Here is a 57,671-nt window from a genome sequence, read left to right on the forward strand (position 1 = left end):
ACGTAGTCTTTGGCTTCTCTCACATCTTGAGAACTGAGGAGGACCTGGAGTGCTCCCTTCGTTTCCAGCTCGCAATCTATCCCTGTCTCCACACTAAGTTTTGACAGTGTCTGTAGATTCTGAGCGGTCAGATCGTATATCTTCTTGTCCATCGCCGGATCTGAACTAAAATTGAGGTAGCGATCCTCGGTCATTGTGAGCACCATCGCACCGTTACGCCCCGAGGCTCCATTGCCGCACCCTCTGCCTTCCAGAACGACAACCTCCTTGTGGGGTGAAACACTACGGATAAAATAGGCTGTGGAAAGCCCTGTAAGGCCGCCTCCGATGACTGCCACATCCACCGTGAGGTTTACAGAGAGGGGAGGATTTTGCGGCGGCTGGCTTCCCATCCAGTAGCTATGATTAAGCTCGAGTTCAGTCGGTTCCCTCCAGATCACCGGTGAGACCTCATTGAGGCCTGCAGCACCCATCAGGGCAGCGCCGCCAGCCGTAACGGCCCTCTTGAGGAATCGCCGTCGGCTTGAGAGCCCCTGCCTCGGCTCGTGTGGAACCTGAGAGAACACCTGTAGTCAACTCCTTTTTCGACACCATAAACTATATCGTCGAACGCTGGTGGCACTGCAAGTCCACTTCACACATGGAGATACTCATCATGCGATGCCTTGTTTCTGTGAACAGCAAAGAGTTCCCATCGCTTTGGCACCACAACTTCTAGCAACTAACTGTCGAGACTACTCACTAACATGGAATCATCAGAGAGACGCGCACATTGGTCCACAACTGCTAGACTTGTATCCACTACATCTGTAAAAGTACGGGACTTCCGTTGGCGCCGCGCTTTAAGATAAATAGCGCCCTTCAGAAGGCATCTGAATCCACCCAGATGGGGTCTGCTGCTGGTGCCCGAGGTTCAACATTTGGTGGGAGTAACCGACGATTAGACACGAAGAGACCTGATTCGACAAGGGTATCCGCTCTGTAGGGGCGACAATGATCGCAGAGTCCGCGATGCCAGTTCTGAAATTACACGATCTTTCGTTTAGTGCGACAGGCAGAACGGCCCAGGGAGAGCCGCAATCTAGCTCAAAGCTGAGCCACGGCTTCTACATTCTGCACGAACATCGCTACGGACAACAACATCTATACCTTGCTCTTGCAGCCAGCTACTAGGGTGCTTCTTTAGAGGAAGGATAACGGATATCGCCGGGTTATGTGGTGTTCTTGTCCCATTATTCTTTGTCTTACTTCTCGGCTACCTCGCCGGTAAGGCCCACTCCTTCAGTGGAGATCAGGTGTCCGGGCTTAGCAAGTTGGCGCCCGGCTTTGCTCTTCCTGCGTCGCTCTTCACTCCTGACACCCTGTTGCTGAGATTGGGGCCACAACTCCAAGGCCTCGACAGGCAAGTAGGCTTGCGTTGTTTCGCCTAGTTGCTGGAAGTCACGACGGTCAATTCCAAGCTGCCTGCTTTGCCTGCGTACTCCATTGCGGGTTCCAGGTCGGGCAACGAGAAGACTTTTGGTTGGATCGGCTTCAGGTCTAGTTGGCCGGATCGAACCAACGACAGAAGGGGCAGGTACGCCCCTTGGGGGTGCATGAAGTTTCCGATGATCTCCCAGTTGTTAAACATCATCCGGAGATAGTTGATCGGAATAGGAACGGCGCTGCTGCCCATGAGGACGATGCGCCCCCAGCGATAAAGTGAACCAAGGGCCGCTAGCGTTGAATTAGGGTCCTTGGCGTTTCCTACTTGATCGAAAGCTAAATGGGCGCCGCCGTTGGCAGCGCTTCGCAAAGCCTCGGTGTCCTTCGTCACATCGCCAGTGAGGACAACGGGAATCACTCGTTCACCTCCAGCCTTGGCTAGCTTATCGAGCGTTTCCTTGCTGCGGCCAGCCGCGACCACGCGACTCGCCCCCATTGCAAGGGCGACGAGAGTTGCCGCGCTCCCGTAAGCACCACTGGCACCGTTCACCACCCGTCTCTCCCGCTTGGAGTCTTCCCCGTGTCAATCCTCCGAACGGAACGATGCAGCGGGTGATGGCAGTCAGTTGCGGGAAGTCATAGTGGTCGAGCCCCTCGATTGGCGTGACGACCTGAGCGGGCAAGAGAACGTACTCCGCAAGAGTCCCGTCCTTCCAAGAGCCTTGGAGGGCATCTCCGATACCTCCCGGAGAAGTTACTCCGATCAAAATTTGCCCTGGCTCGGGTACATTCTCCCGTGCGACAAGGTGACTCGACGTCACTACTTTCTGGCCCTTCTTGAGGTGCCAGACATCCGCACCGACACCCTCGACCGTTCCGATCGCGTTACCACCCGGGGTGAAATCTTCAGGCGCGCGGTAGGCCGGCAGCTTGCCCTCCACGTATGGCTTCAGATAGGACATGAGAGCTTGCGACTGAACACGAACCAGCACACTTCCAGGACGAACTTCCGGAATAGGAACGTCAACGAAACTGAGTTTGCCGCCCAAGCGGTCAATCTTCCACGACTTCATCATGCGTTCTCCTTTTTCTTGGCAGGTTCGAAATATTCGACAACCAGCCCGTCCGGGTGGCGGGCCGTCAGGTTTCTTCCGCCAGTGACGGTCTGCGGTTCGTGAAGAATCTCCGCCCCCTTCGTTTTGAGCCAACTAAAGCTTTCATCGAGCGAATCGACGTAGTAGACAGCGTTCACAAGGCGTAGCTCGTCGAGAATCTCTTGATCGGCAGCAAGGATAAGGACGCCCCCTACCTTTGCCGCCTCTACGTTCGTCTCGGCGATGTGCACTCGTCGTTCGCATTGAACTCCTAGAAGGACTTCATAAAACTGAATCGCTGTCTCCCACTGGTTTCGCTCGGTGTAGATACGTATCGCTTGCTGCAGAACCCGCATTACATGCTCCTATGCTGATGACCGGTCTAGAGTGGCTGCGTCTCATTGAGACCACTTCGTTGATAATGGTGCCCAGCAACGAGGCACCGTTCAGAACGCTTCACTAGACCAGCGAGAAACCGCCGTCGACAGTGAGGTTCTCTGCGTTCACAAAACTGCTATCGTCGGATGCCAAGAACAGCACGGCTTTGGCGATCTCCTCGGGCTGTCCTGTACGTCCTGCCGGCGTATTCGCGGAGGATTGCGCGGCATACTCTTTGATCTGATCGTCGTTCATGCCCAGTCCGTTGTAACCAGGGGTGATCACGACACCCGGGCTGATCGCGTTGACCCGTATCTTTCGGGGCTTGAGATCGTTAGCCCATCCTCGAGCAAAATTCCGCACAGCGGCCTTCGATGCGGAATACATGCTGAAGGCTTCCATGCCTTTGCTCTCGGTAATGGATGAGTTGAGGATGATCGAACCGCCGTCGTTCATGGTCGGCAACAACTTTTGAACTGTGAAGACGACTCCCTTCACGTTTGTGTCGAAGATCTGGTAGTAGTGCTCTTCTGTTACATCTGCAATGGGAAGCACTGTTCCTGCACCCGCATTCGCAAAGAGAATGTCCAGCTTTACCTTCTGTGCCGTCAGTTCAGCAGCGAGGCGGGTGAGGTCGGCAACCTTAGATACGTCCCCTTGGATTCCAACACCAAGTGGGCCGATCTCATTCAGAGCACTGGTGAGAGCTTCTTGCCGGCGTCCCGTAATAAAGACCTTCGCACCCTCCTGCGCCATCAGCTTGGCCGTTGCGAGTCCGATTCCGCTATTGCCGCCTGTAATCAAAGCCGTTTTACCACTGAGTCGTCTCATGTTCATTCCTTTCGATCGTCCGAAGTCCTAACCGTGCCTCTCTATGGATGGACGGCGCTTCCCGGTAGCGTGTCCAAACTTCCGCTTTTCAGCAGCCCGCTTCCAACAGGCGGTCGATAGTTTTGGGAAAGGATGTGGCGGCGATCAAGCAAGGAAGGAGCCACCGAAGCGTAGTCAGACCGCTGGCGCTGACGCCGGTATTCGGTAGGGGTGGTGCGCATGAGCCGCCTGAAGATCCTGGCGAAGTGTTGCTGCGTTTGAAATCCGCATTCGGCAGCGATATCGATAATGGGAGACTCTGATTCTTCGAGGAGAGTCTTCGCCTTGCAGATTCGGAGCCGCAACAAGTACTGGTGAGGTGACGTACCGGTCGAACATTTGAATCTCTGCGAGAAGTACGCGGCACTCAAGCCTGCCTCGCGGGCTAATTCGGACAGTGTGAGGTTGCGGCTCAGGCGATCGCCGATGAAGGCGAGTACACGGCGAAATTGCGATGGAGAGAGGCCGTCTTCTGCTAGCTGAGCAGGAGGAACGCAAGCTGGAGCGACCGTTGCTTCTTCACTGGTCTCGTCGGTAATGAATGATTCGGCGCCGGGGTCGAGAAGGCGAATGCGTACACGTTTTCCATCCTGCTCGACCCAAGCCGGTCCTGGAAGCAAAGCGTTCGCGCCGGCGCGATGCACCATCGCAAGCCGCGACGGTCTGCGCGAGGCGTCGTGTATCAGGAAGAGCTTTCTCTTCTGGGCCGGCACAATGGAATTGGCGACCTGGTGATGTCTGCATTCGGCCATGCCTACCTCACTTCTGAGCTCACCGTTCCCCGTGGGAATCAATGGCTCTTATGTGAAGGTAGGCTTCACGCGGTTTGTCTAAAACCACACAAACTTGAGGTTTTGCCTATAGATTTCTATAGGTTTGACCAGGTCAGTCTCACTCTGCGCGGATGAGTCGAGCGAAACGGACCCAGATCGAAGGTCGTGCATTCTCCAAGAGACTCGAACGGGGCACGCGAAGCAGCACTTCAGTGCCATTTCCAGGTGAAGCCGTGAATGCCAGATCAGCATTCAGGAAACGCGTTCGTTCTCGCATTCCAGCTAAACCATAGTGTCCGAGACGCCCCTCTCTGACGAACTCTGAGTTCATGCCGGTGCCATCATCCTTCACTTGGACACTTGGAGTCCAAATGCTTCCCCATATGTCAGAACGACGTCGAGGCGTGTCCCCTCGGAATGTAAGCAAGCGTTGGTAATGGCCTCGTCCCTACATCTTCGGACACGCGAGGTGCGTAGACTGCGCCATCTCATAGGGCACTCATGGGTTCTTGTCTCGCAAAGGACTTTGTCGAGCATCTTCAGTAAGCCAAGCACAGCGAGGAGTTGATCATGCCGGATAGACTATAGTGCCGCAGGCGGAACGAAGGGTTCCTACCATGACCTCGCCAAGTGGATACGCGGAGACGGGACAATACCTAGCAGCATGAGCGGATTTTCGAATTGGCAACATATGTTGAGACTGCCAATCGTGACTCTCACAGGGGATCCCGCGAGGGCGCGGACCGACTTTTTTGCGACGCACCGCGGCAAGAAGGAGAACGATTTTAACGTTCACTACAACGCCTCCGGCGCCTTCCACGACCAACTCATTCGCACTTCAGAAGGCTGGCGCATCCAGGTCCGCCGCCTTCAAATCTACTTCGGCGATCCTTTGCAGATTGCAAAGATTGGCTAGTGTCACAATTTGGTGCTCCGGCTCCTCAACAAGAGGGGCCGAAGTACTCCCTGATGGCTGCGAGTGCCTTGAATACTCGGAAGGTTCGTCCTATGAGGGCGGAGAGCGGCATCCTGCCGACCGCACAGAGCGAATGCTGAATCCCGGGATTCTTGCAGACCTATGGACACGGGACAGCCGCATTGAGCACGCGGTCTGCTTCGTGCGGCGTTCAAATGAACGGTAGCAGCAGATGATCTGAAGGCAGACAGATTTGTGTTGGCTGGCTTACAGGACCATAGGATCTGCGAATGTGTGAGATCGTCGTCATCGCCGTGGCAGTGGCTAATATGCTGCCAGGTGAAGCACAAGATCGCTGGCTCGGTATAGGGCCTGCCCGAAAGAAGTATGGGAACTCGCGGAAGCCGATGCCTGCCCTCGCAGATCTTATCGATACGGTTTTGACGGGGTCATTTACAGAAGGAACGGTGCGTAACAAGGTATGGGAAAACTTGAAGGAAAAGTGGCAGTCATCACTGCAGCGACTTCCGGTATGGCACTCGCTACGGCGAAGCTCTTCGTCGAGGAGGGAGCTTACGTCTTCGTGACAGGTCGGCGGCAGGCGAAGCTAGATGAGGCCGTACAGGAAATTGGAAAGAACGTCACGGGCGTACAAGGTGATGCCGCCAATCTGAGCGACCTTGATCGGCTCTACACGACTGTAGCGCGAGAGAAGGGGAAGATCGATATTCTCTTCGCCAGCGCCGGTGTAGGCGAGTTAGCGAAACTGGAGGATGTGACCGAGGAACATTTTGATAAAACGTTCAATCTGAATGTGCGAGGAACTCTTTTCACGGTTCAAAAGGCCCTACCGCTATTCAACGACAAGGGATCAGTCATTATGAATGGATCGATCGCCAGCATCAAGAGTTCGCCCGCCCTCGGTACGTACGGTGCCAGCAAGGCGGCCATTCGCGCGTTTGCCCGTACTTGGCTAGTCGAGCTAAAAGACCGGGGTATTCGAGTAAATGTTCTCAGCCCCGGCACCATCGACACTCCTGTGCTCGATCCTTTCGGGCCGGACGTCAAAGAGCGTTTCAGATCAAGGGTGCCGCGCGGTGAACTGGGGCGCCCGGAAGAGATTGCGTCCGTCGCACTCTTTCTGGCGTCTGCCGACTCGAGCTTTGTCAACGGCGTCGAACTATTTGTGGATGGTGGAGCCGCGCAGATTTAAGCCCCTCCATGCAAGTGGAGTTGCTTGGTGACTAGCAGGCTCTGACTAGACGCAGGAAATAAAGGCGTCAGTGCCGGTTTTGCCAGTTTCTAACTGATTTCCCGTCAATAACTTAGGTTTTGGCAGTTCCATTGCATGGAGGCGTCAAACCCACAGGCAAGATATAGGAGCGGCGAATAGGCGATCCCCGAAAGGGACCACCTTCGTTCCGTCGTACATTACGATTCCAAGTTTCAGGTCATCACCACAAATGTCCAACAGCTTTTTGATCCCTTTGAAGTCGCTCGCGTGGACGGTTGCGCTTGCTTTGACCTCAACACCGACTAGTGCGCCGTGTTCATCCTCTACGACGATGTCAATCTCATCCTGATCCTTATCCCGATAGTGATGGAGCGTATAGCCTTCGTCGGACCATGTGATCTGCTTCATGACTTCGGCAAATACAAATGTTTCCAGCAACGCACCAAACGTTGAGCGGTCCTTTGCTATCTGCTCAGTAGTCAATGCCAGCAAGGTGGCAAGCAACCCAGAGTCGACAAAATGCAATTTTGGGGTCTTGATCAGTCTCTTCAGTTCATTGCGGAACCACGGGGAGACCCGCTGCACGAGAAAGAGCTGTTCAAGGATGCCGGTGTATTTTCTCGTCGTCTTGTCGTCCATCCCGATCTGTCCGCCGATTTGAGTGAAGTTGGTAAGCTGCCCGGACTGGTGGGCAAGTACCTGGAGCAGGCGCGGCAACTGATCCAGCTTCTCTACTTCCGCAATATCCCGCACATCCCTCTGTACGATCGCCTTCACATAGTCGCGAGCCCAAGCCTGACGTCGCCGAAAGTCTTCTCTTCGCAGCATCTCCGGGTAGCCGCCTACTAGCACCGCATGGACAAGCTGATCGCCTTCGATATCCGGCCCTGGCTTCACCAACTTGCCATTGAATGCCATCTTCAGGAAGCTGGGCTCTTTGCCGAGTGTTTCGGCTCTGGAAATCGGCATCAGGTTTACGATTTCCATGCGGCCTGCAAGGCTCTCGGACACTTGAGGAAGAGTGAGAATGTTGGCAGATCCCGTCAGCAGGAAACGGCCTGCTCTGCGGTCGTTATCAACGGATCTCTTGATGGCTCTCAGAAGTTCCGGGGCTCTTTGCACTTCGTCGATGGTGACCAGATCGAATCCACGGACAAAGCCAGCGGGATCGTTGCGAGCGGCTTCAAGCACCGTGTCGTCATCCAAGGTCACATACTCGCGGTCCTTATCGGCGAACTGTTGGACAAGCGTCGTCTTGCCGCACTGTCGTGGTCCTATCAGCATAACCACGGGAGTGTCAGTGAGGGCAGTGGCCACACGGCGTGCTGCGAATCTCTGAACGAATTGGAAATTGGCGTCGACCATCTCGGATTATTGTAGCGTCTAATCCGGATTAGCAGTCCGTCCGATTCGGATTAGGAGCCCGGCCAAATCGGAGAGGTTGAAAGCCTATCGCCCCAGTCCCGGCAACCAATCACCACCGAAATCCAAGGGGGATTCGCCTTGGCCCAGAACTACGGAACGCCTCCTAAACACTGGGTCGACGTACAAATAGCGTACACAGAGGAAGCGAAATGAGCCCAAATGGTCCCATCCAGGCCCAAAACAATTTCCTGTAACACCCATCCCATCAACAACTTCCATTGATCCTAAACCGCTTAGCATACTTGGAAGGCAGCCCTGAAAAGGCCGGCGTCGGCGGTTCGATCCCGTCTCTGGCCACCACATTGTAAAAGACTTACAGGCAACCAGATTTCGCTCAAAACAGCCGAGGACACAAATAGGAGACATCCTGGAAACTACGTGGTACCTCTCGGTACTACAACATCAGGCTCTCCGTTCTTCTTTGCCCGACACAGCCTCCTCTTTCCCCTCTCTTTCTGGCTTCGGTTCAAGCTTGCTCCATACCTCCCGCGAGACGCTTCCAGTCTTCATGATGTGCGCCTGAGCCAACTCGGCATAGCGTTCCGTCATCTTGATGTTGGAAAAATGCTGATCGCCGCGCTGAGCATGCGAGAGTCGAAGCTAGGGGTGACTCGCGAGCCGAGCATCCGCGAAGCCATCGTGGATTTTGAAAGGCGAAAGACTCCCCCGGCTGCTCAGTTCGTGTACGTAACGAGCCGCTAGCCGGGATACCAGAATCAGCACGAGGGTTGAGACCGATCGAGCCGGATCGGCTCAACCTTGGTGTTCCCGGGCGGCGGTCATTTGACCGAGAACTGAGTTCGTGGGATAGATGATGCCGAACATAGCGGAGTCAAGCGGGTTCGATCGAGGCTACCGAATTGGGCTCATCTTCCCGATGTGGATTTGCAACTCGCCTCCATTACGAGGTTGGGGCGGGTACTCTGTTTTCAGAGTGGAGGATGTGGTGAAATTTTTGGCGGCAGCAGTGTTTTATCCCATGCTCTGGCCGCGGCGTGGTGCTCGATGCAGGCCGCCTTGCGAGCGGATTCGCGATCATCGCAGCGGTCGTGATTGGCCTTGTGTCTCTCTTGACCCGGCATAGGTTCTGGCTACCAGCTGGGCTGTCTGTTCTCGCAGGATTCATCATCTTTCTGCTAATGCGGCTGTATGACGCTGTTCTCTGCCGGTTGAATCCGAGTAGCCGGACGTTGACTCTGTACCAATAACAATCCAATCAAGTGGTGCGAGAAGCGGCAGATGTGCATTTCCGATAAGCTACGGGTTCAATGCGGTGAAATCTGCACATGGTGACCGGTCGGCTCACTATATGCATGTTCGAGTCTGCCGCGACATATGCCGAGCAGGTTCCTAGGCTTGGGACACACATGGAACCTGCTCACTATAGGTGTAGGTTACTTCCGGATACCATAACGTGGGGCCGGTTGATCGTTCTGCGTCGCTGCGAGTAATGCAGAGGATGTCTTTTCAAATTCCTGCACCAAGCTGTTATCGTGCACTGATGGAGCGGTAATGAATTCGCCGTTATCCAGTCCCGTAAGAGCGGCATCGACGCAGTCTTCAGTGGTCATGACGACGCCCGCTCCGAGGCTGGACAGCGGAACTCCCATTGTGTCCCAGATCTCCGAAACAGTCGCTGCAGGTGCAACGAATTGCAAGCGGATGGCAGTTTCTGCGAGCTGCTGTTTCAGTCCTTGTGTGAAGTTGAGCACGTAGGCCTTGGTCGCACCATAAATCGGTACCCAAGGATACCCAGAAAAGCCGACAACAGAGCCAATGTTAACGATCGTCCCGGAGTTACGTTCGAGAAAGTGAGGTAGAACTGCTCTGGTGAGAGCGGTGAGCGCGGTGACGTTCAGGGCGACGAGGTTGGTGATGGTATCCAGAGAGACCTGAGACACGGGCACGACGCTAGAGGTTCCTGCGTTGTTTACGAGAAGTGTGATTGCAGGATCACTGCTCAACTTCTGCATGGTCTCAGAGAGGCCGGACGGTTGAGCCAAGTCTGCGACCAGAACACCGACCTTGACGGAGAAGCGCGCCTGAAGATCATCAGCAATTGCCTGCAAGCGGTCACGACGACGTGCAACAAGAAGAAGATCGTAACCGCGGGCGGCAAGACGATCGGCATATACCTTGCCGATACCGGAAGAGGCCCCAGTGATAACGGCTGTACCAAGGGTGCTAGGCTTCGCCTGGCTCATGGAAAAGCTCCTTCAAGGAGTAATTTGCGGGGATATCCTGGCACCCGTCAATTGTGTCCGCTGGATTTCCTACCGTACGGTAAAGGATGTGCGGCAGGTGTGATCGATCCAAATTGTTTTACTATTTGGTAGGAATTTGAAGATCGGCGTCTGTTTGAAACATCAAGAACTGGTTAGGGGAACGTATGCCAGGACAGACCGAATCGAAGCGACGTCCGGGGCGACCGCGGGGCTTTGACCGAGACGCAGCTTTACATGCTGCGATGCTCCTGTTTTGGAAGCAGGGCTTCGATGCAACGTCCTACACTGACCTGACGAAGGCGACCGGCATGAGTAAGCCCACGATTTATGCCGCCTTTGGAGACAAAGTCGATCTGTTCAGGAAGGCTATGGTGGTCTACGCGGAGGAGGCCACGAGGGTCTATGAGGAAGCCTTGAATCAGCCAACTGCGCGTGAAGCTGTGGAGACCTGCCTGCGGCTCGCACGCGGGCTAAATTCTCCGCCGGACGAGCCGCGGGTCTGCTTCCTTGTGCAGGGTGCACTGACAGGGAGTGCAGACACGCAGACGCTTCGCGACGAACTCGCCGGCTTCCAGCGACAGGCTACACGAAAACTGCGGAAACGATTGGACGAGGGGAAACGAAAGGGCGAGTTACCAGCGACTGCGAATACCGCGGCGATGGCAGAGTATTTTACTTCCGTCGTGACGGGACTTTCAGTGCAAGCTGCCAACGGGGCCGCAGCGAAAGACTTGAATGCAGTGCTGAAGATGGCAATGGCGTCCTGGCCTAGCAAGTAGGGCATCGCCTTTAGGGCCTTCACGCACTGCATGAACGGTGATTGACATCAATGCTGCTCGGCGGCAAGTGCAGCTTTTGTGCGCCTAGAGGCGGATCTGGACCCGAGTCATTCCTGCCGTAACGCGATTGTCGGGTCCACGCCGCTCGCGCGCACAGCAGGAATAAAACCTGCAAATCCCGCAGCTAGAGCAAGAATGATTGCGGAGCTAATGAACGTCAAAGGATCGCGTGCATTCAATCCATAGAGTTGGCTGCGGATCAGATTGACGAGGACCAGTGCAAGCGTGACACCGGCTGCGAGGCCGGATCCGATAAGAAGAAGCACATCGCACATGATCATCGCGATTACATTGCTCCGAAGCGCCCCAAGCGCGATGCGAATGCCAATTTCACGCGTCCTTCGCAACACGGTGTAGGCCATAACGCCATACAGCCCGATCACAGCGAGCACCATGGCGAAGCAACCGAAAACCGCGGAAAGACTGGCGACAAGACGCTCAGTCCTGAGCGAGAATCCTATCTGCTCGTTCACAGTCTGGAGATCAACCGCCGGGACATGCGGGTCGAACCGGTGCATGCGTTCGCGCAGTGCATCCTCAAATTGGCGCGGATCACCCTGCGTGCGCACATATACAGTCATGCCGCGGACGTTGGATACTGCGAGATAGGGAAAATAGGCTTGCGGCGGGGGCGTCTCCTTTAGATCCCGGTATTTCCTGTCTGGAATTACACCGATCACTTCCGTCTTCGGTGGGACCGACTCCGAGTCGCTCACCAACCCGAATCGCTGCCCAAGGGGATTGCGGCCGGGGAAATATTCCCTGGCAAAGCTCTCATTCACCACAGCGTAATCGGTCGGCGCAACGTCTTGAGCGCTGAATGCACGGCCCGCAATAACAGGAATACCGAGCGTCGCGAAGTAGTTCGGGTCGACTTGGCTAAGAACCGGCTGTTGTTCAATCGGAGTACCCTCAAAGTCCTTACCCACAATCGCATTCTGCCACGCATAACCCCTCAGAACCGGCATCGTGGAGAATGCAATCGAAGTAACTCCGGGCATCGCTTCGAGATCGACTTTGAGGCGGTCGTAGTATGACTTCGTATCTGCGAAGGAGTATCCGCTGAGCGTAGGTGCAGTTGTGAATGTAAGCAGATGATCGGTTGGGAACCCAGGCCCCACGTCCTCGAGATTGCGCAGGGTACGTACGAACAGTCCCGCGCCAACAAGCAGCAGTAGAGAAAGAGCCATCTGAATCGAGACCAGTAACCTGCGAAGAGACATGCCGCCAGTTGAGGCTGCCCCTGATCTGTCTTTGAGCGCGAGTGTGATCTCAGTGCGCGAGGCGCGCATGGCGGGCAAAAGTCCGAAGACGAGTGAGGTCAGGAGCATAGCTCCCAGAGTAAACGCGAGCATACGCCCATCCGGAATGGGCGAGACCGCAAACTCCGATGCCGCATCCGCAGGCAGATAGATCCGTAGAAGAATGCGATCCGCCGCGTAGGCTAGCATCAGTCCCACCACGGCGCCAGAGCCTGAGAGAAGTAGGCTTTCGACCAGAAGTTGGCGCACGATGCGGGCGCGTCCCGCGCCGATGGCCAGCCGCACGGCAAATTCCTTTTCTCGTGTTGTGGCGCGCGCCAGCAACAAATTTGCCAGGTTAGCACAGGCAAGAAGCAGAACAGCCGCGGTGAGCGCGAGCAAGACCCATAGCGGTCTGCTCATATATTCACGGAGATCGTTGTCGGAGCCCGGCAGCAGTTCAATGCGATTACGGAGGAATGGCTCCCGATCCGCAGCTGTCGCAGATCTGATGAACTCGGGTTGCTGAACTTCCATTTCAAGGATGCTGTGCAGAAGTGGCTGCAGCGAGGCCTGCGCCTGCTCTGTATTCATACCGGGCCTGAGGCGGCCGTAGGTGGTCACCCAACTCAGCCGGCGGCGCCGGTCTTTGAGTCCGTCCGAGTGCGGCGTCATCTCGGTCTTCATCATGATGGGAACGAAGATCTTGGCGGGTTCTCCCATCTCCACGCCGTCGAAGCCTGGCTGCGCAACTCCGATAACGGTCATCGCCTGACCATTCAAGGCTATGGTCCGCCCAATCATGTTGCGGTCCCCGTTGAAGTAGCTCTGCCAGAAGCTGTAGCTGAGCACGACAACCGGCGCGCTATCGGGAATGGAGTCGTCGTCGTGGCTTATCGTGCGCCCCAGGACTGCTTCAACGCCCAATGTCTGAAAGTAGGTGCTGGAGACCAGTTCTGCAGAGATCTGCACTGTCTGATCGCTGTATCCGATCGTCACATGCGTCGGAAAGCGGCAGAACATCGCCGAGAAGACATTATTGTTGTCTCGCAAATCTTCAAACATCGGCCAGGACATCGTGTTTGGGCCATAGCTGTTGCCGTAATGATTGCCTGCCTCTTTCACAATCACCAGTTGCTTTGGATCTCTGACCGGCAAGAGCCGCAGAACCACCTGGTCAAGCAGGCTGAACATCGCGGTGTTTGCACCGATCCCAAGAGCGAGAGTTCCTACGGCGACCAGGGAGAAAGTCGGATTGTTCGCGAGCGACCGAATGCCATATCGCACATCCTGTACAAACCTCTCTATCCATGCGCCTGTCCGAACATCGCGGACATTCTGTACTACGTGATCTGTTCCTCCTGTCTGGCGACGAGCATAGGCGTACGCCTCTTCAGGAGCCATGCCTTCCTGCAATTTCTCTGCCTCTACGAGCTTCATGTAGGCCTCGAGTTCCTCATCGAGGTCGCGATCAAGCTGTTTTCTGCGGAACGCGTTCTTCCAAAGCGCGCGAACTCGGCTGATCATAACGCCTCCTGGCCGATCCCGAGCGCTGCCCCCATGGCGAAAGAGATGCGAGCCCAGCGTTCGGTTTCAGTACGAAGTTGCTTCCTTCCAGTCTTGGTTAACGCATAGAACTTTGCACGTCGATTCGTTTCCGCCTGGCCCCAATTGGATGTGAGCCAGCCCGCCTCCTCCATTCGGTGAAGTGCGGGAAACAACGAGCCCGGCTTCACGTCGAACGCTCCGTTCGTCATTTGCCCGATTCGGCGGGAGATTCCCATGCCATGCAGTTCCTGAAGTGCGAGGGCCTTCAGAATCAAAACATCGAGTGTGCCTTGCACCAGATCGGATTCGTTGGTCGCCATGAAATCTCCTATTGACTGCCTATAAGACAGTACATCGACTCTTATAGGCAGTCAATAAGAGTATGAGCTCATACTTGCCAACACCTGATTAATGCACGCCCTTTGCTCCGCGTCAGACCTAGTGGAAAACGCAGTTGCCAACACTTCGAGGTTGGAGGGCGATCCATATGAGACCTCACGGTTGTTACGGACATGTTGTTTTGAAAGCCTCTTGAGAACACTGACCACTCGATAAAAGAGTTGTGTATGAGTTCGTTCATGGCGGAAGCGCTCGTCATAGCTCTCTGCGTTGCAGACCGCGGCATCCATCAGATCGTAAGCTGCGTGAACATCGTGCAGATAGCTAGTAGCACAGTAATCCGCGTACGGCCACGCGAGGGTGCAAACTCGCCGAAACAAATTATCCACAGCCGGGTCACGCGAGCCCAAATACCAGTAGTTACTGGATGGTAGAAGTGGCCCCGAATCCATGCAGAGCCCTTGTTAGTCCAAAGCAGCGCCGCGCAGCAGTGACATCGGAGATTGCGTTGCAAACATCCCTCCGCTTCTCTGCCAACGGCACAGTGTTCCAAAGGAGTAGACGCTTCCTAAAATGCCCGTGGACTCACCTGGGGATAATTGATTCAAAGCGCGATGAGGTGTCAGGCACGTTCAATGAGTTCCATCATCCTCATCCATCTCCATTGACACAAAGGACGTTCAGCGTGCACCAAAAGTGTCGCAATTGTCAGCGAAACCGGCAATGGAAAGCGGTACGCACCTTGCGACAAAAACGCTGCGCTCACAACATTCCGCAACTCCACGGGCTGCCGATCGAGATATCAGGCCGCTACAAGTTATAGCTCGATTCAATGATCACGAGGTCGCACTGCCGTGCGGAAAAAATGTGGAGAGGCCGACCCAAACATCCTCGTGAAATGCCTTATATGAGTACGGGGCGAAAGTGGCCAAGACCGCATCCGACGAAACGCCCAAGCTGGTGGTGATTCCGCTTCGCCGTCTTGGCGAGCCTTGCCGCCTTCACTTCGTCGATCGTACGCATCAGCCATTCACGATTCGGCTCAGTCAGTTCGACACGCCGAACGCGCTGGCCTCCGTAGATGACCAAGCCATATGGAACCTTTGCCTCCAGTTGTTCCTCTACGAGGACGCAATAGGCGAGGTTTTGGATCATGTGATTCGGAAAGACACCACCGCGGGCCGGCGGTCTGTTCGAATGTTTCAGCTCTATGGGAACAATTCCATCAGACGTTCTGATCAGGCAATCCGGTTCTCCCGAGATGCCAAGCCGGAGCGACCTGAGATCTCGTGCCGCGTAGGGCTGTTCGAGAAGATCCTGATAGAAGACTTCGCCTGGTGGGAGGCCAGAAGTTCTCCGCACTCGGGCGCTCAACCGAATGAGGACGAACGACAGCACGATCGCCGTGATGCCCATCAGGAGAACTGTCACTTCGCCCATCCCAGCCAGCAGAAGATGAAGAGGACTGCCCCCGAGAGCAACGCCGCAAACGCGGCCAGCCTGTAGCTGTCCCGGCGCGCGAGGGATCGGCCTCTCTCGATATGCCAGGCATCGGCCGCAGCTTGTAGTTCGCGGGCTTCCGGCGAAACTTCAACGCCATTCATGTACTTCAGTTCCCAGGCCTTCGAGCAATAGACGAACTCTGCCAGTTTGGTCGTACGAATGAGCTTCGCTTTGATCGGGATCGCCTCGCTCCGAGGAAATGACACCAGCATTTTGCCGTTGGCGCCAACGGACGGTCTGACCCCGGCACGTCACCAGGAGCTCGCGCGGTGTCATATCAGCAACGCCGCGCGTTCGAGAGAGGGGGAAGACCCACAGTTGGTAACAAGAGAAAAATCGTGTACCTCGCTTTTGTGAGCGAACCAAGTGACTATCGAGGTAAGGAGCAAGAGACATCGATAGGACGCCCTGTTACATGAGCAGAAGCGAGTACTTCGCTTTTGTGATCGTGGTTGCGAGGATTGTGGCCGGATCTCTAAATAGTCAGCGACGAAGGCGTCGACCACCTTCACCCCTTTCACCGTCTACCCCACTGCTCAGGCGCTCATCGTGAGTTTCGCCTCGCTTCCAACTTAGCTGTCGCCGGCAATAGGCCTCTGGACTCAGCACGAATGATAATCTTTCTGGACTCTGCTGGTGACCTTGCGCGACAGGGCCATGACAGTCTAGAACTGCTGAGACGGATTTTTTGATCGCGAACAGGATCGAGAGCACATGGCTGATATGAACAGGATTTCCCGGCGACACGCGCTGCAGATGCTCAGCGCAGCGGCTGCCGCGGCTATTGCCCCGCGCATCATGAGGGCACAGACGATTACACCCGGCCGCTTCACGGACGAACGTGCCTCGCTTGAGGCGTATACAATCCCCGACTGGTTTACCGATGCGAAGTTCGGCATCTGGTCGCACTGGGGACCGCAATCTGCCGTGGGTGATGGCGACTGGTACGCGCGCAACATGTACATGGAAGGCTCCGCGCAGTATGCCTATCACGTCAAGCGTTTTGGTCCGCAATCCAAGGTCGGATACAAGGACCTCATTCCTCTGTACACCGCCGATCGTTGGGATCCAGAGCATCTGATGGACCTCTATCAGAAAGCTGGCGCCAAGTACTTCTTTTCGATGGGCGTACACCACGACAACTTCGATCTATGGAACTCGAAGTACCAGCCGCGCTGGAACGCCGTGACGATGGGACCGAAGAAGGACGTTGTCGGTATGTGGGCAGCTGCGGCGCGCAAACGAGGTTTACGATTCGGTGTCAGCGAGCACCTTTCGAACAGCTTCGACTGGCTTGCTCCGTCCCACCTCGCCGACACCAAAGGCCCTTACGCCGGTGTTCCCTACGATGGCCAGAATCCCGCCTATGCTGATCTCTATCACGATTACAGCAGCATGCCCGCGGACTTCGCGAAGACGGCGGAGGCCATGGGCCGTATCGCGCCGGACTGGTGGAAGCTCCAGTACTTCAATCGCGTCAAGGATCTCGTGGACCAGCATCAGCCTGACCTGCTCTATACCGATGGCGGCATCCCCTTCGAACAGTATGGAGTCGGCACCGTGGCGGAGCTGTACAACGTTGGTCCACTCACCCCGCATGGCGCTCCGGGCACGGTTTACTTTAGCAAGACGAAGACGGATTGCGTCGACGGTCACTCCTGCGTGGTGGATCATGAGCGGAATGTGCTGGGCTCGATCGACCCCGTTCCGTGGCAGACAGATACATGCATCGGTGAATGGCATTACAAAGTCGGCGCGAAGTACAAAACGCCCAAGAAGGTCATCGACATGCTGGTCGATATCGTCAGCAAGAACGGCAACTTGCTGCTTAACTTCCCGCTGCCCGCGAACGGCGAACTCGATCCGGAAGAGATGCAGGTGCTCGAAGGCATCACCGCCTGGATGCAGGTGAACGGTGAAGGCATCTACGCCACGCGGCCGTGGAGGATCTATGGCGAAGGCCCGTCAACGAAGGTCGTCGTCAAGCCCAGTGGCAAGGAGTTCGATCCCAATGAAGGCAAGAAGCCGGACCTCGTCGCAGAGGACATCCGTTTCACCACCAAGGGCGAGACGCTGTATGCCTTCATCATGGGCTGGCCGGCAGCGGAGTGCAACATCGCCTCACTCGCGCTCGGTGGTCCGCAGCAACCCCGGAAGGCTGTCGACGTGCGGCTGATCGGTACGGAAGAACCCCTGAAGTTCGTCCATGACGCGACCGGCCTGCGCGTCAGCTTTCCGCAGAACAAACCCGCCACTGCCGACATCGGCGTCACGCTGCGCGTGCGCTTCGTCTAGAGCACGCTCCTTGAGCTCACCAGGGTGGAGCAAATGGAATGAGGAAACATCGGAACAGCCTTGTGATCTCTTGCGCCTTCCTGCTTGCCGCAACGGGGGCCCAGAGGAGCTTGGCCGCTGCCCGTGCGGATCGCCTGGAGCTGGGGCGGGTGCCGGCGGGCGCTGCTGTGGTGTTCACACGCTCCTCCGCCGGTTGGGGATTGACCGTAGGAGGTTCCGGCGGACCGGAGCTGTCGCAGCCTGAACCCGCCCGCATCCAGGTGTCGGACGGACCAGGCGAGATCCGCGAGCTGGCCGCGGCGTATAAGACGGCCACGCGCACCGGCGATGCCTTGGACGCGTCCGCTGATCTCAAGGATGTGCAGGGTGTCTCGTTCCAGGTGCATGACGAGTGGAGGCTGAAGGGCGACGTCCTTTCCGTCCAACGCACGGTTTCGGTGCATGGAACGGCCCCGGGCGGCTTTGATTCTGCTGTCCTCTTCGATATTCAGAGGTCAACGACCTGGGATGATGTGAACTATCTCGCGCCGGGCGTGCTCTACGCAGATCCGACATACGACGGCGTGCACTCTCCTGGAGGAACGCTCAATTTCGCCGCCCACCACCTGATGGTGCGCGAAGATATCCTGCCCGCGCCCATGTTCGGGATGTACTTCAAAGACGGTGCCTCTGTGACCATGCTGGATCCCATGCCACGTGGCGATACCACGGAGGATGAGAGTAAGCTCACGCAGCCCGAGATGACCGACAGTCGCTTTCAATTCGGTTCGCTGGGCGTGTGGCAGCAGCAGTCCGGCGTCCAGTTCGGCTTCCGTTACCCCGCCTCGGTGGACGACTTCTCACGCAGCCACGGCGACGGGCCGCCCCAGTGGGTACGTCGGTTTCATCCGATACAGGCAGGCTTCTCCCAGAGTTACCAGGTCGATTTCCGTTTAGCGCATGCACCGAACTTCCGCGAGTTCAGCAGGGAGTCCTGGCGATGGTCCTGGGACACCCTGCGGCCCGCGGTAAACCAAATAGACGTGCTCATGGTGCGACGTGTGCTGATGGATCACCTGGCCGCACAGGTGACGCAGATCGATGGCCACACGGGAGTTCCTTTTGTCCTTTCCACCATGAACGACGTCCACAACTGGAATTGGACGATGGTGGCGATGGGATTTGTAGGCAAGGATCTCGACTGCGCGGATGCGCTGTTGCAGGAAGGTGACCGCGATCCCGGACCGCGCGGACAGCATATGCGGAAGCTTGGGCTGGCGATGATCTCTACGATGATCCAGGCGCTCCCCACGGTTCCTCTGCCGGCTACCGGAATCGATCTGACGACGGGACAACCGTGGGACCACATCTGGCTTTCTCCATGGCTCCGCAACGCGACCGAGGATATGCGGGTGCTGATGCTGGCCTACCGGCGCGAAAAGAAGCTCGGCCGCGATCATCCTGAGTGGATCGCGTGGGTCCGTCAGTATGCGGACTGGCTGATCCAACAGCAGAGGCCTGACGGGTCTTTCCCGCGGCGCTGGAAGCCTTCGAGCAACGAGGCCGTTGAACCCTCCGGCACGGCCAGCTACAACGCCGTTCCGGTCCTGGTCCTGATGTCCGAGGAGACGGGAGACCCGAAGTACAGGCAATCCGCGCTTCGCGCCGCCGAGTACACGTGGACGAACTATGGAAGCAGGGGGCTGTTCATCGGCGGCGCGAGCGACAATCCAAACATTACGGATAAAGAAGCCGGCATGCTGAGCCTGGACGCGTTCCTCAGCCTCTATGAAGACGACAAGGATCCCAAATGGCTGGATCGCGCAAAGGCGGCGGGAGACTTCGCGGAAAGCTGGATATGGATATGGAACCTACCCATGCCGGCAGATGCGGACAATGCGCAACTGCATTGGAAAAAGGGTGTGCCCACCGTCGGTCTCCAAGGAATCACGGCGCTGCACGCGGGTGGGGCGGATGAGTATCTCGACTGCGCTGTCGGTTTGTATGCGCGGCTTTACAACTACACACGCGATCCTCACTACCTGGAGGTCACCCGCGTTCTTCTGGACGACACGAAATCCATGGTCGCACTGCCCGGACGCCTTTACGACATGAAGGGCCCTGGCTGGCAACAGGAGAACTTCGGCCTGGGGCCCGGCCCAAGAGGGCGTGGTGTAGGCTCGCACCGTCTTTGGCTACCCTGGATCTCAGCGAATCACCTCCACGGAATCAATAGTCTGGAAGAGTACGACCCTGCGCTTTTTCGGAGTCTCACATCAGGCACGCACACGCAGAGCAGTCCATCGACCGGAGACCAAAGTCAATGGTGAGCATACGAAAGGAGGTCGCATGAATTTGCTGCGCCCAGGATCGGCACAGGCCAGCACGCGACGGCCATTCGGCCAAATGCCGCGAATCCGTTCACGATTTGTCGTGCTCGCATGCGGTATCGGTCTCATGGGGACCCACCTTTCACTTGCTGCGCAAGACAACGCCCGCAAGTCCGCCGACCGGTTGCCGCTCATCAGTCCTATCTTCGGCGACAACATGGTGGTGCAGCGCAACAAGCCCGAGACGCTCTGGGGCTGGTCCGATCCCGGAGACACAATCCGCATCTCGTTTGCGGGAAAGACGGCCACCGCGACAGCAGCAGAGGACGGCCGCTGGACCACGACGGTCGAGCCCCCATCCGCGGGCGGCCCGTACACGATGGAGATTGCAGGGCACCGCACAACTGAGCTGCACAACGTCCTCGTCGGAGACGTGTGGCTCTGCGCGGGACAGTCAAACATGGAGTTCGCCCTGCGTGGATTAAAGGACGCGCAAACCGTCATCGCGGCTGCAAACAATCCTGAGATACGCTACTTCACTGTGGCTCAGCGGTCGGCGTACCATCCCGCCACCGTTCCGGAAGGCAGTTGGAAAGTGGTCTCCCCGCAGACGGCAGACCGCCTCTCCGCCGTGGCCTACCTCTTTGCCGCCCGCCTGCAGGCACAGATCCACGTACCCATAGGCCTGGTCGTCGATGCGGTAGGAGGCACGCCGGCCGAGACCTGGATGAGTGAGAGTGCGCTTCACCAACTAGCCGGCTTCGATCCCGTACTCGCGACTCTGCACGCTCTCCAGGCGAGCGGTACGCCGGAGTATGGCAACTACGTCATGCCTTGGTACGACCAGTACGACATAGGAATGAAGGACGGGTGGTCACAGCCCTCCTTCGACGATGCTACCTGGAAGAGAGTTACACTCCCCGGCGGCTTCGCCCAACTTGGCACAGGGAATTTCCCCGCCCTGGCCTACTTCCGGCGCAACATCACGCTTCCCGCGACGATAGCACCAGGCCACGCGATGCTCCTGCTGGGTATCGTCGAACGCATGGACACGGTCTACGTGAATGGCAAGCAGATCGGCGGCAGCGCGTGGGTCGAAAATCCTCGGGCCTACCCTGTCCCGCCCGGCCTTCTGAAACCAGGCGAAAACTCCGTCGCGGTCCGCGTCCTGAGAACCAAGCCGGACGGCGGCTTCCAGAGCAAAGCGGATGACCTGCGCCTCGTTCTTGGCGACGGCACGAAGATTCCGTTGGCAGGCGAGTGGAAGGCGCGGGTCAGTGTTGATGCGAAGCCGCCGCAACCTCTGCCGGTACGCTTCGAGAACTGGCCCGTTGTTCCGACCGTGCTCTACCAGGGCATGGTGGCTCCGCTGGCACCCCTGTCGATCACTGGAGCGATCTGGTACCAGGGCGAGGCCAACTCCGAGGAGGGCTATGAGTATCGCAAGGTGCTCCCCGCCTTGATCGCTGACTGGCGCCGGACCTTTGCGCAGGGCGACTTCCCTTTCTACATCGCCGGGCTTCCCGCCTATCGGCCACCCAGTGCAACACCAACGGATGACACCTGGGCCGAGACCCGCGAATCGCACGCGCTGGCGGCAGCCACCGTGCCCCACACCTGTCTCGCGGTCACGATCGATACGGGCGACCCGGATACCATTCATCCCAAAGATAAAGCCCCGGTCGCCGACCGGCTGGCGCGGTGCGCCCTCGCGGAGCACTATGGCAAGCCCATTCCAGACCAGGGGCCTACGCTGGTCTCCTCAGAGATCGCGACATCAGCAATCCTGCTGCGGTTCTCTCATGCGGACGGCGGCCTCGTGATACGGGGAAACGCTCCCGGAGCCTTTCAGATCGCCGGTGCAGACCGTAAGTGGATATGGGCAGACGCACACATCGTTGATGGCGTGGTCGTCGTTTCGTCGTCCCTGGTGCAATTTCCAACGCAGGTCCGGTACGCGTGGCAGTCCAATCCCAATGCTACCCTCTTCAACGGCATAGGCCTCCCAGCGTCGCCGTTCCGCACCGATGACTGGCCGTTGATGACCCAGGACCGCCCCGTCTACTGATCTCAGCCCATTGGGCAATCGGCCCGCTTTCTGGCGGTCGCGGTCGAGTCCAAAATCGGCAGCCCACCATCCGCACCATCACACGCGCTCAACGCTCTTACTTGCGGGGGGCTTTGCCTAAACGCGCGGAGCGGGGACAGTCGTACTCGCTTCCCTGGCAGCAATCGAGTTATGTTTGAGCGGCAGAATGATCAGGAGCAGGAAATAGCGTTTGCACAGCCGGGATCGTACCTGGCGATCTGGTGGACATGGCGAGCGGGAGACAAGATTCAATTGAGCCTGCCGATGCGGTTGAACGAGGAGAGCCTGCCGGGAGATCCAAACCCCGTCGCGACGCTTTACGGTCTGCTGATGCTGGCCACCACAATGGGGATTGCTATGTAGAGCTCCTAGCCTCCTCGCAGCGCAACTAGCGCTGCGAAGGAGATTCCAGTGTCAAAGAAAATTGCCCGCTACCTTGTCCTTGCGACTATTCTGGCTAACTTGTGCGGAGGAGTTGCGCATGCTGCTGTCAGCAGCCCACCGCCTACGGCATCCGCAGAGAGTGTCACCGGAACAGATCGGTTCCGACTTCACCCACTCAGAAGCCATCCTGCGTCATCACTATTCTTCTCATTGTGATTGGCTCGATTTTGTAGCATATCTTTGATCCTCATCCCCCCTCGCCCGGAGGAGATCATGCTGAGCATTTCGATGACCGACCTCCTCTGGGCGACTGGAGTAATCGGAGATTGTGTCCTCCTATTTATCCTCACCTATCGACGTCGCGCCAGAGGCTTTCCTTTCTTCACGAGACTGATTCTTTTCAATCTGACGCGCACGATAGCTTTGTGTTGATCCTACGTCTGGGAACTGCCGCGCAGTATTTCTATGCCTATTGGAGTTTGGCGCTTCTGGACACGGCACTGCAGTTTGCGATCGGGTATGAAGTGGCCCCATTGTTTTCCGGCCGATGCGCGAATGGGCGCCCGATATTCGGAACCGGCTTCTGATCTGGGTTTTGGGCAGTTTCTCCGTGGCCGGCGTGCTCACCGAACTTCAACGAACACCACACCAGTATTGGTTCGAGAGCCCCATTCTGAAAGGCAGCTTTTTTTCGCAGTGCTGTTAACGGAGCTCTTCGTGGGGGTGGTCGCTTTATCTGCAATCGCCGGACTGAACTGGGAGAGTCAGATTCCGCGCGGTATTTTCAGGCCGCCGTTCGAGGCATAAGGCCCAACCTTTCGATTCACCTCCTTAACAAGTACAGCGAAGCCTAACTGGTCGCCGCTCGCGTCGGCGCCGCCAAGGACGGGCTTCTTCGATTCCGCCACCGATAACGCCCAATACACAGGTGAACGCGACGACGAGTTGCTCATCAAGATGAACGCCGAGGCCGGCACCATCGAGCAGTTGCCCACCGGCCTAATCTTCAAGGTCAAAAACTTCTTCAATTCAGGACTGCTGTCGGGTTGTCTGCGCCGGAACGCATAGAGACGCGGCTATGTCTACCAAACATTTAGAGTACGTTATCGTAGCGATTGAACTGGGACTAAAGCATCGTATATTAAGTAGGACTAAGCAGTCGTAGTTATCGTTCAGGCGCTAATGAGATAGATCCCAGGTCCCGCCGCACAACTCTTGGCCGAGAAGCACGGAACCCGGGCCAACCCGAGGCTTTGGCAGCCGCGGATTGCCTTCATTATAGATAGGCTCCCGCTCCTGCCTTATCACTTGCGTCCGCTTCACGTTCCCGCGTGATGTCTCGGCGCCAGACTTCAGTAGGGGAGCATGACCCACATTCCATCAACGCCAGAAACTCGTCGCTCCAAGGCACACCCGCGGAACCTTGCGGAAAAAGCATGGCTGACGCTCGGCACCATAGCTGCGGACGCCGCAGTGTCGATTTGGGCGTAGTAGTGAACCCTTCCAAGGCCGGCAATGGTTCTAATTAGTCACCCACTACATCACCGGAGCGGATTCCAGCTCGAATGCGTAAGCAGCTGCAGAGTTTTTTCCGTGGAAAAGATGTGAGAGTGCGCACTAAATGTTGCATGATCAAGAAGCCCGATCCATAAAATGCTCGATCGTGCGGCTATCTCACTTTAATGACAACTTACCCTCCCCAAAAACGCGAGCCGCGGAGAGTCTACATCGTGCTTTCTCCACGTTCGCTATCGTACGCCCGGCTTGGCCTGCAGAGTCTATTGCTACACTGTCTCGATCTCCTTGAAGTAACGCTGATCACCGATACTTTCGAGGATCAAGACTTGCTCGCGCATACCGTGAACGAGTTGAGCAATCCCCGAGCGCATCGAATCCGGATTGTGGCGAAGGATGAATTAGCCGATCTGGAATCCACTACTTTCGCGCGGTACGCCAACCTCCGCAGCTTTCGACAAGGCCATCCTTGTTGGCGCAAAATCACGGATCCTCTCTTGCTCAGTCAGCCGGGGGAGGAGATGATCATTCTGGATCCTGATCTTTTCTTTCCGAACCCATTTCGCTTCGAACCGGGCCGGGCTCAAGGTCTGTCCCTGATGTGGCAACAACCAAACTGCTTGCTACCGCCCGAAGTCGTTCAGTTAGCGATGCGCAGCGGTATTCGGCTGGCGCGGCATGTCGATATTGGCGTTGCGCACTGGCGAGCTTCCGCTGAACTTGATTGGGTCGACTGGATGCTGGGCAAGTTGGGCGGCCAAGGATTGCCCCAAGTCATGCATGTAGAGGCAATTGTGTGGGCGGCGATCGCAATGCGAGAGGGCGGCGGCTACCTCGATCCTCGCTACTGGAAATGCTGGCAGAGAACCTCTACGAAGCGGATTATGCTCAAGCTAGGATTCAGTGGAAAACGGTTGTTGGCTGCGGAGCCATGGACAAGTCTCAAATGCTTCCATGCTGGTGGTGAGGCAAAATGGTGGTTACCCGCCATGGAGCGCAACTCGTCGATGCCGGAGCAAACCGAAGTGGGCATGACTCGCCCGTTCATTGAGCTAACCGCCGAGCGGTATGCTCGAGAGGAGGCGATCAAACGCTTTGTGCGCCGCGTCGATCGTTTTCAAATATTACGTTGAAGTTCGGGAGAAGTGTCTGCGGCATCCGGATGTAATAGAAACGAAAGCTTCTCACCGAGCGCCTTCTGGTCGATTGGTTTCGTGAGGTAATCGTCCATCCCCGCATCGAGGCAGCGCTGCCGTTCACCTACCAGGGCATTGGCCGTGATGGCAATGATAAAGACTTTTCGTTGGCCTCCCTCGATTTGACGAATAATCTTGGTTGCATCGAAGCCATCCATCTCCGGCATTTGGCAGTCTAGCAAGACTGCGTCGTAGGTAAATCTCCGAAACGCGTCCACTGCCTCTCGACCGTTTCCCGCGACATCTACCTGGTAGCCCAACCGGGTTAGCATCAAGACACCAACTTTTTGGTTCACTGGGTTGTCTTCGGCTAAAAGCACCCTGCACCCCGGGTCTGCCGGTGGGTGTACCACCGAAGTCGCCGCCTGGCGGGGAGAAGCCGGCTCTAGCTCCTTAGGCCTGGAATGAAGCAGTGAGCGGACTGTCCCCATAACTTGCGAGGTTCTAAGCGGCTTGACCAGATAACCTTGAATGTTAAGGTCCTTAGCCTTTTCCACATGATCGCGCTGAGTAACAGACGTGAGCAACACGATAGGTAGATCCTTAAAACCTGGTTGTGCTCGTATCGCGCGGGTCAGCATGAGGCCGTCCATGCGAGGCATCTGGAAGTCTAGCAAAGCCAAATCAATTGGCTTTCCATTCGTCTCCGAATCGAGAAGAGCACTCAGGGCTTCGACTCCGTCCCGGGCATAGACGACGTCGACACCAACGGACTCCAACAAGTGCTGGATGATTCTCAAATTTGTGGCATTATCATCCGCTACCAAGATGCGAATGCCGTCGAGCCGGTTGTTTTCAAACGAACAGGGAGGCTGCGCTGTCGGCTCGAGGGCAACCGTAAACCAAAACTTCGAGCCAACCCCTTCTTCGCTTTCCAGGCCGATCTGACCGCCCATCAACTCGACGAGTTGTTTCGAGATGGCCAGACCAAGTCCGGTACCGCCAAAACGGCGTGTCGTAGAAGCATCTGCCTGGCTGAATGCGGAGAACATTCGCGCGCATACTTCGGGAGTCATGCCGATCCCGGTGTCGACGACAGAAAAATGAACTACAGGCTTCGATGATGTGGAATTGAGCCTGTTCACTGACACTACGATTTCGCCTTGCTGGGTAAACTTGACGGCATTGCTGAGCAGGTTCAATAGGATCTGCCGCAGCCGCCCACTATCCCCGTGGACCCAGGTTGGTATGTGTTGATCAATACTCCACGCCAGCTCGACCCCTTTACGATCTGCTTTTTCTGCTAGAAGATCGAGTGATTCTTCGATCATCGATGCAAGATCGAAATCGTTCTCGTCAAGCTCCATGTGGCCTGCCTCGATCTTTGAGAAGTCCAAAATGTCGTTGATGACCGCAAGCAGAGCATTACCGCTGGAGTGGATGGTTTGGAGATAGTCCCTCTGTTCCGTTGTCAGCTCGGTCTCAAAGAGAATGCTCGTCATTCCTATCACCCCGTTGAGAGGAGTTCGAATCTCATGGCTCATCGTAGCCAGAAAGCTGCTCTTGGCCTCGGCCGCAGACTCCGCTTTATCCCGGGCGTCGGCGAGCTCAAGCGTCTGCAACCGTAACGCCAGTTCTGCCTCTTTTCGTTCGGTAATGTCGGTGTGCGAACCGACCATACGCACCGGCTTACCCGCACTATCCCACTGCGCGACACCGCGGGCGAAGACCCACCGGTAAGATCCATTCCTCGCGCACAGCCGATATTCCTGCCCGTAAGTGGGCCGCTTATGGCTCAGATAGTCGGCGAGGTGCTGCCGTACTCGAGCCGCATCGTCAGGGTGTAGAAGATGTTCCCAACTCGGAATCTCCCCAGTGTCGTCTTCACCGTACCCCAGAATTTCCCGCCAGCGTGGAGAATGAAAAGTGTCTCCGGTATGAGCATCCCAATCCCAGAGCCCGTCATTATTGGCAGCTAGGACAAGCTGCCAACGATCTTCATCGCGACGAAGACGTTCTTCCATCGCACGGTTCTTGGAGACATCGCGAATAATGCCTAAGAGCTCTTTGGCCGCGCCATGTTGATCTCGCGAGAAGATCGTCTCCCGGCAACTTAGGAGACGATAGCTGCCATCTAGATCGCGGACGCGAAATTCGAGCTCCAGAAACTCGCTGTCTCGAGCACTCTCGAAACGATGGCGGTGATCGCGAAGGGACACGAGATCCTCCGGATGCACGATCTCCTCTACTGGATCGTTGAGCTGGCGCACGTAGTCAGGGTCCTGCCCAGTGACCTTCATGTAGGAACGATTTGCGAACACCGAACGTTCACTCTTGAGATCAAAGATATAGATCAGGTCGGGCACGGCCTCAATCAGCTTTCGGTTGAACGATCGCTCCCGCTCACGCTCAGCTTCGGCCGCTTTTCGAAGGGAGATATCCTCCGCCCAGCCTTCGTAGTACGCAACGGCACCGTCTTCCCGGCGTACCACTCGAGTAGTCTCACAAATCTGGACTGCACGGCCATTTTGCGCATACCATACATTTTCATAGGTGGTGATATTAAGTTGCGACTCTAGATCGCCCCGCCAGCGATCCCGCCCTTCGACTAGTCCGTCTAGTTCAAGATTCACGGACTTCAGAGCATCCATTGACGAGTAATCGAGGATCTTGAGAATCGCCGGGTTCGCCATAAGGACCTCACCCGCTGGCGAGGTGCGATAGATGCCGATCGGGCAGTTCTCGAATAGATCGCGGTAATCGGCCTCGCTCGAGCGGAGCTGCATAGTTTTGCGACGCAGCTCAAGTTGATCGATGATCAGCCCGGCAAGATCCTGAAGGTGCTTTGCCTCTGCGCTGCTAAACGTGAATCGGGGGACGTGATCGATGATCGCCAGGACCCCAATGATCAATCCGTCTGGCGCGATAAGCGGCGCTCCGGCATAAAAGCAAAACTCTCCACTTTTCGTGAGTACATCAGAATCACGAAAACGTGGATCCGCCTTCGCATCCTCTACGATCAGTACCTCTTGAGAGAGGATCGCCCACGCCGAGAAGGATTCTTCGCGTGGAGTTTCGTCTGCTGAGCCTCCAACGCGCGATTTGAACCACACCCGATCGCCAGCCACAATGGAGATAAGCGCGATCGGCGCACAGAAAAGACTAGCCGCTAATCGGGTGATCCGATCGAACGATTCCTCCTCTGCAGTATCGAGGATGTTATAGCGTTCGACTGCCTCGAGTCGCTCAGCTTCGTTCGCGGGTGTAGGCGGGAGCATATGCATTCTCATTCGGCGCAATGACGGTCTTCCAACGCGATTATCATGCTCTCCATCTCCAGCCGGAGGGTCGTAAACGCGACTTCTAAGCCTGGAAAAGATTTGTCAACACCCGCCATGCCCCGGGCCCTAAAACATTCCTCCGCTGCCTCCAACATGTTCCCCAAAGTCAATCCACCTATTTGTCGGGAGCTTCCCTTGAGAGCGTGTAAGGCCATGCTAATCGTGTGCATATCATTTGATGCTGCTGCTTCCTTGAGCCGGTGGAGATTGACTGCGGTGTCTTCTAGATACATCTGAAGTAAACCCGATATCAGCCGTGGCTCGACAACGAAGAGATCTTGCAGGTAATCAGGGATGCACCATGCAATATTGGACCGAGAGAGATCACTCCCGCTATCGCTCAACGACGTTCTCCAAAGCAGATTCGTGGGTCAAAGAATTGACATCGTCAACTTCGAGCTCGGAGACGCCAAACGCGAGTAACCTTCGCAGATAAAGGCGAAGTAACTTCAGATCGTGGCGTACGCTTCCGACCGCCGCGTAGTAGGCATCGGCCGAGTGGAGCTCATCTTCGGTTGGTGTTTTGCCGAACATTACGGATGCCTCAGTAATGAGGCCAGCTTTCGAATCCAGGTAAAGCGATCTCCAATCGCTCGGCAGTCTTTCCACTTCGCGGCGGGAGCGTGGCTTCAGGCCAACCAAAAAAAGGTCGCCCTTCACAACCGAGAGTAATCCTAACCATACCTCGGCAACGAATTGGGTCCACCAGTCGGAGGCAGGATCGCACAGACGGATGCTGAGATATCGATACTCCTTCCACAGGCGCCGATCATCCTCGGCAGGAATTTTTATTGCGTGCTCTCGTACAAACTTGCCCCTGCCGCTTACTAGGAGAATAAGGAGCGTAACCACGGCAAGAGGAAAGAGCAAGATTAAGCAAGCCGCCGCTCCGGCCTTGGATAGGAGGTGGTGTAGCCACAGCTTCTTCTTCTTTTGCTTTAGCCCTGAGATCAGGAAGCTGTCGGATATAAGCAACGTGGTATCCAGCTTGGTATTTACGAGTCGATTGCCATTGATGATCAGATGATCAAGCTCGAGTCCCTGGCCGATGTATGTGCCCGGGGCGACTAGAGTGTGGGAGACGGAGGAACGTTCGTCAACAATGCAGGCATCGCCGAGAACCGCGGAGGGACCGATATGGGCACCCATTCCGATCTTGCAGTTCGAGCCGACGTAGACGGGAGGTTCAAGGATTGCTGAGGGATGAACGGAAGCATTACGAGCGATCCAGATGCCCGGTTTTGTTTGCGGGCTGTCGATCCCGGACGCACGAAATGCCCCGGTCAGGAGATCGTGCTGGCTTTCCAGCAATCGTGTCCCAGTACGAAAATCTAATTCTCGCGAGACGACAACCTCTTTGAAAGTGGCGCCAGGCCTCTTCGATTTATCTTCGGTCTGGGATACAAGTGCTGCGAACAAGCGCGAGGACTTCGGCAGAACGGCCCACCCTGTCCAGGCGCCGCCTTCCGTGAGGAAGATCGTGGGCGCCGCTGGAGACGGAAGTTGAATTTGGGGAAGCGTGTCTCCTCTTGCTAATATGATTTCATCGTCCAGACCTGAAGCAATTAATTCAACCAAGCTCATTGTCTTCGACGTCGACGGGAGAAGATGAAATCCAAATGTGAGCCCCCAGCGGGTGCCGTCACCCAGGTAGGCTTCGATCTTCTCAGGTAAATGGCCGAGGACGAATTCACAACGCCGAATGCCAAGGCTCTTAAGATAGTCGACTACGTGATGCAGGATGGGTCGATCACCCAGTAGGAATAATGGAAGAGGGATGTGGTCATCCAGGTGAGTAGTCTCTGCGCTGTGGTCCGCCGCGACGATAATAGCAATCATGGCAGGTTGCCGGTCTCGCACCGCTCACGCACAACCCGGGCGAGGAAGACGACATTGCCGACGAAATAGCGACGCCACATGCGGCGCGGCTCCTGTACAAAACGGTAGCACCATTCCATTCCGATCTCTCGTATCCATGCCGCCGCCCTTGGAACGCGGCCGGAGTAGAAATCGAAGAGGCCACCAACACCCATCGACACCACAGCGCCGGTCTCTTCGAGATGCCTGCTGATCCATAGCTCCTGCCTCGGCACGCCGAAGGCCACCAATAGGATTTTGGCGCCAGATCGCCTTACTTCGGCAAGAATCTCTGGCATCTCTTGCGCGAGAAAGTAGCCGTGGTGATGGCCACTTACTGACAAGCCGGGGTAGTTGGTTGCCATCCATTGCGCAACGTCGGCGGCGATTCCAGGTCTACCTCCGAGCAGGTACACTCCTAACTGTTCGGCCCGGAGAACTTCGCAGAGCCGAGGCAACAGATCGGTGCCGTTGACATTTTGCCGGATATTTCGGTTTAGCAGCTTTCCCGCAAGTTTCATTCCAATTCCGTCTGCCAGCACTAGATCGGACTTCTTCAGCACCGCTCCGTACTCAGCATCATCCCAGGCTATATTCGCGCAGTCAGCATTCACGAAGCAGACCTGGGAGCAGACTGAACCGCGAGCTCTTATAACGATCTCTTCAATTGCCTCGTCCATCGTCACGTTATGTATGGTGATGCCGAGCAGGTCGACTCGATCCGGGGCCAGTGTAACGCCTTGCCCATATAATGCGGCCGGGATCGCACGAAGGGCGATTCCGAGATCACCGAGGAAGCTTTGGCTGTCAACATATTCAGCGTCCGCATCTACTTCGCTGCCATACGCGATGTTGGCTCTTGACCGGATCCACCACAGGCACAAGAATCCCGGTCTTGTATTCAACCGCTTCCAAGCCAGCCGCTCGGCAGAGGAGACATCGGTAGGGGCGACAGGACGCGGCCCCACCAAGGACATATCACCCTTCCACACGTTTACCAGCGTTGGAAGCTGCCGTAATACTCCTACGGAGAAGGAATACTCTTGGAAGACCGCACCCCAACGCCCGAGTCGCGGCGATCGCACCACGCCTCCCCTTCTTAGCAAATTGAAGCAATAAAGCGAGACAAAAAGAGGGGAGCACGCAAGCAGCAGCATACTCGAGATAGCAAAATCGAAGGATCTTTTTCCCCCATTGAGGATATTGACCCAAGCCAGCCAGAACAGTGATTGCGAGCGCCTGAAGCGGCGCTGGCGAAGGCCTGACGGGGAGAATTGCCGCTCCATCTCCTCAATGAGGACAGCCTTGTTGCGCAGGTCCTGTTCCGGGTCAGTCTTGATCGCCGGCATTCGGCACTCAACTCCTTGGACATGGCAACAAGGACCGGCGGATAGCTACCGACTCTTATCCATAGGTTTGCCTGAGGAACAGCCTATTTGTGCATTAGTGCAGACTTATTGAATATCATTTGTATGCTGCAGTCGATGTTATTTCCTTAATGATATTACCTAAGTAACGGCATACCCAATAAAGACAACGAGGCCTCATTGCTATTGCTTCGTTCTCCTCTTTACAGTTCCGACATGCACCGCCAATAAAACCTTCCGGCTGGTGGTTAGCCACAAGCTGCAGCTATCTAGGCGTTAGCCGTTATAAGCGGACTGGTGGGATCTATCTTCCTGCTTGTTTTGCAGATTGGAAGGTTTCAGTTGCCAGCAATTCCGGAACCAGAGCGTTCCCAAGATCACCCGAGTGCTCTGGCTCCTCCCCCGATCGGGAGTGTGCCGTCGGTGCAGACCGCGAAAATCCTGGTGGTGGAAGATGAACGCCACATCGCTCGGTTGTTAGAGTTTGTACTGCAAAAAGCGGGCTACGATCTGTCCATTTGTCACTCGGCGGAACGAGCCCTGATCGAATTAGAGAAAGGCCATCCAGACGCGATCGTGCTCGACCTGATTCTCCCCGGAATGTCGGGGCTTGAATTTTTAAGGTTGATCCGGGCCCCTCCTCGGTGTTGTGCCAGTGCCGTGATTGTGCTGAGTAGTCACTGGCTCGAACAGGGGGGCGCAAGTCTGGCAGAGTCCGGAGCAACTGCTCGATGTACCAAGCCGATTGCTCCCAGCAGCCTTTTAAGAAAGCTGAAAGAGTTGGGTATTCATCCATCGAAGCCTCTGGAAACGTGATGATCACTGCCGGTGCTATACCTAGCCAGGCTGCCTGCCGCTCCAAAGAGAAGCTGGCTCGCCAGATTCGTCTCGCTGTCGCCTCGGTTGGTGTGCTCCGAGGGATCTACGTTTATATCCAGCTACCGGATGGCGGTCTGCCGTTTGTGGTCCTCGACGATGGCGATTATGAGTATGCCGATAACTTGCAATTGATGCCACGATCGGCTGAAGAAGGTAGCATGTCTTCGTTTGTCTCGGAGGACGGCATTCGGATCGTCGTGCGTAGCGAGAGGGGTGATCCCACCATCCTCAAGCTAGTTAGCGCTCTTTTGCAAGGGTCCATTCAGGCGCACGAGGCGCGGGCAAGGGAAGAGCTCTTATTAGAAGAGCTCGGCGCCAATTGGGAGAGTCTTGAAGCTCTTTATGAAATCAGCACTGATGCATTGCGTTTCGGCGACATCAACGAAGCCCTCAAGCGCCTGCTCGATCGATTTGCCGCGATTCAGAATGGTCTTCACTCCGCACTCTTCATTCAGCGAGAAGGTGTATTTCACCCTCTGGTCGGCACTGACTCGGATTTAAATGTGTTGACCGCATCGCAGTTAGGCCCGATAGAGAACGCAATATGCACTATGAACATCGTTCTTCTTAATCATCTTACTCAACCTGTGGATGAGCAAGCCTGCTGGCGGAATGCAAACAGTCTGGCTGCTGCTCCCTTTTCCTGGCCCGGCAGCGTCGGCTTCGTCGTGGTGTGGAACGAAGAGCGGAATGCAGTGTTTGACTCCTCCGTGTCACGCGTTCTCGAAGCGATCACCTACCAAGCGTCCGTGATGATGCAGAGCGACCGACTAAGTCGCAAACTGCGAGATAGCGAACTGCTGGCACAAGAGATTGAGATCGCCTCTTCCATCCAACAAACACTACTCCTCGCCAATGCACCAAAGGATGTACCGGCTCTCGAGATTGCCGCCTGCAGCGTTCCATCACAACAGATCGACGGAGATTTTCACGATTTCTTCCAGCATCCAAATGGAACCATTGATGTGCTTGTCGGCGACGTGATGGGGAAGGGAGTAGCTGCAGCGCTGCTGGGAGCGGCTACGAAGAGCCAGTTCCTTCGTGCCACGGCGAATCTCGCCCTGCGCTTGAGCCACGGCGCCCCCAGTCCCGCAGATATTGTAAGCCGCGCGGCGTCACGTCTTTCCGACCGGTTGATTGCCCTTGAGCGATTCGTAACCCTCGTCTACGCTCGCTTCGATATGGAAACCCGTACTCTAATGTTCGTGGATTGTGGCCACACGAGCATCATTCGCGAGAGCAAGAGAGAGAACGAATGCGCCTTCCTCCGGGGAGATGACCTTCCTCTGGGCGTGCTTCCGAATCATCGATGTGAGCAGCAGACGGTTGGATTCCTGCCCGGGGAAACCTACCTATTTTATTCGGATGGGGTCACCGAAGGCCGCTCGCCGGAGGGAGAGATGTTTGGACCTGAACGACTCGCCGAATGTGTTCAGAACTGGAGTTCGCTCGGACCTGCTCTCTTAGTTGAACAGATTCGCAAGCAGGTCACTCAGTTTACTCAGTCCGAAAAGCTTCTCGATGATTTTACGTGCATAGCTATCCGGGTCAAGCTTCTGGACCAGAAAGTTCAACCGATCGCATGTCGATCTGCCGTTCTTGAGTGCGCGCCGCAATCACTTTCGACCGTTCGCGCATGGCTGAGTGAATGCGCTGATTCGGCGTACAGTGGGCTTCTGGAGGAGGACATTGCGAGACTTCTGCTTGCCTGCTCGGAGGTCTTTGCGAATTGCATACTCCATGCTTCCAGTTCTCCTGGTACCAACCCGGTGTCTCTGCGAGCAATTATTTACGACAACCAGGTGTCAGTCGAGATAAGCCAAGACGGACCCATATTCAACCCTCTCACAGTCCCCCCACCTTCATTTGACGGTTCCAAGGAGAGTGGGTTCGGAGTCTACATCGTTCTCCGCTCCTCAGATGCCGCTTCTTTTACCCGGACCCTCGATAGAACAAACGTAATAACGCTATGCTTTCTCAGTAGCAGGACGGAGCAGAGCTCATGAATATCGATATTGAGAACTTAGACGGCATAATCATCGCTCACCTGCGAGCCGAAGCTCTCGACGCCAGCAACGCAAAAGAGTTTAAGACGAAGGCAGCAGCCTTAATCATTCCGGGCACGACACTGATCTTCAACCTGGGCAGCTTACAGTTCGTTGATAGCTCGGGACTGGGAGCCCTCCTATCTTGTCTTCGCCAGCTGAACGCCTCAGGCGGAGCCTTGAAATTATGTGGATTGGTAAAGCCCGTCAGAGCGCTCTTCGAATTAGTGCGCATGCATCGGGTCTTCGAGATATTCAACACCCAGGAAGAGGCGATTCGTTCCTACCGTAAGGATGTCGTGACCTTAGTCGATTAGATTTGGAGCCAGGCCAAGTAGATGAGGGGAAAGCTGGGTTATCTGATCAGCCGTTATCCTGCGATCTCTCACACGTTCATCTTGCGGGAGGTGCTGGAACTGCGTCGTCTGGGCTACCACATCGAGGTTGCCTCTATCAACCAACCTGACCAGCCTAGAAGCGGGCTCACGCTTGAAGAACGAGCGGAGGCTGATTCGACGTTCTACGTGAAGTCCAGTGGAGCCCGGGGAGCGTTGCAGGCCCAGGCTTCGGAGCTGGCGCACAATCCCTTAGCCTATATGAGGGGTTTCATTTTCGCAGCAGCCCTTGGCGGAACTGACCCGCGCAGGGCGATCATGAGTATCCTGTATTTCGTTGAAGCAGTTTTAATTGTTCAATGGATGAGGGCTCGCGGCCTCAAACATTTGCACGTACACTTCGCCACGCCCGCCGCGACCGTCGGCTTAATCGTGGCAAAGGTCTCTCGTTTTACATTTTCACTGACGATCCATGGTCCCGATGAGTTCTACGACACTCCCGGATATCTCCTGCCAGAGAAGATTGCTACGGCTAACCTGCTTTGTGTCATTGGAATGTTCGCGCGAAGTCAGGTGATGAGGCTTTGTGAATCCTCGCTATGGGACAAGATAGAACTAACACCGCTAGGCGTGGATGCCAGGCTCTTTCGGCCGACGGGCTTGGCGAAAACTGCCAAGATCTTCGAGATACTTTGCGTGGGGAGGCTGGTTCCAGCGAAGGGACAGCATGTGCTGCTGGCGGCTGTTGCGCGACTGCGCTCGAGCGGGCGCGCGGTCCTGCTGCGCCTGGTTGGCGATGGGCCGGACCGTAGTTCGCTCGAAGCATCCACGCGACTTCTTCGGATCGAAGATTCCGTCATCTTTGAGGGACCGGTGAACCAGGATCGGATTCGCGACCTCTATGCAACAGCAGATGTGTTTGTTCTAGCGAGCTTTGCCGAAGGCATCCCAGTGGTCCTGATGGAAGCGATGGCCATGGAAATTCCTTGCGTCTCGACCTGGGTGAATGGCATTCCGGAACTGATACGCGATTCGATCGATGGACTACTGGTCTCTCCTTCCGACGCTGATGCTCTGGCTGCGGCCATCGCCCGGCTGATGGACGATGGTGATTTGCGCAACCAGCTTGCGAAGGCGGGGCGTTTGCGTGTCATCGACAAGTACGACCTAACCGAAAATGTTGCTCACCTGGCAGAAGTCTTCGACGCTTACCTTTGTGAAGAGGCAACGTCAGCACCCGACCACGCAAGATCGGTGCTCGCATGATTCGCTACCTATTCCTCCTTGTCGGGAGCTGCTGTGCCCTGATCACTCTTCCAGGAACCATCGAGCTGTTTGTTTTGACGATCGCAGGCATGCTTCCGCGACGACGCACAATCCTTGTGCCCGGCAGTAACTACCGGTTGGCGGTGATAGTGCCGGCTCATAATGAGGAGCTGCACATCGCTCGCTGCATTGAGAGTCTGACTCGAGCAGATCGGAGCGGCATTGACGCGTCGTTCACCGTAATTGCGGATAACTGCGACGACAGCACGGCCGCGACAGCGAGCCGCTCCGGTGCTCGCGTGATCGTCCGTGAGAATCCCCTCGATCGGGGCAAGGGCTATGCGCTCGATTATGCTTTTCGAACCATGGCGTCGGAGGGATGGAATGCCTTTGCAGTCGTTGATGCCGACAGCGAAGTCGCTCCTAACTTCATGACCGTCTTAGTCTCGGCCTTACGGACTGGAGCGTCCGCCGTACAGTGCAGATATGTCGTGCGGAACGCACACGAGTCAAGCCGGGTTCGGCTGATGAAGGTTGCCAATGCGGCCTTCAACGTTCTCCGACCGAGAGGCAGAGAGAGATGCGGCCTCTCTGCAGGCATCTATGGAAACGGCTTCGCGCTCTCGGCAGACACCTTGAGCGCCGTTCCTTACCTTGCTAGCTCCTTGGTGGAAGACCTCGAATACCACCTGGCTCTCGTCGACGCCGGGAAACGCGTACGCTTTTTAGATACTACTTCGGTATACGGCGATATGCCGGCCGCTGGCGCCGGCGTGAAGACCCAACGGACTAGATGGGAAGGCGGCCGTTTCCGAATGATCCGGGAAAAAACTCCACGCCTCATCCGGCGAATCTTCCGCGGGCGATTTGACGTTCTCGAACCTTGCCTGGATCTGCTCCTTTTCCCTCTTGCCTTTCATGTCGCGCTGTTATTGATCGCAGCTGCGACCCCGTTCTGGCCGATGAGAGCGCTCGCTCTTGCCGGCTTAGCGACCGTCGTCATGCACTTAGCTGCGGCCATCGCCGTTACTGGAGGAGGCTGGCAGGACGTCGCTGCTCTTCTCGGCGCGCCGTTTTACATTGTATGGAAGATACTGCTGATTCCACGGCTGGCAAGGTCTGCCAATGCCAAGAGCGCATGGACGCGAACCGAGCGGACTGCAGAGAGGAAGATTCTGTGATCCCGGATATCTCCGTCGTCGTGGTTTCTTTCAATACCCGCGAGCTGCTGCGCGATTGTTTACTCACGCTGCGGAAGGAAGTCGAAGGGCTTGCCAATGAGGTGTTCGTCGTCGATAACGTCTCCCGGGACGGCTCGGCTGAGATGGTCGCGGCGGAGTTTCCCGAGGCCCGCTTGATTCGTAGCAACGTCAATCTAGGGTTCGCTGCCGCTAACAACAAGGCCTTCAGCTTGGCCACAGGACGCTACATCGTTCTGCTCAATTCGGATGCCTTTCTCCGGCCGATGGCGCTCCAAAGATCGATCGAATACATGGATGCGCAGCCGCGCATCGGTCTTGGCGGCGCTCGATTGGTTGGCGCGGATGGCTCGTGGCAGCCATCGAGACGCTTGTTCCCGTCGCCCTTGAACGATTTCCTCTCGCTCTCCGGACTGGCGGCCAAGTTCCCGCGCTCGCGTTTCTTCGGCCGCCAGGACCATACCTGGGCGGACCAGGACCAACCGGGAGACGCCGACTGGGTTCCAGGGGCCTATTCCATCATTCGGCGAACCGTTCTTGACCAGGTTGGTCACTTTGATGAACAGTTTTTCCTCTATTACGAAGAAGTGGACTTATGCCGCCGAATCAAGCAGGCCGGCTTTTTGATTCGCTACTGGCCGGATGTCGTCGTAGTTCATCTGGGCGGCGAGTCTTCAAAGACTTTGACGAATCTAAGTATGTCGAAATCAGGCGCCCAGCTTGAGCTTTGGCGAATGCGCAGTGCGTTTCTCTACTACCGGAAACACCATGGCCCGGTTGCATGGTTGTCAAAGACGATTGAAGCCCAATGGCACGGTCTTCGCTCCTGGAAAAATTCGCTGACTCCGGGTTCTGTGCACAAGACCAAGGCAGAAGAGTCAAGGCTTGTCATCCAGCTCCTACGCCGCGCCTGGCAAGAGACCGCCGGTGGCGCGGTATCTCCCACGAGGCCTTGGTAAACGGATATGCCACGAAAGCTCAGCCTCGCTGCCAAGATCGGATTGCTATCCATCGCCAGTTGCCGCATAACCATGTTAGCCATGGCACAAGAGGGGAGCGCCGGCTTTACCGTCCGCGCAGACCAAAAGATCGTCACTGCCGACGAGATCGTGCGGCAATTCGAAGCGCCGCTGCTAACCTCTTACATCCTCGGCGATGGTGATGAAATCTCCGTGGATGTCTGGAACCACCCGGAGCTTTCTGGAAAACATGTGATCGGTCCGGACGGCAAGATTACGGTACCGATCGCAGGAATAGTCAAGGTTTCAGAGCTTAGCCGGGAAGATGCGCAGGCGGCTATTGCAAACTCCCTCATCCACTACTACTCCGACCTTTCTATTACCTTGCGAGTGGACCGCTATACCTCCTATCGCATTTACATCCTGGGGCGGGCAGGTGTACCTGGAATCGTGCAGTTTGATTCTCAGCCGACGCTTCTGGATGTCGTCACCCGGGCGTCGGCGATCACCTCGGGAGGTGTAGGACCCGACAGCGCCGGGCTGGGACGATGCGCCATCTTGCGCGGCCGCGATCAGGTGATTTGGGTTGATCTGAAAAGCCTATTAAGCCAGGGTAGCTTGGCGTTGAACATCCGCCTGGCCCGAAATGACATGGTTTATCTTCCCGACGCCGGAGAGCGAGAGGTCTATGTTCTTGGCGAGGTCAAACATCCAGGCGCATTCCGCCTGACCCCGACTATGTCCTTCCTGGACGCCTTCAGTCAGGCGGGCGGGGCCACCGAGGACGCGTCGGAGAACAAGATCGAAATTGTGCGGAGTGCGTCCGGCACACAGCGCGAGTTTCGCATGAGCGACCTGCTGAGCGGCCCCGAGCACTTGAATTTCGCGCTCGAAGAGGGCGACATCATTTACGTTCCCCGGCGCAACCTTGCCAAATTCGGATATGTTCTCCAGAAAACCAGCTCTCTTGCTGCATTTGCCGTACTCGGAACACTGGGGGCGAAATAGCCGTGGCCCCCGTATCCAGCGGTTCTGAAGAGGTGGTATTGGCCCACGCCAATCTCGCAGATCCGCAACTCGGCGCAAGCCCGCCTTTGTTCGCTAGCGTCCACGTGCTTGCCAGCCTCCGCAAACACCAGCGGGTGGCACTGCTTACCGCCTTTGTCATTCTGCTCATCGGCCTGCCGGCCGCCTGGTTCAAGGGCGACCCCAAGTACTCTGCTACGGCGGTGATTTATGTTTCTCCGCGCTTCATCGCGAACCTCGCCGACAGTAGCTCGCAGAAATTTGACTCCACCGAGCAATACCGGGAATACGTACAACAGAACGTCAAAACCATTAACCGATTCGATATCGTTCTGGAAGCGTTGAATAGACTAGGCCCGCTGCAATCCGTTTGGACCAGGCCAGGCGAGCTGCCTGAACGCGCGGCGAGCCGGCTGCAGGGCGCTTTGGTTATCGAAGAGGTCCCAAACACTTATCAAGTCACGATCTCCCTGGAATCAAACCGCAAAGCGGGCCTTGCTGAATTAGTCAACTCGGTCGCCGAGACATATCTCGACAAAGCCAAGGCGGAAGAGTTCTATGGCAGCGACCAGCGCATACAGAGTCTCATTGCAGACAGGACACGACTAGAAAAGGAAACCGCCGAGAAGCAGGGCCGCCGGATGGCGCTTGCTCAGGAGTTAGGAGTCAGCAGCTTCACTGACAACGACCTCAACCCATATGACCGCCTGCTGGTGACCGCAAAAGAAGCGCAGTCCGAGGCCCAAAAGAGCGCGATTCAGGCGGATACTGAGCTCGCAGTCTTTGACGAAAATGAACATCCTGGCGGCAAAGAAGCGCTGGATGCATTTGCATTGGAAGAGGCCAAGAAAGACCCTGTTCTCTCAAGCGTGATGACCGGCCTGAACGTGCGACGGGCCCAGGTCTTGACGAATCTGAGCGGACTTTCGGCAGACCATCCGGGGCGCCGCGCCGCAGAGCGCGAACTGGCCGACATCGAGAAAGAGAGACAAGCGGCGATCCAGTCGGAGGTAGTCTCGATCTCCAAGATGATCCTCAACCAGCGTACGGCGGAAGCTTACCAGGCGCGGCGTGTAGAACGGCAGCTTACCGCGGAGGTACAACGACAGGCGTCCCAAGCATCCTGGTTCACTCACGGCTACCAGGAGGGAATCCAGCTCGGCCTCGATGTGGATCAGGCGCGAAAAGCACAAGACAACCTGCAGCAGCGAATTGACTATTTCCTGCTGGAGAAAAGCGCGCCTGGATTTGTGCGCCTCTTCTCATCTGCCCGTCCTCCTGACCAGCCTGTCAAGCGTGGACGAAAACTCCTGCTAGGTCTCTGCATGGCTTTGGCATTGGCGTTTGCCGTTGCTGTTCCTGTTGGCATTGATTTTCTCGATCCAAGGCTACGATCTCCGGCCCAGGTGGAACGCTTGCTCGGGTTTCCTTTGACCGCGTGGATTATGGAAAAACAGGAAGCCGGAGCGAGTTTCGAAAAAGAGCAAATCTTGCGCTTCGCCAACCGAATGGTTCAGGAAAATCAGAGGAATCGCAGCCGCATCTTTGCCTTCACGTCGGTGAAGGCGCATGGTGGAACCACGACGATTGTGCTCGAAACTGCCCACGCCCTCAGCTCGCTCGGCGTTTCGGCTCTTGCGATAGAAGCGAATGCCTACCGAAGTGACTCCCGCTTTCTGAAACCTAACGCTCGCGGACTGGTCGCAGCCCTCACCGGCGCCCGGCTTCTGCAATCCGAAGTCATCCCTGGAAATGAAGAGCTTCCCGATCGCATCCCGGTTGGTGAAGCAGCAGAGGGAGCGAGCTTGCCGAATATCAGACATCTTGAAGAGATGTTGCGTCGCTCGGTTCACGAATACGACTTCATCCTAATTGACGCGCCACCAGTTCTCGCCTCGGTCGATGCCGAAATAATGGCGAGCTCAGCCGATGTTCTCGTTCTCGTAATTGAGGCAGACTCGGTCACCAAGCAAGAACTGCAACGTGCCGCAAAGAGCCTGGAACGGCTGAATTTAAGGGCAATCTCAGCAGTGTTCAACAGGGTCAGGCGGGACGAGGCAACTGGCTTCGCAGCAACGGCGCTCGACGAATTCCTCAATGGCTCAGCTGCTCCTGCAAGACGCCTCTTTAGCCCTTGGTTGTGGAGATGATCAGTGAAGAATGATTCCGTCATCCCGATAGTCTCGGTTGTCGTAATCGGACGCAATGAAGGCCCGCGGTTGCAGCGCTGTCTCGAGTCGGTTCGAGATATGGAGAAACCGGGCGGCGATTTCGAGATCATCTACGTGGATTCATCTTCTACCGACAATAGCCCTGACCTCGCCCGGCGACTTGGGGCTCTCGTGATCTCTATCGACTCGTCACGTCCGACCGCCGCGCTGGGCCGGAACGTTGGGTGGCGGGCATCCTCTGGTTCCTTCGTCCTCTTTCTCGACGGCGATACCATCCTGCATCCGGAATTTGTCGTGCAATCGTTACAGCAGTTTGGGAGTGACACCGCGATTGTCTTTGGCAACAGGCGTGAGATTCATCCTGAGGCCTCGGTCTATAACCGTGTTCTCGATCTGGAATGGATTTCTGCTTCGGGATTTGTCGACTCGTGCGGCGGCGACGCGCTGATGAGACGGGCAGCACTCGAAGCGGTTCAGGGCTATGACGAAAACCTGATCGCCGGCGAGGAGCCGGAGATGTGCCGGAGGCTGCGTGAACTGGGCTGGAAGATTCTCCACGTCGATGGTCCGATGACCGGCCATGATTTAGCCATCTCCCAGTGGTCACAATACTGTCGGCGCGCGATGAGGACCGGCTATGCTTATGCGCAAGTCTCGGAGCGTTTCCGAGGGTCGTCCCTGCCTTTCTGGAAAGTGGAAGCGAGACACAATCGCAATGTCGCTTTCGCACACGCGTCGATCATCACCTTGTCCGTGCTGGCTTCATTGATATGGCGTACAGCCTGGCCCATAGGTTTGGTCCTTGCATTTTTCCTTCTACTCGCTCTCCGGACCGCAGGAAGAGTTACCTGGAAATCGAACAACTTGGCGACCCGGCTGCTCTATGGCATTCATTCACACTTACAACAGATTCCTATTTACCTGGGACAGCTCCAGTATTGGAGCGACCGCCGCAAGGGTCTGGCGCGCGGTCTGATCGAGTATAAAGGGACGTCCCAGTGAAGCCTCGTACACTGCGGGTATTGCTGTCGGCCTATCAATGCGGGCCGGGCATGGGGTCGGTCTCCCAGATCGGTTGGGAATGGTATTCCCGTTTATCTGAGTCAGCCTCTGTGACCCTGGTTACCCACATCCGCAATCGCGAGTGTTTACAAGCTGCGGGCGCGCCTTTGCCGGGCACAGAAATCATCTACATTGACACAGAATGGTTCGCCGGATTCCTCTATCGTCTGGCATCCCGCCTATTTCCTCGCAGCGAACATGCGGTCTTCCTCCTATCCTCGGCTGATTTCTACTTGTTCGATGCGGTGGCATTGAGGACCTTGCGCAAGCGAGATCTCAATTGGGACCTCATTCATGCGGTCACGCCTGTCTCTCCTGTTGCGGCCACCCGCCTCTACCGCCTTGGAATCCCTCTGATCGTCGGGCCGTGGAACGGCGGACTGGCATCGCCCAGCGCTTTCCCCGAATTAATGAGACAAGATTCCGCATGGATCTACCAAGCTAGACATATCGGCAAGTTAGTCGGCCGGCTCTTTGGGTGTACCCGCAAAGCCTCTCTGATTCTCAGCGCCACTAGATCGACGGACCGCAGTCTGCCAAAGAATGTCCCAACCGTTCGCATGCTCGAGAACGGCGTCGACCTGAAACGCTTCCATTCCTCCACCTGGGACGTGATTCCCTCAAAGACTACCCCGCTCAAAGTGCTTTTCGTTGGACGCTTACTCCCCTTCAAGGGCGTGTCGTTACTGCTGGAGGCAGTCTCTCGAGTCTGGCAGGAAATCCCTATTACCTTAACGATTGTCGGGGATGGCTCGATGAGAGAAGACCTTAAACGCCGGGCCCACGAACTCCACCTTGACGACCACGTGACGTTCCTCGGAAATCTGCCGTCAGGCCAAGTAGCCGAGCAGATGAGAAATGCTCATGTCTTCTGCCTCCCCTCCATTCGTGAGTCGGGTGGCGGCGTGCTACTCGAAGCCGCAGCCTCGGGTCTCCCGGTAGTGGCAGTCAACTATGGCGGCCCAGCAGAGATTGTCGACGAAGAGGTAGGACACCTGGTCTCGGCCGATGGTCCGGAACAATTGATTGCCGGGCTGGTAGAGACCTTCGGCGACATTTGGAAGAACCCCGCGCAGTGGCAGCAACGCGGGAAGAGGGGACGGCAGAAGGCTGAAAAGGAATATGGGTGGGAAGTCCGGATGAGAAACGCCATAGCCATCTACTGGCGGATCTTGGGAGAAGACACAGCTCATGCTTGACACTCTCTTGCCCGATCCCGAGGGACCAATTCTCGAAGACCACGCGGCCACGATCCGCGAATCGTTGTCTCGCAATGTGTCTGTCGACGTGGTCGCCCGCATTGGCTACCTGGTCTCGCGCTTCTTCATCCCTCCTTTTGTTCTGGCTCATGTGAGCTTGGAGGCTTATGGGCTCTGGTCCACTGCCTTCATCATGGTCTCTTATGTCGGTCTCTCAACCATGGGGATCTCTACCGTCTACATCAAATTCGTAGCCGAATACTGTGCGCGCCGAGATTATCTGAAAGCCAATCAACTGCTCTCGACCGGCTTGTGTCTGACCGTGCCTTTCTGTGGCGTGGTCTTCGCAATCTTCTATCTGCTCTGGCCGCGCCTGGTGGTTTGGCTCCATATCGCCCCATCCCTGCGCGGGGATGCGCGCGAGGTCGTCTTGTCGGTAGTCGCCATCTTCCTCGCTTCACTGAGTCTTGGCGCCTTTCACGATGCCGTGGTAGGCGCCCAAAAGACTGATATGGTGCAGCGCCGATGGATGGTTTGCTACATCGTAGAAACCATTTTGATCTTTATCCTGGTCGGCATGGGAAGGGGCATCCGTGGCTTGTCGGAGGCATTCCTGGTCAGGACGATCATCGACGTCGTGCTCTGTCTGATCATGGCGGTTCGCCTGCTTCCCTGGCTGCGCATATCACCGCGACTGATCACCCGCGAAGCCTTCAGAACCCTGTTCGCCTTTGGGGCTATCGTTCAGATTCAAGGCCTGCTCTCGATTACTTTGGATTCGATCGAGCGCGCCGTTGCCGCTCCGCTGGTCGGCCTCGCCGGCACTGGTCTTTTGGAGGTCGGCAAGAAACTTCCATCCATGGCAGGATCGGTCCCCATCGCTTTCACCTCCTCCTTCACGCCCGCGGCGTCGTATGTTCATGGGGGATTAGAATCCTCGCCACAGCAGCGAGACACAGTCCGCCGGCTCTATCTCCGTGGTGCTCGTTACATGAATCTCGCGGCTGCTTACTTCTGCGGCTTCCTCGTCGCGATTCCCGGGCCGATTCTGGATGTCTGGATGGGCAAGCACTTCGCGGGCGCAGCTTACTTGGTGGTGATTTTTTCTATCTCCACTCAGGTGCACTTGATGACTGGCCCCGGCACCTCGATCTTGCGAGGAATCGGCCAAGTGAGAGAAGAGTTTCATTATGCGCTTCCGAATGTTGCCGCCTTGCTCGTCGCCATTCCCATCTCGAGACTTGTGCTGGGTCGATGGACAGCCCTTGGCATAGCGACAGCCGTCGCCGTCTCCACGCTGATATCCGCTATCTACTTCCTGGCGCACGCCAACCACATCTTGAAGGTCTCCGCCCTTGAGTACTGGAAGAACGTGGCTGGACCCGGCCTGGTTCCCTACCTGGTGGCTGCCCCGTTTATCCTGCCTGCGCACTTTGTGGTGACTCACAATGGGCGCTGGATCGCTGCAGCGTGGCTCGCCGGCATGGGCCTGATATACACGCTGGTTTTGCTCGCGGTCGTGGACACCCTGGTTTGGAGCCCCTCCGAACGCCAATGGTTCCATGGCATGGCGTCCGCGAGGTTGACCAAGATCTTACCGTTCAAGAGTCGTTTCGCGGAAAGCCACAACATCTGAAGACAGGAGGCCGGTCATTCGAGCAAATAACTTGTCAGATTATTTCGCTTGCACTTACATCATTAACTTACCCGAGCGCAAGGACCGGAGGAAGGCCATCCTCGGCGAATTACACCGAGTGGGCATGCCATTATCGCCTGGTAGGGTCGAGTTGTTTCCGGCGGTCAAGCCGAAGGAGCGGTTGGGCTTTCCTAACATAGGGGCGCGCGGCTGCTTTCTAAGTCATTATCGAATCCTGGTCGATGCCTCACAAAAGAAGCTATCCAATGTGCTCATCGTGGAGGACGATCTGATGGTTTCTCCTGATCTTCAACGGTATTGGACGACGATCCTTGGCGCTCTGGAATCTCAAGATTGGGGCATTGTGTACCTTGGGCACATCGAAAAGGTGCCCGAGGATTGTAAACCTCAGCTGATGCCGTTTTACCAGCCTGTGATCACCTCCCACTTCTATGCAGTCAACGGACATGTCATTCCCAGGCTGGTCGAGTACCTCGAGCAGGTGCAACATAGAAACCCAGGCGATCCGCTCGGCGGCCCGATGCATCTCGATGGAGCGTTGACGATGTTTCGTCAGGCGAATCCTGACATCCTTGCCATGATTGCTTACCCGAACCTTGGCAAGCAGCGCCCATCGCGCAGTAACATCAACTGCCGCTGGTACGAGCGGCTACCGGTGATACAGCAGGCAGCCGATCTCGGCCGGATGCTCCGGGATCGTCTGCGGGCATAATGGGTTTCCTGCCGATCGTTCCGATGCTGATTGCGGCCTACGTCGCTCTCCGGTATTCACCTGCACGGGCCTTTCTGCAGGTGTATGTCCCCGTTTTACTTCTGCTTCCAATGTACTATCGCTGGGTCATTCCATTACTGCCCGACCCGACCTTCGAACAAGCCACGATTCTGCCCATCGCCGCCGTCTTTCTGGTGCGGTCCGGGGGGCGCTGGAAGTTCAGCTTTGCCGATCTTTTGATCCTCTGCTTTGCTGGCTGCATCGGCACATCTGAATATTTGAACACTGGCTACAACGAAGCGCAAAACCTTATGTTCGACATGGTCGCGTCGGTGGTTTTTCCCTACATGCTCGCAAAAGGACTGATCGAGCCTCAGGGATTGAGCGTCGCGTTCGCTAAAAAGATCGTGCTCATGTTCTCGATTGTTTCGGTCCTCTCGATCTACGAATTCCGCATGGGGCTCACCCCTTGGATCCTCATGCGGCGCTTTTATCCTGGTCAGGGATTGGAGTGGGTAACATCCTTCCGATATGGATTTGCGCGAATCGGCGGACCCTATGGACACGCGATTCTAGCGGGGCTCGTCTTGGCTGTTGGGTTCAGAGTGCAGCGATGGCTTGAGTGGAGCGCCCAGTGGGAATCCCACTTTCATGGCTTGAAGTGGTTGCGGGTCTCTAAGGCGCGCTTGATCACCATCGCCCTTGTCGGCGGCATTATCATGACCATGGTTCGAGGTCCATGGCTAGGCGGGGCCATCGGTGCATGCCTCACCGCCGTGGGACGGACAAGGCATAGACGAAGAGCGCTGATGGCGATCGCAGGAGCGATCATTATCATCGGAATTCCTGCGGCCTCTTCGTTCTACTCCTATGCCTCGGTCGGCAGGGCGCATGCCAAGACCGCTTCCCAGGAGACCGCCGCCTACAGGGTTGAGCTTATGGATAAGTATTTAACGACTGCGCTGAAACGTCCCGCTTGGGGATACGGACGTAACACCTGGCCCAAGAATCCGACCGCGCCTTCGATCGATAATTACTACCTTCTACTCTGTTTAATGCATGGCATGGTCGCCGTTGGTCTGCTGGTAACTATCATGGTTACCATGACGGTGCGTTTGGTGAGATCAGAGATGCGGTCGCCCGTATCTTATCCATTGGGAAGTTCGCTTGGCTTTACCCTGGCTGGAATCTTTGTCGTCTACGCCGTGACCATTGCAACGGTCTATATGGGTCTGCAGACCATCCCGCTCTTCGCCATCATTACTGGATGGTCGGAGGGATACCTGCTGAAGAGATATTCAATGCAGCTAGCGCCCACCGTTGCACAGCCAGTCTTCCGCTTTCGCCGAGTTGTTTTATAACGGCATCCAAGTGGTTGCCTGCCATGCAACTGCCCGCCGTAAAAGCCCGCCACCATCGCGGTACTAAAGATAGAATTACCTTCGCGCTGATCTCTGAAAGTCGGGCCAGAGTGTGTGGCCTCATGTACCTTGGACGCATGTATGCAGGTCGCCATAGGCTGGTGAAGGGCTTTACCCTGGCGATCATCGTGAGTTCATGCTTGTTGCTGCCTCAGCGATTTCTTGGCGGGAACGTCCTTGCGGTAGAGTCGTTCAACGGTTCGGCAGGACCTCTTCAGAATACAAACGGAGGGCTTGGTTGGGCTTCTCCGTGGCAGGTCCAGAACGGCAGCATCGACGTGCCGGGCTACGGCATCGCCACAATGATCCCGCTAAGTTACGCGGGCATCTCGACGAGCGGGTACGCCACGGGGGGAGACGCATGGCAATATGCCGGGCGTTTACTTGACACTAGTCCGGGAGGAAGTTTCTCTCCATATCTGAGCGGGCAGATGATCGGCGCGCCTTCCACCACCCTCCTTGTGGGCTTGCTGATGCGGAAAGACATCGATACCGATGAAGAGATGTCGGTGACGTTACACGCGGGAAACCCGCCCTGGTGGATCAGCGCCCCGGGAACGGCGATCGGTCATTTTGGGAGCAGTTCGAACACTGGCGGCGTGCGTTACTGGTCCCTGCGCTTGGATGGCATCGTTCACCAAACAGGAATTCCGGTTGTGGTAGGGCAGCCGGCATTTCTAGTGCTGCAAATAAGCTTTGGCCCAAGCAGCACTGTAAACCTTTATGTAAACCCTCCAGCCGGATCCTTGCCCGCCACCCCGGACGCTCAGGCAGTAACTACCAATTCAATAGCCTTTCAGAGTGTCGCATTTTATGGCGGATCCGGATCCGGCCAAAGCTCGATCGGCGACCTGCGCTTCGCCTCGGCATATAGCTCAATCGTAGATAGCGCCCTACCAGTTCCCCCTGCCCCAGCGACGGTCTCCGCCCTCTCTGGCAATGGCAGCGTCAGCCTCTCCTGGTCTTCAGTCTCGGGAGCGAATGAATATCTCGTCTATCAACTTGTGAATGGTATGACCCAACTGGCGGCCACCGTCTCCGCTGGTAATTACGTGGATACCGGGCTTACCAATGGTACCGCCTATACGTTCTATGTCATCGCATCAAATAGCGCCGGCGCAGGCCCACCCTCCCCGCAAGTAACTGGGGTTCCTCATGGTGCTCCTCCGCCGCCCCACCCTGGCCTCGGCACCAATCTAACCCAGGTTGCCGACTACAACCGAGAGTGGCCTTTTGTCGACGCATTTAAAACGGCGCGGCCATGGATCCCGCAGCAACAGGGTGCGTCTTGGGGACAAGGGGCGCCCTTGGAGTTAAACAGCAAGGGGTGGATTACTTCCCTTCAACCTGGTCAGTATGCAGAAACCATCATGTTTGATAACGCGCAGGACGACCAGGCAAACTATCCTGCAGGACAATACACCCTTCTCTACGATGGCTCCGGCACGTTGAGTTTCGACCTGCAAAGCGGCACGATTGTCAGTCAAACACCGGGAAGGATGGTCGTGAATGTGCCCACAGGATTGAATGGCATCTTCCTGATCGAGTCCGCCACCGACCCTTCCAATCCGATTCGTAACATACGCTTCATCCTGCCTGGCTTCGAAAAGACCTATCGAACGCGGCCCTTTCATCCGCTCTTCCTGCAAAAGCTCCAGAGCTACCAGGTCCTGCGGTTTATGGAGTGGATGACAACCAATGGCTCAACCGTTCAGAACTGGTCCGATCGAGCCACGCCCGCGGACTACACCTATAGCTGGCGGGGAGTACCGTTAGAAGTCATGATTGAGCTTGCCAACACCCTGAACGCCAAGCCTTGGTTTAATATCCCGGCTCAGGCAAGCGATGCTTATGTCACCGCGTTCGCGAATCTCGTGCAGCAGCGACTGAAACCAAATCTGACCTTCTATCTCGAGTATTCCAACGAGACATGGAACAGATCCTTCTCGCAATCGGCGTATATCGAGGCACAAGGTCTAGCATTGGGCTTTAGCAATGACCCCACCTTGAATGGAGCGGATTACACGGCGTATCGGTCCGTCCAGATCTTCAATCTGTTTAAACCGGTAGTAGGTCCAGGACGAATGACGAGGGTCATTGCTTCGCAGGCGGGAAATTCCTGGCTTTCCGCGCAAACACTTCAATTCCAGAATGCCTTCGCCAGCGCCGATGTCCTTGCTATTGCCCCCTACTTCAATTGCGACGACTCTGCGATTGGGGGATCCGGGGTCCTTGGTGACCCTTCCACTGAAGACCAGGTCGCTTCTATGTCAATCGATCAGGTAGATGACATTCAACTCGCTCACATCAATAACTGCGCCTTGCAGCAAATGCAGTCGAATGCGGCGGTGGCGGCTTCTTATGGCTTGGCGATGGTTGGCTACGAGGGCGGCCAGTCGCTGGTCGGCTATAACGGAGCCGAGAATAACACCACAATGACAGCGCTCTTCAAGGCCGTCAATCGTGGAGACCGGATGCAATCGCTCTATGCGCAATATCTGCAGAATTGGGTTGATGCTGGTGGCGACCTATTCGTCCACTATAGCGACATGGGTGCATACGCGAAATTCGGCAACTTTGGAACCCTGGAATTCCAGGATCAGGATCCGGCTACTTCGCCCAAATACACCGCCCTGATGAATTTTGCGCAACAGCATCCGCGCTGACCTGCCGCGCAATCTTGATGTTGTAACTACCTGCTCGCAGACGATCTCAGAGCCTTACAAGCTTTAATGAGCGTTGCAAGCTTTAATGAGCGTTGCGCTCAATTGATCAATCACTTGATTGATCAATTGGATGATGATGTTGTCTCCTCATGAAGTCTGAAGCCGCCGAATACATCATCCCCGCCATTACCGAACAGATCGATCGGCGCAAAAGCCTTACGTACACCGCATTTGGCCTGTTCGGGGCATGAACAACGAACGTGAGCTCATCGACAAACTGGTCGAGGAATACCAGTGCTCCTCCAACCTCAGCGAAGGTTGGAACAAGACCATCATGATCTCACAACGAGTCGGGGCGCTGGTCGCCTCCTCAGGTTGCGAGCTTCTCCGGTCATTGGTTTGATCAGGATCCACTAATTGCCCCCACGCCCAACACTGCCATGGGAATGAGCCTAAACCTCGCGATGTGGAGGTGGTGTTAAACAACAGGATCAGAGACGATATGACCGTGCTTTGTCGATACACAACGAAGGACCTTGATGCGCTCTCCGCTATCTTGCATTGGCCACTGGAGTAGCTGCGGCGCATCGCATCACTATCCGGATTGAACATCGATCGGCATATCTACTCTGCTCCTTACGTAGTTATGGAGCAGAGTTGGCCATTGACGGCAAGTGTGGTCTCAATGATTACATTGCCTGATTTCGCCAATTGAGATTATAACTATTCGACGTGCGTTAGCGTGCAGTTTCGGCCGGACGCTGGAAGGTAGCGACACTCCGCATCAGAACCAAGAAAGAAAGGGTGACGGCTATCAACAATATCCCCGAGCCGCCAAGGGCCGCCGTTATGCCGAAGATCGGGATCAACTTTCCGAGTGCAAGGCTTCCCAGTGGAATGCCCGCTCGAAAGGCAAGACTGTAGACACTCATTACCCGGCCGCGCATCTGTTCGGAGACGATCAACTGGACCAGCGACAACATGAGCGATGCCGACGCCATGATCGCCGCACCGCTGATGAAGATTAGGACGCAGGACAGTGGAAGCCATCTACTAACGGCGAAGCCGGAGATGGCAGTCCCCAATGCCAGCAGAGTCAATAAGGCGACATGTCCTTGCCCCTTCAACCGCTCTGAAGCGGCTACGATCAATGCGCCGACGATCGATCCCGCGCCCGAACACACTAATAGAAGCTGATACGTACGCGGCCCTCCATGGAAGACTGTACGAACGATCACCGGCAAGAATCCCGTCAGAGAAAAGCCGAGGAGCGTCGTGCTGAAGGCAAGAAAGACGAGCGCGGCCAATCCCTCGCGTTGGCGAATGAAGCCAATTCCCGCGCCCATGCTCTTCAGTATGGCCTCCTTTGATTTCGCCGGCACGAATGTTACCTGGATCATCATGAGGGAGAGGATGACGGCGAGGAAGGACACTCCATTCAAGGCAAAGCACCAGGTAGGCCCCAGGGTGGCATATGCGAGACCGCCCAAAGTTGGGCCGAGCACGCGCGCCAGATTGAACTGAATTGAGTACATAGCGATCGCGTTGGACAGGTTTTCAGCGGGGACCAGAGTCGGCAGAAGTGCAGAATACGCTGGCCCTCCAAAGGACTGGCCCAGTCCGACGACGAAGGACAGAGATAGGATGTGCCAGACCTGTACCTTGTGAGCGAGGAACAGAGCCGTCAGAATAAAGGCGCAAGCCATCTGAATATACTGAGAGGACAACAGCATCTTTCTTCGGTCCATGCGGTCAGCAAAGACACCCCCAACCAAGGAGAACAGGATGATTGGGAGTTGCCCCAGGAACAGATCTAATCCCAGGTAGAAGGGGTCTTTTGTGAGGTCGTAGACGAGCCAGCTCTGGGCGAACTGCTGAACAAAGGTACCGATGGTGGAGGCGCATGCTCCGAGCCACATCAGACGAAAATCACGATATCGGAACGCCCTGAAGGTCCGGCTAAACGATGATGTCCAGGCCACTAGTGATCCGCCTCTGCTTCATCACCTACGAGGTTTCTGGCTGCCCTTCGAAAAATAGGGCGACATCGAACGTCCTGCTCAGCAGCTGGATCAAGGTTTGGCATGTAAATGGCGTGCATCAGTTCAGATGAAACTACTCACGTTCGGTCGCAAAATCGCGGAACGAAGAATTCATAAAGTAGAGACTGAGGTTGAGGAGTTCACACGGCCATCCGTAATATTATCAAGGACATTCTCCCAAGGCTTCGGAGATCTCCAATATCGGATCGGTACTTTATCAAAATTGGACGCAAGGTCCGCACCACGGCTGAGATGTACGCGCAACTATACTGCGATACGCACATGAAGCGGTTGTCCATCGTCTCGCCCAAATCAACGGGAGCTCAATCCCACCAGGGGTATTCAAGATCAGCGGCGTCTCGGAGTTCATCAAAGTTGTCGAAATCGCCAATAACGTCAAACTGGGTGTAAGGATTGTCTTCTAAGTTTTCCGCCTAGGCTCCAGCCCCCAAAGGTGTTCGGTGTGCGATTCACGCACAAGACATTTTCCAGCTCTTCGATGCAAAAGTAATACACACAATAGTCTTCAATGCAGGACACGGGGACGGTCCGAGCGCGCCATGTCCTTTGTTTATGACAATCTCAGCCTCTGGAATGCCTGCCGCGTAGCGAGCAGAGCGGATCGAGCTGTAAACCTTCTCCAGAAGAAGGGTACGGTCATTGGCGCTCGTTGGAACAGTCATTGCAAAAGGACGGTCTTTGAAGACCTTCCAAAAGTCCCGATTGAACCAACGATAGAAGTCTTCCGGCTTCATCAAGCACCACAAACTTTCGGCAGTTCACACATCTCGATCTCGGAATCGGCTTCAAAGGTGCCTTTGTTTGGTCGTAATCCTACTGTTCGCGAAATGCGTACTGACGGTCTGTTGCCGAAGAGCACGAAGCTACGCTCTTCCAAGTATCTGAACAACCTGATCGAGCAGGACCATCGCGGGATCAAATCCAGAACCAAGCCTATGCTCGGCTTCAAGAACTTCCGATCCGCCGCTAGTACGATCGCCGGCATCGACTGCTCCGCCGCATTCACAAAGATCAATTCCATCTCGGACGCCTACGCCTCAAAGACAGAGCTGTGCCTGCAATCTGGAGTGCAGTACTGGTTAAATAGCAAACCACCTCGCACGGTGCTGCTTCCTGACTCATTCACTTGTTTGGCACCACAGCCATATTGGCCATCCTCTTCAGCCGGCGGCTTCGCCAAGCGCCATCGCATCGGCGGTTGCGACAACATTCCCTCTCACATCTGCGTGAAAAAGGTGTTGCCCTGGCTGGTTAAGGCATGACAACCAAGAACCACTTAGCGGATCCCCGCCGTCGTAGAAGTGATGACAAACCTCTGTTTTACAATTGCAGGGCTTTTGACAGGCTACGAAGACATGATCGGTGATGAATTTTGCCGCGCAAATGGTCGACGCCGCACGCAGTTTCCTCTTTCGACACAAGGCCTTACTCTTCATAGAATCAAAGTATGCCACAGTGGTGCTGCTGGGATCCCGTCAGAAAACAGACAATAGAGTACGGGGAGGAATCTGGTCGCCTGCGTAGACAGTTAATCGTCGGCTGCAACACGTCTCAGATATAGGATAGCGGCTCCGTGGATGACATCCGCCCCTTGACGGAAGCGTACCCATGAGTCTCGAGAAGCAGGCGTTACGGCCCGCTATCTCGGCCTCTGCAACCTCGCCGTGCGATTTGGTCCGTGTTCTGAAGGTCCCCTTTTGTCACTCCGACAAGCATTCGGTCGACATAGAGCCCTAGATTGATATGGGCGCTGTGTACCTTAATACAAATTTAGTTACTCAATGAACATGCTGTCATTCTGTCTTCATTTAGTCGTCATTGTGGGCGCCAGGGTTTCTCAGTCTATTCGGGATATCGAAAAGAATCGCGCATTTAGTACCGAAAGCTGTACGAACAGCAAGACTCAGCGATCACGGGTCACATTCTCTGATAGAACACAGCAAGGGCTGCTTAGGGACAGCAATCTTAGCGCCTTGTGCTCCACATAAAAGGGTGCGCTACGGGGCGCCCCATTTTTGCTTGCTCAAACTCGAATGAACATTTTCCATGCAAGCTAACTCTGTGGCAGGGTGTACGTTTTGGCGCGGGCATAGGCCGCACCCATGACCGCAACGAAGGGTTCATTGGAAACGCCGTCAGCTTCCATTCCAAAGTTCATTAAGAACAGCGCGGCAAGCCAGCTTCATTCATAGCACTCCGCCATTGCTGCTCATCGTACGCCATACCTATAGTGATCTTTCCCGAGTCATCCGCACATAAATGGCGCGTGCCATCACCTTTGCCTGCGTCGAAAGTCGAGGTACCGTCGGCTCCTGCTGCTCTGAGCCAATGCGGTCACAATGAGCCAACGGCCGAGAAACTGCAGTCGGTCGATGTCGATCACGTCGTGGAGCACACTAGAGCCTTCGAGAGAGAGCCTGGGCGATGCGGCTGCTCGCCTCTACGTTCAAAGAACGTGGGAAGAACAACAGCGAGTAATGCAGCTGATCTCCTCCCTTGTTCCCTGATCTAGGGGCAAGAGCGGAGCCTGGTACCGGATCGATCGCTTCGTTCTCTCATGAACCGGCGACACTGGTCGCCTCGATTTCCCGCACAGACCTCGCGGCCCTCTTCTCCAACGATCAACCGAATGCTGGGTAGATCTCTCTCGCGAATATCCCGGTTGATTCTCCAAACTCATCCAAACGATCCATGCCCCATCGCGATCCCGAGGGGCAGCGAATTCTGACAAAAACTTCATTTGTCTTGTCCGGTTGAGTCGCATCAAAATTTAGCTGATTGTTATTGACTGCAATGCACCGGCTCATTGTTCTGAACAAACAGAACCTTGAAGCCACTTTGGTTGATGGGTGATTCCCTCGCCCATCTTTCCCTCACACACAACCACGGAGTCTACGATGCCGAATCGAAAGACGAATGCAATTTCCGCGCGGAGCGGTGTGATCGTCGCCCTTTGCGCTTGCGCAGGCCTTCTCTTGCTCGGTCGGTGGGTCTTGACCGCCGGAGCTCTCGGGGACGATCCTTCCCCGTATTGGGCCAGTGGTATCCATGCCGATTACGATCTTCCTCACGGAGCCCGGGAGCAGCTTGAGGAGGTCAATGAGCAGATCGATGAAACGGAGCGCGACACCCTGCAGTTACTTAATACTGAGTTGGACCCGATCCATCAAATTCAGACGCTTGGCAAGCTGGAGCTTTTCGACAGAGCCCTCTCAGTAAAGAAGAACGAGGCCTGCAGCACCTGTCACATGCCTTACACCGGCGACACCGGTCCCAGCCCGGTGCTCAACTCCACCACCGCAGCGTATCCCGGATCGGTGAGAAGCCGCTTCAGCGCTCGCAAGCCGATGAGTTATACCTACGCGACATTGTCTCCGGTGCTGCACTACAACGCCACTCAGCATGATTTCTATGGAGGCAACTTCTGGGATATGCGGGCCACGGGATGGCGGCTGCAGAGCCCGGCCGCCGAGCAGGCCCAGGGACCGCCCACGAATCCAGTAGAGATGGGATTGCCCGACAGCGCTTGCGTCGCTCATCGGGTATCGGTCGGTCGTTATGAGTCCCTGTTCGTTAAGGTCTGGGGTCCCGCCATTCAATCGATCCATTGGCCGACGGACGTGGACAAGATCTGCGGTACACCCTCTGGGAAAGATGGGGCGGCCCCGCAGGTGAACCTCAGCTCGGAAGACCGGGCGAAGGTCAACACCATCTACGATCAGTTCGCCCTGTCGATCGCCGCCTATGAGGCTTCTCCGGAGGTGAACGCGTTTTCATCGAAGTTCGATGCATACCTCGCGGGGTCGGCGACATTGACTCCGAGCGAGAAACACGGCTATGAATTGTTTAACGGCCAGGCGAAATGCAATACCTGTCATCTTAGCGGCACCGCCAGCGGAGCGACCGGCGGCTCAGTCGCGGACGCCGCGCCGGTCTTCACCGACTTCACTTCTTCCAACCTCGGTGTACCGAAAAATCCTGATATTCCCTATTACTACGAAGATAAGCCCGACAAGTATGGCTTTGTCGCCAACCCGGTGGGAATCAAGTTTGTGGATCTAGGGGTGGGGGCTTTCCTGAGCGGCGCGCAGGGTACGCCCGTTCCGGATAAATCATGGATGCAATACGCGCCCGCGTTCGATGGCAAGGTGCAGGTCCCGACACTGAGAAACGTTGACAAGCGGCCCTATCCGGGCTTCGTCAAAGCGTATATGCACAACGGGTACTTGAAGAGCCTGAAAGAGGTTGTCCATTTCTATAACACCCGAGATAAGCAGTGTCCCACTCCGAACGATCCCAACGTGAAAAAGACTTGCTGGCCGGCCCCGGAGGTTTCCGCCAATGAGGACACCACGGTTGGAAATCTCGGACTATCCGATGCCGACGAAAACGACGTCGTAGCTTTCCTGAAGACCCTGACAGACGGCTATACATCGAAAAGTTCGGTTGACTTGAGCAGTGTGCAGGAGAACATTCGAGCGCGTCGCGAAAGCCAGCAAAACTAGGGCCTTCTCTGCGGGTGCACAACCCCAGGATCGATGCTTGATTGCCCCTCTCTTGGGAGGGGCAATCAAGCAATTACAGTATATAGATTGCCAGGATAGCCCCGACTACCACGAGACCCTCGGCATCTGTAGCCAAGTTCAGATCTAGTCGTCGTCGATTTGCGGAGCCGAGCGCCCAGCGCGGCGCGCGCAACCAGCCAATGATCGATCAGGGGAGTCGCCATCTTCGCTCTCTCCGAACTGCTATTTGGTCGCGCTCAATGAGAGGAGCGCCACCGAGCATGAGTTTTCTTTTCGCTGCCCGGAAAACAGCGGCAGGGTAACGATGAGACGAGCGCCGCCGTCAATTCGGTTGGCAGCCTCGGTGGAGCCGCCGTGGGCGCGCGCCACAGCCTCGACGAAA

Annotated in this window: 44 protein-coding genes and 1 pseudogene (2 of these 45 running past the window's edge); 26 read left to right on the forward strand and 19 right to left on the reverse strand. The window is 56.1% G+C overall.

All coding sequences use genetic code 11. From position 1 onward, the window contains the following. A protein-coding gene (locus ACPOL_RS03350) for an NAD(P)/FAD-dependent oxidoreductase (RefSeq protein ID WP_236657199.1) crosses the window boundary here: on the reverse strand, positions 1-473 show its start. 880 nt of this gene lie to the left of the window's left edge; only the first 473 of its 1,353 coding nucleotides appear in the window; the start codon lies at positions 471-473; its stop codon lies off the left edge, out of view. A 729-nt stretch (positions 474-1,202) separates the two neighbouring features. Between ACPOL_RS03350 and ACPOL_RS35995 the strand changes: the two genes are divergently transcribed. Further along, a complete protein-coding gene (locus ACPOL_RS35995) occupies positions 1,203-1,430 on the forward strand; it encodes an AEC family transporter (RefSeq protein ID WP_114205808.1) in 228 nt (75 codons plus the stop codon). Here the strand turns inward: ACPOL_RS35995 and ACPOL_RS33935 are convergent. The 5 genes from ACPOL_RS33935 to ACPOL_RS03375 form a co-directional block, all read right to left on the reverse strand. After that, the gene (locus ACPOL_RS33935) at positions 1,427-1,921 is read right to left on the reverse strand and encodes a zinc-binding dehydrogenase (protein WP_201759072.1); all 495 of its coding nucleotides are present in this window, start codon (positions 1,919-1,921) and stop codon (positions 1,427-1,429) included. The genes ACPOL_RS35995 and ACPOL_RS33935 overlap by 4 nt on opposite strands. Continuing rightward, the gene (locus ACPOL_RS33940; RefSeq protein WP_201759073.1) at positions 1,869-2,501 is read right to left on the reverse strand and encodes an alcohol dehydrogenase catalytic domain-containing protein; all 633 of its coding nucleotides are present in this window, start codon (positions 2,499-2,501) and stop codon (positions 1,869-1,871) included. Before ACPOL_RS33940 ends, ACPOL_RS33935 begins: the two co-directional genes overlap by 53 nt. After that, positions 2,498-2,875 carry a VOC family protein gene (locus ACPOL_RS03365; RefSeq protein WP_114205809.1) on the reverse strand — a complete coding sequence of 126 codons (378 nt, stop codon included), beginning with the start codon at positions 2,873-2,875 and terminating at the stop codon, positions 2,498-2,500. Before ACPOL_RS03365 ends, ACPOL_RS33940 begins: the two co-directional genes overlap by 4 nt. A gap of 103 nt (positions 2,876-2,978) precedes the next feature. Further along, on the reverse strand, positions 2,979-3,728 hold the full coding sequence (locus ACPOL_RS03370) for an SDR family oxidoreductase (protein ID WP_114205810.1): 750 nt from the start codon (positions 3,726-3,728) through the stop codon (positions 2,979-2,981). Between the two features lie 41 nt (positions 3,729-3,769). Then, complete coding sequence (locus ACPOL_RS03375) at positions 3,770-4,519, reverse strand: helix-turn-helix domain-containing protein (RefSeq protein WP_114205811.1); 750 nt, start codon at positions 4,517-4,519, stop codon at positions 3,770-3,772. 598 nt (positions 4,520-5,117) lie between these two features. Between ACPOL_RS03375 and ACPOL_RS03385 the strand changes: the two genes are divergently transcribed. Continuing rightward, positions 5,118-5,456 carry a nuclear transport factor 2 family protein gene (locus tag ACPOL_RS03385; protein ID WP_114205813.1) on the forward strand — a complete coding sequence of 113 codons (339 nt, stop codon included), beginning with the start codon at positions 5,118-5,120 and terminating at the stop codon, positions 5,454-5,456. Between the two features lie 481 nt (positions 5,457-5,937). Next, the gene (locus tag ACPOL_RS03390) at positions 5,938-6,669 is read left to right on the forward strand and encodes an SDR family NAD(P)-dependent oxidoreductase (protein ID WP_114205814.1); all 732 of its coding nucleotides are present in this window, start codon (positions 5,938-5,940) and stop codon (positions 6,667-6,669) included. A 144-nt stretch (positions 6,670-6,813) separates the two neighbouring features. Here the strand turns inward: ACPOL_RS03390 and ACPOL_RS03395 are convergent, their stop codons facing one another. Further along, positions 6,814-8,007, reverse strand: coding sequence for an ATP-binding protein (locus ACPOL_RS03395; RefSeq protein WP_201759074.1), 1,194 nt, complete (start codon positions 8,005-8,007; stop codon positions 6,814-6,816). A gap of 486 nt (positions 8,008-8,493) precedes the next feature. Here ACPOL_RS03395 and ACPOL_RS03400 point away from each other — a divergent pair, with 486 nt between their 5' ends. After that, on the forward strand, positions 8,494-8,817 hold the full coding sequence (locus ACPOL_RS03400) for a hypothetical protein (protein ID WP_114205816.1): 324 nt from the start codon (positions 8,494-8,496) through the stop codon (positions 8,815-8,817). 692 nt (positions 8,818-9,509) lie between these two features. Here ACPOL_RS03400 and ACPOL_RS03410 read toward each other — a convergent pair. Further along, positions 9,510-10,319: an SDR family NAD(P)-dependent oxidoreductase gene (locus ACPOL_RS03410; RefSeq protein ID WP_114205818.1), complete on the reverse strand. Its 810-nt coding sequence runs from the start codon at positions 10,317-10,319 to the stop codon at positions 9,510-9,512. 263 nt (positions 10,320-10,582) lie between these two features. Between ACPOL_RS03410 and ACPOL_RS03415 the strand changes: the two genes are divergently transcribed. Further along, positions 10,583-11,119, forward strand: coding sequence for a TetR/AcrR family transcriptional regulator (locus ACPOL_RS03415; RefSeq protein WP_414633353.1), 537 nt, complete (start codon positions 10,583-10,585; stop codon positions 11,117-11,119). Positions 11,120-11,226: 107 nt separating this feature from the next. Here the strand turns inward: ACPOL_RS03415 and ACPOL_RS03420 are convergent, their stop codons facing one another. From ACPOL_RS03420 to ACPOL_RS03435, 4 genes are all read right to left on the reverse strand, one after another. Next, positions 11,227-13,947 carry an ABC transporter permease gene (locus tag ACPOL_RS03420; RefSeq protein ID WP_201759075.1) on the reverse strand — a complete coding sequence of 907 codons (2,721 nt, stop codon included), beginning with the start codon at positions 13,945-13,947 and terminating at the stop codon, positions 11,227-11,229. Beyond that, entirely contained in the window at positions 13,944-14,288 is a 345-nt protein-coding gene (locus ACPOL_RS03425; protein WP_114205820.1) for a PadR family transcriptional regulator, read from the reverse strand. Before ACPOL_RS03425 ends, ACPOL_RS03420 begins: the two co-directional genes overlap by 4 nt. A 922-nt stretch (positions 14,289-15,210) precedes the next feature. Next, positions 15,211-15,738 (reverse strand): CRISPR-associated protein Cas4, encoded by a 528-nt coding sequence (locus tag ACPOL_RS03430; RefSeq protein WP_161557179.1) that lies wholly within the window; start codon positions 15,736-15,738, stop codon positions 15,211-15,213. Then, positions 15,735-16,016: a hypothetical protein gene (locus ACPOL_RS03435; RefSeq protein WP_150132892.1), complete on the reverse strand. Its 282-nt coding sequence runs from the start codon at positions 16,014-16,016 to the stop codon at positions 15,735-15,737. The genes ACPOL_RS03430 and ACPOL_RS03435 overlap by 4 nt, the downstream gene beginning before the upstream one ends. Before the next feature lie 508 nt (positions 16,017-16,524). Between ACPOL_RS03435 and ACPOL_RS03440 the strand changes: the two genes are divergently transcribed. The 4 genes from ACPOL_RS03440 (at position 16,525) to ACPOL_RS03455 (ending at position 22,866) form a co-directional block, all read left to right on the forward strand. Continuing rightward, on the forward strand, positions 16,525-18,105 hold the full coding sequence (locus ACPOL_RS03440) for an alpha-L-fucosidase (RefSeq protein ID WP_236657201.1): 1,581 nt from the start codon (positions 16,525-16,527) through the stop codon (positions 18,103-18,105). Between the two features lie 38 nt (positions 18,106-18,143). Then, a complete protein-coding gene (locus ACPOL_RS03445) occupies positions 18,144-20,414 on the forward strand; it encodes a glycoside hydrolase family protein (protein WP_114205823.1) in 2,271 nt (756 codons plus the stop codon). A 19-nt stretch (positions 20,415-20,433) separates the two neighbouring features. Next, the gene (locus ACPOL_RS03450; RefSeq protein ID WP_114205824.1) at positions 20,434-22,482 is read left to right on the forward strand and encodes a sialate O-acetylesterase; all 2,049 of its coding nucleotides are present in this window, start codon (positions 20,434-20,436) and stop codon (positions 22,480-22,482) included. Between the two features lie 171 nt (positions 22,483-22,653). Further along, on the forward strand, positions 22,654-22,866 hold the full coding sequence (locus ACPOL_RS03455; RefSeq protein WP_114205825.1) for a beta-L-arabinofuranosidase domain-containing protein: 213 nt from the start codon (positions 22,654-22,656) through the stop codon (positions 22,864-22,866). Between the two features lie 785 nt (positions 22,867-23,651). On the opposite strand, the gene ACPOL_RS03460 is transcribed toward ACPOL_RS03455, so the two are convergent. Then, on the reverse strand, positions 23,652-23,903 hold the full coding sequence (locus ACPOL_RS03460) for a hypothetical protein (RefSeq protein WP_114205826.1): 252 nt from the start codon (positions 23,901-23,903) through the stop codon (positions 23,652-23,654). Between the two features lie 714 nt (positions 23,904-24,617). On the opposite strand from ACPOL_RS03460, the gene ACPOL_RS03465 reads away from it, so the two are divergent. Next, positions 24,618-25,535, forward strand: coding sequence for a hypothetical protein (locus tag ACPOL_RS03465; RefSeq protein WP_236657202.1), 918 nt, complete (start codon positions 24,618-24,620; stop codon positions 25,533-25,535). Here the strand turns inward: ACPOL_RS03465 and ACPOL_RS03470 are convergent. The 4 genes from ACPOL_RS03470 to ACPOL_RS03485 form a co-directional block, all read right to left on the reverse strand. Continuing rightward, positions 25,520-28,816, reverse strand: coding sequence for a response regulator (locus ACPOL_RS03470; RefSeq protein ID WP_161557181.1), 3,297 nt, complete (start codon positions 28,814-28,816; stop codon positions 25,520-25,522). The genes ACPOL_RS03465 and ACPOL_RS03470 overlap by 16 nt on opposite strands. 8 nt (positions 28,817-28,824) lie before the next feature. Beyond that, on the reverse strand, positions 28,825-29,112 hold the full coding sequence (locus ACPOL_RS36000; protein WP_414633354.1) for an Hpt domain-containing protein: 288 nt from the start codon (positions 29,110-29,112) through the stop codon (positions 28,825-28,827). Positions 29,113-29,212: 100 nt separating this feature from the next. Beyond that, positions 29,213-30,718: a nucleotidyltransferase family protein gene (locus ACPOL_RS03480; RefSeq protein ID WP_114205830.1), complete on the reverse strand. Its 1,506-nt coding sequence runs from the start codon at positions 30,716-30,718 to the stop codon at positions 29,213-29,215. After that, a complete protein-coding gene (locus tag ACPOL_RS03485) occupies positions 30,715-32,085 on the reverse strand; it encodes a WecB/TagA/CpsF family glycosyltransferase (protein ID WP_114205831.1) in 1,371 nt (456 codons plus the stop codon). Before ACPOL_RS03485 ends, ACPOL_RS03480 begins: the two co-directional genes overlap by 4 nt. Positions 32,086-32,526: 441 nt before the next feature. Here ACPOL_RS03485 and ACPOL_RS03490 point away from each other — a divergent pair, with 441 nt between their 5' ends. From ACPOL_RS03490 to ACPOL_RS03555, 14 genes are all read left to right on the forward strand, one after another. Further along, positions 32,527-32,919 (forward strand): response regulator, encoded by a 393-nt coding sequence (locus tag ACPOL_RS03490; RefSeq protein WP_161557182.1) that lies wholly within the window; start codon positions 32,527-32,529, stop codon positions 32,917-32,919. Beyond that, a complete protein-coding gene (locus tag ACPOL_RS03495) occupies positions 32,919-34,988 on the forward strand; it encodes an ATP-binding SpoIIE family protein phosphatase (RefSeq protein WP_161557183.1) in 2,070 nt (689 codons plus the stop codon). Before ACPOL_RS03490 ends, ACPOL_RS03495 begins: the two co-directional genes overlap by 1 nt. Continuing rightward, positions 34,985-35,344, forward strand: a complete 360-nt coding sequence (locus ACPOL_RS03500; RefSeq protein WP_114205834.1) for an STAS domain-containing protein — start codon at positions 34,985-34,987, stop codon at positions 35,342-35,344. Before ACPOL_RS03495 ends, ACPOL_RS03500 begins: the two co-directional genes overlap by 4 nt. 21 nt (positions 35,345-35,365) lie before the next feature. After that, a complete protein-coding gene (locus tag ACPOL_RS03505; protein ID WP_114205835.1) occupies positions 35,366-36,628 on the forward strand; it encodes a glycosyltransferase in 1,263 nt (420 codons plus the stop codon). Next, a complete protein-coding gene (locus ACPOL_RS03510; protein ID WP_114205836.1) occupies positions 36,625-37,809 on the forward strand; it encodes a glycosyltransferase family 2 protein in 1,185 nt (394 codons plus the stop codon). The genes ACPOL_RS03505 and ACPOL_RS03510 overlap by 4 nt, the downstream gene beginning before the upstream one ends. Then, on the forward strand, positions 37,806-38,786 hold the full coding sequence (locus tag ACPOL_RS03515) for a glycosyltransferase family 2 protein (protein WP_236657203.1): 981 nt from the start codon (positions 37,806-37,808) through the stop codon (positions 38,784-38,786). Before ACPOL_RS03510 ends, ACPOL_RS03515 begins: the two co-directional genes overlap by 4 nt. A gap of 6 nt (positions 38,787-38,792) precedes the next feature. Further along, on the forward strand, positions 38,793-39,794 hold the full coding sequence (locus tag ACPOL_RS03520) for a polysaccharide biosynthesis/export family protein (RefSeq protein WP_114205838.1): 1,002 nt from the start codon (positions 38,793-38,795) through the stop codon (positions 39,792-39,794). Between the two features lie 2 nt (positions 39,795-39,796). Continuing rightward, on the forward strand, positions 39,797-41,962 hold the full coding sequence (locus ACPOL_RS03525) for a GumC family protein (protein ID WP_114205839.1): 2,166 nt from the start codon (positions 39,797-39,799) through the stop codon (positions 41,960-41,962). Positions 41,963-41,965: 3 nt separating this feature from the next. Beyond that, positions 41,966-42,985 (forward strand): glycosyltransferase family 2 protein, encoded by a 1,020-nt coding sequence (locus tag ACPOL_RS03530; RefSeq protein WP_114205840.1) that lies wholly within the window; start codon positions 41,966-41,968, stop codon positions 42,983-42,985. Next, complete coding sequence (locus ACPOL_RS03535) at positions 42,982-44,244, forward strand: glycosyltransferase family 4 protein (protein WP_201759076.1); 1,263 nt, start codon at positions 42,982-42,984, stop codon at positions 44,242-44,244. Before ACPOL_RS03530 ends, ACPOL_RS03535 begins: the two co-directional genes overlap by 4 nt. Then, positions 44,237-45,880: a lipopolysaccharide biosynthesis protein gene (locus tag ACPOL_RS03540; RefSeq protein WP_114205842.1), complete on the forward strand. Its 1,644-nt coding sequence runs from the start codon at positions 44,237-44,239 to the stop codon at positions 45,878-45,880. The genes ACPOL_RS03535 and ACPOL_RS03540 overlap by 8 nt, the downstream gene beginning before the upstream one ends. A gap of 31 nt (positions 45,881-45,911) precedes the next feature. Next, a complete protein-coding gene (locus ACPOL_RS03545; protein ID WP_114205843.1) occupies positions 45,912-46,613 on the forward strand; it encodes a glycosyltransferase family 25 protein in 702 nt (233 codons plus the stop codon). Continuing rightward, positions 46,613-47,974 carry an O-antigen ligase family protein gene (locus tag ACPOL_RS03550; RefSeq protein WP_114205844.1) on the forward strand — a complete coding sequence of 454 codons (1,362 nt, stop codon included), beginning with the start codon at positions 46,613-46,615 and terminating at the stop codon, positions 47,972-47,974. The genes ACPOL_RS03545 and ACPOL_RS03550 overlap by 1 nt, the downstream gene beginning before the upstream one ends. Positions 47,975-48,096: 122 nt before the next feature. Further along, positions 48,097-50,700 (forward strand): fibronectin type III domain-containing protein, encoded by a 2,604-nt coding sequence (locus ACPOL_RS03555; RefSeq protein WP_114205845.1) that lies wholly within the window; start codon positions 48,097-48,099, stop codon positions 50,698-50,700. A gap of 737 nt (positions 50,701-51,437) precedes the next feature. Here ACPOL_RS03555 and ACPOL_RS03560 read toward each other — a convergent pair. Further along, positions 51,438-52,682, reverse strand: coding sequence for an MFS transporter (locus ACPOL_RS03560; RefSeq protein WP_236657204.1), 1,245 nt, complete (start codon positions 52,680-52,682; stop codon positions 51,438-51,440). Positions 52,683-53,590: 908 nt separating this feature from the next. Between ACPOL_RS03560 and ACPOL_RS03565 the strand changes: the two are divergent. Together ACPOL_RS03565 and ACPOL_RS03570 are read left to right on the forward strand one after the other, a co-directional pair. Beyond that, positions 53,591-53,752: pseudogene (locus ACPOL_RS03565) on the forward strand (DDE-type integrase/transposase/recombinase); the annotation flags it as partial. Between the two features lie 1,908 nt (positions 53,753-55,660). Then, positions 55,661-57,268, forward strand: coding sequence for a cytochrome-c peroxidase (locus ACPOL_RS03570; RefSeq protein ID WP_114205847.1), 1,608 nt, complete (start codon positions 55,661-55,663; stop codon positions 57,266-57,268). Between the two features lie 243 nt (positions 57,269-57,511). On the opposite strand, the gene ACPOL_RS03575 is transcribed toward ACPOL_RS03570, so the two are convergent. Beyond that, a protein-coding gene (locus ACPOL_RS03575; protein WP_114205848.1) for an ATP-binding protein crosses the window boundary here: on the reverse strand, positions 57,512-57,671 show its 3' portion. It continues 1,319 nt past the right edge of the window; only the last 160 of its 1,479 coding nucleotides appear in the window; the start codon falls outside the window, past its right edge — the gene reads right to left on this strand; its stop codon occupies positions 57,512-57,514.

Origin of the sequence: Acidisarcina polymorpha (assembly GCF_003330725.1) — a bacterium.
In the GTDB taxonomy this organism is placed as follows: domain Bacteria; phylum Acidobacteriota; class Terriglobia; order Terriglobales; family Acidobacteriaceae; genus Acidisarcina; species Acidisarcina polymorpha.

Excerpts from the sequence above, each read along its gene's own strand:
- ACPOL_RS33935 (WP_201759072.1), bottom strand. The coding sequence starts at position 1,921 with ATGGGGGCGAGTCGCGTGGTCGCGGCTGGCCGCAGCAAGGAAACGCTC.
- ACPOL_RS33940 (WP_201759073.1), bottom strand. The coding sequence starts at position 2,501 with ATGATGAAGTCGTGGAAGATTGACCGCTTGGGCGGCAAACTCAGTTTC.
- ACPOL_RS03365 (WP_114205809.1), bottom strand. The coding sequence starts at position 2,875 with ATGCGGGTTCTGCAGCAAGCGATACGTATCTACACCGAGCGAAACCAG.
- ACPOL_RS03370 (WP_114205810.1), bottom strand. The coding sequence starts at position 3,728 with ATGAGACGACTCAGTGGTAAAACGGCTTTGATTACAGGCGGCAATAGC.
- ACPOL_RS03375 (WP_114205811.1), bottom strand. The coding sequence starts at position 4,519 with ATGGCCGAATGCAGACATCACCAGGTCGCCAATTCCATTGTGCCGGCC.
- ACPOL_RS03390 (WP_114205814.1), top strand. The coding sequence starts at position 5,938 with ATGGGAAAACTTGAAGGAAAAGTGGCAGTCATCACTGCAGCGACTTCC.
- ACPOL_RS03410 (WP_114205818.1), bottom strand. The coding sequence starts at position 10,319 with ATGAGCCAGGCGAAGCCTAGCACCCTTGGTACAGCCGTTATCACTGGG.
- ACPOL_RS03415 (WP_414633353.1), top strand. The coding sequence starts at position 10,583 with ATGCTCCTGTTTTGGAAGCAGGGCTTCGATGCAACGTCCTACACTGAC.
- ACPOL_RS03420 (WP_201759075.1), bottom strand. The coding sequence starts at position 13,947 with ATGATCAGCCGAGTTCGCGCGCTTTGGAAGAACGCGTTCCGCAGAAAA.
- ACPOL_RS03425 (WP_114205820.1), bottom strand. The coding sequence starts at position 14,288 with ATGGCGACCAACGAATCCGATCTGGTGCAAGGCACACTCGATGTTTTG.
- ACPOL_RS03440 (WP_236657201.1), top strand. The coding sequence starts at position 16,525 with ATGGCTGATATGAACAGGATTTCCCGGCGACACGCGCTGCAGATGCTC.
- ACPOL_RS03445 (WP_114205823.1), top strand. The coding sequence starts at position 18,144 with ATGAGGAAACATCGGAACAGCCTTGTGATCTCTTGCGCCTTCCTGCTT.
- ACPOL_RS03450 (WP_114205824.1), top strand. The coding sequence starts at position 20,434 with ATGAATTTGCTGCGCCCAGGATCGGCACAGGCCAGCACGCGACGGCCA.
- ACPOL_RS03455 (WP_114205825.1), top strand. The coding sequence starts at position 22,654 with ATGTTTGAGCGGCAGAATGATCAGGAGCAGGAAATAGCGTTTGCACAG.
- ACPOL_RS03470 (WP_161557181.1), bottom strand. The coding sequence starts at position 28,816 with ATGCTCCCGCCTACACCCGCGAACGAAGCTGAGCGACTCGAGGCAGTC.
- ACPOL_RS36000 (WP_414633354.1), bottom strand. The coding sequence starts at position 29,112 with ATGTATCTAGAAGACACCGCAGTCAATCTCCACCGGCTCAAGGAAGCA.
- ACPOL_RS03480 (WP_114205830.1), bottom strand. The coding sequence starts at position 30,718 with ATGATTGCTATTATCGTCGCGGCGGACCACAGCGCAGAGACTACTCAC.
- ACPOL_RS03485 (WP_114205831.1), bottom strand. The coding sequence starts at position 32,085 with ATGCCGGCGATCAAGACTGACCCGGAACAGGACCTGCGCAACAAGGCT.
- ACPOL_RS03495 (WP_161557183.1), top strand. The coding sequence starts at position 32,919 with ATGATCACTGCCGGTGCTATACCTAGCCAGGCTGCCTGCCGCTCCAAA.
- ACPOL_RS03500 (WP_114205834.1), top strand. The coding sequence starts at position 34,985 with ATGAATATCGATATTGAGAACTTAGACGGCATAATCATCGCTCACCTG.
- ACPOL_RS03505 (WP_114205835.1), top strand. The coding sequence starts at position 35,366 with ATGAGGGGAAAGCTGGGTTATCTGATCAGCCGTTATCCTGCGATCTCT.
- ACPOL_RS03510 (WP_114205836.1), top strand. The coding sequence starts at position 36,625 with ATGATTCGCTACCTATTCCTCCTTGTCGGGAGCTGCTGTGCCCTGATC.
- ACPOL_RS03520 (WP_114205838.1), top strand. The coding sequence starts at position 38,793 with ATGCCACGAAAGCTCAGCCTCGCTGCCAAGATCGGATTGCTATCCATC.
- ACPOL_RS03540 (WP_114205842.1), top strand. The coding sequence starts at position 44,237 with ATGCTTGACACTCTCTTGCCCGATCCCGAGGGACCAATTCTCGAAGAC.
- ACPOL_RS03550 (WP_114205844.1), top strand. The coding sequence starts at position 46,613 with ATGGGTTTCCTGCCGATCGTTCCGATGCTGATTGCGGCCTACGTCGCT.
- ACPOL_RS03555 (WP_114205845.1), top strand. The coding sequence starts at position 48,097 with ATGTACCTTGGACGCATGTATGCAGGTCGCCATAGGCTGGTGAAGGGC.
- ACPOL_RS03570 (WP_114205847.1), top strand. The coding sequence starts at position 55,661 with ATGCCGAATCGAAAGACGAATGCAATTTCCGCGCGGAGCGGTGTGATC.